General features: G+C 36.7%; 68 protein-coding genes, 1 riboswitch and 1 other annotated feature (2 of these 70 cut by a window edge). Of the genes, 35 read left to right on the forward strand and 33 right to left on the reverse strand.

Annotated features, from left to right (window positions below):
• Positions 1-172: 172 nt before the first annotated feature.
• On the forward strand, positions 173-736 hold the full coding sequence (locus FOT98_RS20285) for a beta-class carbonic anhydrase (protein ID WP_061677533.1): 564 nt from the start codon (positions 173-175) through the stop codon (positions 734-736).
• Here FOT98_RS20285 and yidD read toward each other — a convergent pair.
• Entirely contained in the window at positions 733-969 is a 237-nt protein-coding gene (gene yidD, locus FOT98_RS20290) for a membrane protein insertion efficiency factor YidD (protein ID WP_000809334.1), read from the reverse strand. The genes FOT98_RS20285 and yidD overlap by 4 nt on opposite strands.
• Before the next feature lie 128 nt (positions 970-1,097).
• Here yidD and luxS point away from each other — a divergent pair, with 128 nt between their 5' ends.
• The 4 genes from luxS (at position 1,098) to FOT98_RS20310 (ending at position 3,470) form a co-directional block, all read left to right on the forward strand.
• The gene (gene luxS, locus FOT98_RS20295; protein ID WP_001141371.1) at positions 1,098-1,571 is read left to right on the forward strand and encodes an S-ribosylhomocysteine lyase LuxS; all 474 of its coding nucleotides are present in this window, start codon (positions 1,098-1,100) and stop codon (positions 1,569-1,571) included.
• Between the two features lie 126 nt (positions 1,572-1,697).
• Positions 1,698-2,462 carry a MerR family transcriptional regulator gene (locus FOT98_RS20300; RefSeq protein ID WP_063262102.1) on the forward strand — a complete coding sequence of 255 codons (765 nt, stop codon included), beginning with the start codon at positions 1,698-1,700 and terminating at the stop codon, positions 2,460-2,462.
• Complete coding sequence (locus FOT98_RS33290; protein ID WP_080467720.1) at positions 2,459-3,154, forward strand: DMT family transporter; 696 nt, start codon at positions 2,459-2,461, stop codon at positions 3,152-3,154. Before FOT98_RS20300 ends, FOT98_RS33290 begins: the two co-directional genes overlap by 4 nt.
• Before the next feature lies 1 nt (position 3,155).
• On the forward strand, positions 3,156-3,470 hold the full coding sequence (locus FOT98_RS20310) for a DMT family transporter (RefSeq protein WP_061677528.1): 315 nt from the start codon (positions 3,156-3,158) through the stop codon (positions 3,468-3,470).
• A 25-nt stretch (positions 3,471-3,495) separates the two neighbouring features.
• Here the strand turns inward: FOT98_RS20310 and FOT98_RS20315 are convergent, their stop codons facing one another.
• From FOT98_RS20315 to ytzI, 4 genes are read right to left on the reverse strand one after another with little or no spacing between them, the layout of a single operon-like run.
• A complete protein-coding gene (locus FOT98_RS20315) occupies positions 3,496-3,726 on the reverse strand; it encodes a YczI family protein (RefSeq protein WP_063262101.1) in 231 nt (76 codons plus the stop codon).
• Positions 3,727-3,750: 24 nt separating this feature from the next.
• A complete protein-coding gene (locus tag FOT98_RS20320) occupies positions 3,751-3,981 on the reverse strand; it encodes a YczI family protein (RefSeq protein WP_063262100.1) in 231 nt (76 codons plus the stop codon).
• Positions 3,982-4,034: 53 nt separating this feature from the next.
• Positions 4,035-4,265, reverse strand: coding sequence for a DUF3953 domain-containing protein (locus tag FOT98_RS20325; protein ID WP_063262099.1), 231 nt, complete (start codon positions 4,263-4,265; stop codon positions 4,035-4,037).
• A 1-nt stretch (position 4,266) separates the two neighbouring features.
• Positions 4,267-4,416, reverse strand: coding sequence for a YtzI protein (gene ytzI, locus FOT98_RS20330; protein ID WP_063262098.1), 150 nt, complete (start codon positions 4,414-4,416; stop codon positions 4,267-4,269).
• An 83-nt stretch (positions 4,417-4,499) separates the two neighbouring features.
• Between ytzI and FOT98_RS20335 the strand changes: the two genes are divergently transcribed.
• The 3 genes from FOT98_RS20335 to FOT98_RS20345 all read left to right on the forward strand — a co-directional run bounded on the left by FOT98_RS20335 (position 4,500) and on the right by FOT98_RS20345 (position 6,033).
• Positions 4,500-4,817 (forward strand): hypothetical protein, encoded by a 318-nt coding sequence (locus tag FOT98_RS20335; RefSeq protein WP_000435821.1) that lies wholly within the window; start codon positions 4,500-4,502, stop codon positions 4,815-4,817.
• Positions 4,818-4,901: 84 nt separating this feature from the next.
• Positions 4,902-5,381 carry an antimutator 8-oxo-(dGTP/GTP)ase gene (mutTA, locus tag FOT98_RS20340; protein WP_000276386.1) on the forward strand — a complete coding sequence of 160 codons (480 nt, stop codon included), beginning with the start codon at positions 4,902-4,904 and terminating at the stop codon, positions 5,379-5,381.
• Between the two features lie 112 nt (positions 5,382-5,493).
• Complete coding sequence (locus FOT98_RS20345; RefSeq protein WP_063262097.1) at positions 5,494-6,033, forward strand: DUF3267 domain-containing protein; 540 nt, start codon at positions 5,494-5,496, stop codon at positions 6,031-6,033.
• Between the two features lie 38 nt (positions 6,034-6,071).
• Here the strand turns inward: FOT98_RS20345 and FOT98_RS20350 are convergent, their stop codons facing one another.
• The gene (locus FOT98_RS20350; protein WP_063262096.1) at positions 6,072-6,746 is read right to left on the reverse strand and encodes an HAD family hydrolase; all 675 of its coding nucleotides are present in this window, start codon (positions 6,744-6,746) and stop codon (positions 6,072-6,074) included.
• Between the two features lie 93 nt (positions 6,747-6,839).
• On the opposite strand from FOT98_RS20350, the gene FOT98_RS20355 reads away from it, so the two are divergent.
• Positions 6,840-7,952 (forward strand): hypothetical protein, encoded by a 1,113-nt coding sequence (locus tag FOT98_RS20355; protein WP_063262095.1) that lies wholly within the window; start codon positions 6,840-6,842, stop codon positions 7,950-7,952.
• Between the two features lie 212 nt (positions 7,953-8,164).
• The gene (locus tag FOT98_RS20360; RefSeq protein ID WP_061680464.1) at positions 8,165-8,392 is read left to right on the forward strand and encodes a hypothetical protein; all 228 of its coding nucleotides are present in this window, start codon (positions 8,165-8,167) and stop codon (positions 8,390-8,392) included.
• A gap of 33 nt (positions 8,393-8,425) precedes the next feature.
• On the opposite strand, the gene FOT98_RS20365 is transcribed toward FOT98_RS20360, so the two are convergent.
• From FOT98_RS20365 to FOT98_RS20375, 3 genes are read right to left on the reverse strand one after another with little or no spacing between them, the layout of a single operon-like run.
• Positions 8,426-9,232, reverse strand: a complete 807-nt coding sequence (locus FOT98_RS20365) for an ABC transporter permease (RefSeq protein WP_063262094.1) — start codon at positions 9,230-9,232, stop codon at positions 8,426-8,428.
• Positions 9,225-9,989: an ABC transporter ATP-binding protein gene (locus tag FOT98_RS20370; RefSeq protein WP_063262093.1), complete on the reverse strand. Its 765-nt coding sequence runs from the start codon at positions 9,987-9,989 to the stop codon at positions 9,225-9,227. Before FOT98_RS20370 ends, FOT98_RS20365 begins: the two co-directional genes overlap by 8 nt.
• Positions 9,990-10,000: 11 nt before the next feature.
• A complete protein-coding gene (locus FOT98_RS20375; RefSeq protein WP_063262092.1) occupies positions 10,001-11,008 on the reverse strand; it encodes an ABC transporter substrate-binding protein in 1,008 nt (335 codons plus the stop codon).
• Positions 11,009-11,128: 120 nt separating this feature from the next.
• Here FOT98_RS20375 and FOT98_RS20380 point away from each other — a divergent pair, with 120 nt between their 5' ends.
• The 3 genes from FOT98_RS20380 to FOT98_RS20390 all read left to right on the forward strand — a co-directional run bounded on the left by FOT98_RS20380 (position 11,129) and on the right by FOT98_RS20390 (position 14,237).
• On the forward strand, positions 11,129-11,425 hold the full coding sequence (locus FOT98_RS20380) for a DUF3986 family protein (protein WP_000455571.1): 297 nt from the start codon (positions 11,129-11,131) through the stop codon (positions 11,423-11,425).
• 11 nt (positions 11,426-11,436) lie between these two features.
• Complete coding sequence (locus FOT98_RS20385) at positions 11,437-11,667, forward strand: hypothetical protein (RefSeq protein ID WP_063262091.1); 231 nt, start codon at positions 11,437-11,439, stop codon at positions 11,665-11,667.
• A 425-nt stretch (positions 11,668-12,092) separates the two neighbouring features.
• Complete coding sequence (locus tag FOT98_RS20390) at positions 12,093-14,237, forward strand: LTA synthase family protein (protein WP_063262090.1); 2,145 nt, start codon at positions 12,093-12,095, stop codon at positions 14,235-14,237.
• A gap of 209 nt (positions 14,238-14,446) precedes the next feature.
• Here the strand turns inward: FOT98_RS20390 and FOT98_RS20395 are convergent, their stop codons facing one another.
• Positions 14,447-15,256, reverse strand: a complete 810-nt coding sequence (locus FOT98_RS20395) for an alpha/beta fold hydrolase (RefSeq protein ID WP_063262089.1) — start codon at positions 15,254-15,256, stop codon at positions 14,447-14,449.
• Between the two features lie 16 nt (positions 15,257-15,272).
• On the reverse strand, positions 15,273-17,303 hold the full coding sequence (locus tag FOT98_RS20400) for a catalase (RefSeq protein ID WP_063262088.1): 2,031 nt from the start codon (positions 17,301-17,303) through the stop codon (positions 15,273-15,275).
• A 186-nt stretch (positions 17,304-17,489) separates the two neighbouring features.
• Between FOT98_RS20400 and FOT98_RS20405 the strand changes: the two genes are divergently transcribed.
• Together FOT98_RS20405 and FOT98_RS20410 are read left to right on the forward strand one after the other, a co-directional pair.
• A complete protein-coding gene (locus FOT98_RS20405) occupies positions 17,490-18,746 on the forward strand; it encodes an ATP-binding protein (RefSeq protein ID WP_063262087.1) in 1,257 nt (418 codons plus the stop codon).
• Complete coding sequence (locus FOT98_RS20410) at positions 18,743-19,963, forward strand: ATP-binding protein (RefSeq protein WP_063262086.1); 1,221 nt, start codon at positions 18,743-18,745, stop codon at positions 19,961-19,963. Before FOT98_RS20405 ends, FOT98_RS20410 begins: the two co-directional genes overlap by 4 nt.
• A 77-nt stretch (positions 19,964-20,040) precedes the next feature.
• Here FOT98_RS20410 and FOT98_RS20415 read toward each other — a convergent pair whose 3' ends face one another.
• Together FOT98_RS20415 and FOT98_RS32475 are read right to left on the reverse strand one after the other, a co-directional pair.
• Positions 20,041-21,228, reverse strand: coding sequence for a collagen-like domain-containing protein (locus FOT98_RS20415; RefSeq protein WP_144291127.1), 1,188 nt, complete (start codon positions 21,226-21,228; stop codon positions 20,041-20,043).
• Between the two features lie 181 nt (positions 21,229-21,409).
• Positions 21,410-21,583, reverse strand: coding sequence for a hypothetical protein (locus FOT98_RS32475; protein WP_080467724.1), 174 nt, complete (start codon positions 21,581-21,583; stop codon positions 21,410-21,412).
• Positions 21,584-21,703: 120 nt separating this feature from the next.
• Between FOT98_RS32475 and FOT98_RS20420 the strand changes: the two genes are divergently transcribed.
• Together FOT98_RS20420 and FOT98_RS20425 are read left to right on the forward strand one after the other, a co-directional pair.
• Complete coding sequence (locus tag FOT98_RS20420) at positions 21,704-22,027, forward strand: iron-sulfur cluster biosynthesis family protein (protein WP_063262156.1); 324 nt, start codon at positions 21,704-21,706, stop codon at positions 22,025-22,027.
• A gap of 226 nt (positions 22,028-22,253) precedes the next feature.
• Complete coding sequence (locus FOT98_RS20425) at positions 22,254-23,177, forward strand: DMT family transporter (protein ID WP_063262155.1); 924 nt, start codon at positions 22,254-22,256, stop codon at positions 23,175-23,177.
• Positions 23,178-23,186: 9 nt separating this feature from the next.
• Here FOT98_RS20425 and FOT98_RS20430 read toward each other — a convergent pair whose 3' ends face one another.
• The gene (locus FOT98_RS20430; protein WP_000639043.1) at positions 23,187-23,408 is read right to left on the reverse strand and encodes a hypothetical protein; all 222 of its coding nucleotides are present in this window, start codon (positions 23,406-23,408) and stop codon (positions 23,187-23,189) included.
• Between the two features lie 292 nt (positions 23,409-23,700).
• Between FOT98_RS20430 and FOT98_RS20435 the strand changes: the two genes are divergently transcribed.
• A complete protein-coding gene (locus FOT98_RS20435) occupies positions 23,701-24,084 on the forward strand; it encodes an ATP synthase subunit I (protein ID WP_063262154.1) in 384 nt (127 codons plus the stop codon).
• Positions 24,085-24,346: 262 nt separating this feature from the next.
• On the opposite strand, the gene FOT98_RS20440 is transcribed toward FOT98_RS20435, so the two are convergent.
• Entirely contained in the window at positions 24,347-24,541 is a 195-nt protein-coding gene (locus tag FOT98_RS20440) for a hypothetical protein (RefSeq protein ID WP_063262153.1), read from the reverse strand.
• 273 nt (positions 24,542-24,814) lie between these two features.
• Positions 24,815-26,401: a phosphoenolpyruvate carboxykinase (ATP) gene (gene pckA / locus FOT98_RS20445; RefSeq protein ID WP_000108821.1), complete on the reverse strand. Its 1,587-nt coding sequence runs from the start codon at positions 26,399-26,401 to the stop codon at positions 24,815-24,817.
• Positions 26,402-26,629: 228 nt separating this feature from the next.
• Positions 26,630-26,751, forward strand: a riboswitch (SAM riboswitch).
• A gap of 167 nt (positions 26,752-26,918) precedes the next feature.
• Between pckA and metK the strand changes: the two genes are divergently transcribed.
• Positions 26,919-28,118 (forward strand): methionine adenosyltransferase, encoded by a 1,200-nt coding sequence (metK, locus tag FOT98_RS20450; protein ID WP_000163118.1) that lies wholly within the window; start codon positions 26,919-26,921, stop codon positions 28,116-28,118.
• Between the two features lie 41 nt (positions 28,119-28,159).
• Here the strand turns inward: metK and FOT98_RS20455 are convergent, their stop codons facing one another.
• The 3 genes from FOT98_RS20455 to FOT98_RS20465 are packed head-to-tail and all read right to left on the reverse strand — an operon-like array spanning position 28,160 to position 28,756.
• Positions 28,160-28,339 carry a hypothetical protein gene (locus FOT98_RS20455; protein ID WP_063262152.1) on the reverse strand — a complete coding sequence of 60 codons (180 nt, stop codon included), beginning with the start codon at positions 28,337-28,339 and terminating at the stop codon, positions 28,160-28,162.
• Positions 28,340-28,345: 6 nt separating this feature from the next.
• Positions 28,346-28,525, reverse strand: a complete 180-nt coding sequence (locus FOT98_RS20460) for a hypothetical protein (RefSeq protein ID WP_000424805.1) — start codon at positions 28,523-28,525, stop codon at positions 28,346-28,348.
• A gap of 15 nt (positions 28,526-28,540) precedes the next feature.
• Entirely contained in the window at positions 28,541-28,756 is a 216-nt protein-coding gene (locus FOT98_RS20465; protein WP_080467723.1) for a hypothetical protein, read from the reverse strand.
• A 101-nt stretch (positions 28,757-28,857) separates the two neighbouring features.
• Between FOT98_RS20465 and FOT98_RS20470 the strand changes: the two genes are divergently transcribed.
• The gene (locus FOT98_RS20470) at positions 28,858-29,367 is read left to right on the forward strand and encodes a MogA/MoaB family molybdenum cofactor biosynthesis protein (RefSeq protein ID WP_063262151.1); all 510 of its coding nucleotides are present in this window, start codon (positions 28,858-28,860) and stop codon (positions 29,365-29,367) included.
• Positions 29,364-29,966: a molybdenum cofactor guanylyltransferase gene (locus FOT98_RS20475; protein ID WP_063262150.1), complete on the forward strand. Its 603-nt coding sequence runs from the start codon at positions 29,364-29,366 to the stop codon at positions 29,964-29,966. The genes FOT98_RS20470 and FOT98_RS20475 overlap by 4 nt, the downstream gene beginning before the upstream one ends.
• Before the next feature lie 282 nt (positions 29,967-30,248).
• Here FOT98_RS20475 and FOT98_RS20480 read toward each other — a convergent pair whose 3' ends face one another.
• The 3 genes from FOT98_RS20480 to FOT98_RS20490 form a co-directional block, all read right to left on the reverse strand.
• Entirely contained in the window at positions 30,249-31,391 is a 1,143-nt protein-coding gene (locus tag FOT98_RS20480) for a glycosyltransferase family 4 protein (RefSeq protein WP_063262149.1), read from the reverse strand.
• 12 nt (positions 31,392-31,403) lie between these two features.
• Entirely contained in the window at positions 31,404-31,937 is a 534-nt protein-coding gene (locus FOT98_RS20485; RefSeq protein WP_063262148.1) for a phosphatase PAP2 family protein, read from the reverse strand.
• A gap of 143 nt (positions 31,938-32,080) precedes the next feature.
• The gene (locus tag FOT98_RS20490) at positions 32,081-32,593 is read right to left on the reverse strand and encodes a gamma carbonic anhydrase (RefSeq protein WP_063262147.1); all 513 of its coding nucleotides are present in this window, start codon (positions 32,591-32,593) and stop codon (positions 32,081-32,083) included.
• Positions 32,594-32,667: 74 nt separating this feature from the next.
• Here FOT98_RS20490 and FOT98_RS20495 point away from each other — a divergent pair, with 74 nt between their 5' ends.
• From FOT98_RS20495 to FOT98_RS20505, 3 genes are all read left to right on the forward strand, one after another.
• Positions 32,668-33,471: an alpha/beta hydrolase gene (locus FOT98_RS20495; protein ID WP_063262146.1), complete on the forward strand. Its 804-nt coding sequence runs from the start codon at positions 32,668-32,670 to the stop codon at positions 33,469-33,471.
• Positions 33,472-33,508: 37 nt separating this feature from the next.
• Complete coding sequence (locus FOT98_RS20500; protein ID WP_061676775.1) at positions 33,509-34,573, forward strand: tetraprenyl-beta-curcumene synthase family protein; 1,065 nt, start codon at positions 33,509-33,511, stop codon at positions 34,571-34,573.
• Between the two features lie 61 nt (positions 34,574-34,634).
• Positions 34,635-34,850, forward strand: coding sequence for a hypothetical protein (locus FOT98_RS20505; protein WP_063262145.1), 216 nt, complete (start codon positions 34,635-34,637; stop codon positions 34,848-34,850).
• Positions 34,851-34,885: 35 nt separating this feature from the next.
• Here the strand turns inward: FOT98_RS20505 and FOT98_RS20510 are convergent, their stop codons facing one another.
• The 7 genes from FOT98_RS20510 to mnmL all read right to left on the reverse strand — a co-directional run bounded on the left by FOT98_RS20510 (position 34,886) and on the right by mnmL (position 40,780).
• Complete coding sequence (locus FOT98_RS20510; RefSeq protein ID WP_063262144.1) at positions 34,886-36,187, reverse strand: PepSY-associated TM helix domain-containing protein; 1,302 nt, start codon at positions 36,185-36,187, stop codon at positions 34,886-34,888.
• A 114-nt stretch (positions 36,188-36,301) separates the two neighbouring features.
• Positions 36,302-36,826 (reverse strand): hypothetical protein, encoded by a 525-nt coding sequence (locus FOT98_RS20515; protein WP_063262143.1) that lies wholly within the window; start codon positions 36,824-36,826, stop codon positions 36,302-36,304.
• Entirely contained in the window at positions 36,823-37,497 is a 675-nt protein-coding gene (locus tag FOT98_RS20520; RefSeq protein ID WP_063262142.1) for an aspartate/glutamate racemase family protein, read from the reverse strand. The genes FOT98_RS20515 and FOT98_RS20520 overlap by 4 nt, the downstream gene beginning before the upstream one ends.
• 24 nt (positions 37,498-37,521) lie before the next feature.
• Positions 37,522-38,202, reverse strand: coding sequence for a hypothetical protein (locus FOT98_RS20525; RefSeq protein WP_063262141.1), 681 nt, complete (start codon positions 38,200-38,202; stop codon positions 37,522-37,524).
• Positions 38,203-38,220: 18 nt separating this feature from the next.
• Entirely contained in the window at positions 38,221-39,054 is an 834-nt protein-coding gene (locus tag FOT98_RS20530; protein WP_063262140.1) for an ABC transporter ATP-binding protein, read from the reverse strand.
• A 197-nt stretch (positions 39,055-39,251) separates the two neighbouring features.
• Entirely contained in the window at positions 39,252-39,824 is a 573-nt protein-coding gene (gene mnmM, locus FOT98_RS20540) for a tRNA 5-(aminomethyl)-2-thiouridylate-methyltransferase MnmM (RefSeq protein ID WP_063262139.1), read from the reverse strand.
• Positions 39,821-40,780: a tRNA modification radical SAM protein MnmL/YtqA gene (gene mnmL / locus FOT98_RS20545; RefSeq protein ID WP_063262138.1), complete on the reverse strand. Its 960-nt coding sequence runs from the start codon at positions 40,778-40,780 to the stop codon at positions 39,821-39,823. Before mnmL ends, mnmM begins: the two co-directional genes overlap by 4 nt.
• A gap of 111 nt (positions 40,781-40,891) precedes the next feature.
• Between mnmL and FOT98_RS20550 the strand changes: the two genes are divergently transcribed.
• The 11 genes from FOT98_RS20550 to FOT98_RS20605 all read left to right on the forward strand — a co-directional run bounded on the left by FOT98_RS20550 (position 40,892) and on the right by FOT98_RS20605 (position 53,628).
• Positions 40,892-41,155, forward strand: a complete 264-nt coding sequence (locus FOT98_RS20550) for a YtzC family protein (protein WP_061676783.1) — start codon at positions 40,892-40,894, stop codon at positions 41,153-41,155.
• A 15-nt stretch (positions 41,156-41,170) separates the two neighbouring features.
• Entirely contained in the window at positions 41,171-41,320 is a 150-nt protein-coding gene (locus FOT98_RS20555; RefSeq protein WP_001129344.1) for a hypothetical protein, read from the forward strand.
• Between the two features lie 168 nt (positions 41,321-41,488).
• Positions 41,489-42,511 (forward strand): DUF418 domain-containing protein, encoded by a 1,023-nt coding sequence (locus tag FOT98_RS20560; RefSeq protein ID WP_063262137.1) that lies wholly within the window; start codon positions 41,489-41,491, stop codon positions 42,509-42,511.
• Positions 42,512-42,847: 336 nt separating this feature from the next.
• Entirely contained in the window at positions 42,848-43,609 is a 762-nt protein-coding gene (locus FOT98_RS20565; RefSeq protein ID WP_063262136.1) for an ABC transporter ATP-binding protein, read from the forward strand.
• Positions 43,610-43,625: 16 nt separating this feature from the next.
• Entirely contained in the window at positions 43,626-45,485 is a 1,860-nt protein-coding gene (locus FOT98_RS20570; RefSeq protein WP_063262135.1) for an FtsX-like permease family protein, read from the forward strand.
• A 347-nt stretch (positions 45,486-45,832) separates the two neighbouring features.
• The gene (locus tag FOT98_RS20580; RefSeq protein WP_063262134.1) at positions 45,833-46,399 is read left to right on the forward strand and encodes a tyrosine-type recombinase/integrase; all 567 of its coding nucleotides are present in this window, start codon (positions 45,833-45,835) and stop codon (positions 46,397-46,399) included.
• A gap of 34 nt (positions 46,400-46,433) precedes the next feature.
• Positions 46,434-46,931: a cation:proton antiporter regulatory subunit gene (locus tag FOT98_RS20585; RefSeq protein WP_063262133.1), complete on the forward strand. Its 498-nt coding sequence runs from the start codon at positions 46,434-46,436 to the stop codon at positions 46,929-46,931.
• Positions 46,932-46,934: 3 nt separating this feature from the next.
• Entirely contained in the window at positions 46,935-48,158 is a 1,224-nt protein-coding gene (locus tag FOT98_RS20590) for a cation:proton antiporter (protein WP_063262132.1), read from the forward strand.
• Positions 48,159-48,393: 235 nt separating this feature from the next.
• On the forward strand, positions 48,394-49,587 hold the full coding sequence (locus FOT98_RS20595) for an MDR family MFS transporter (RefSeq protein ID WP_063262131.1): 1,194 nt from the start codon (positions 48,394-48,396) through the stop codon (positions 49,585-49,587).
• Between the two features lie 188 nt (positions 49,588-49,775).
• Positions 49,776-49,995, forward strand: a binding site (T-box leader).
• A 65-nt stretch (positions 49,996-50,060) separates the two neighbouring features.
• Positions 50,061-52,469, forward strand: a complete 2,409-nt coding sequence (gene leuS, locus FOT98_RS20600; protein ID WP_063262130.1) for a leucine--tRNA ligase — start codon at positions 50,061-50,063, stop codon at positions 52,467-52,469.
• A 202-nt stretch (positions 52,470-52,671) separates the two neighbouring features.
• Positions 52,672-53,628 (forward strand): hypothetical protein, encoded by a 957-nt coding sequence (locus FOT98_RS20605; RefSeq protein ID WP_063262129.1) that lies wholly within the window; start codon positions 52,672-52,674, stop codon positions 53,626-53,628.
• A gap of 44 nt (positions 53,629-53,672) precedes the next feature.
• Here the strand turns inward: FOT98_RS20605 and FOT98_RS20610 are convergent, their stop codons facing one another.
• Positions 53,673-54,095, reverse strand: a complete 423-nt coding sequence (locus FOT98_RS20610; RefSeq protein ID WP_144291128.1) for a pyrophosphohydrolase domain-containing protein — start codon at positions 54,093-54,095, stop codon at positions 53,673-53,675.
• A gap of 189 nt (positions 54,096-54,284) precedes the next feature.
• A complete protein-coding gene (locus FOT98_RS20615) occupies positions 54,285-54,470 on the reverse strand; it encodes a hypothetical protein (RefSeq protein WP_000038782.1) in 186 nt (61 codons plus the stop codon).
• A 90-nt stretch (positions 54,471-54,560) separates the two neighbouring features.
• Positions 54,561-55,635: the 3' portion of a spore germination protein GerHC gene (gene gerHC, locus FOT98_RS20620; RefSeq protein ID WP_063262127.1), read on the reverse strand. Its footprint extends 5 nt past the window's final position; only the last 1,075 of its 1,080 coding nucleotides appear in the window; its start codon lies beyond the right edge, outside the window; it ends in the stop codon at positions 54,561-54,563.
• Positions 55,616-55,635, reverse strand: the final stretch of a protein-coding gene (locus FOT98_RS20625) for a spore germination protein (protein WP_063262126.1). 1,075 nt of this gene lie beyond the right edge of the window; the window shows 20 of its 1,095 coding nt (coding positions 1,076-1,095); the start codon falls outside the window, past its right edge; the stop codon is at positions 55,616-55,618. Before FOT98_RS20625 ends, gerHC begins: the two co-directional genes overlap by 25 nt.

The following is a 55,635-nucleotide window of genomic DNA, read 5'->3' on the forward strand; positions in this document are numbered from 1 at the left end:
TATCAAGATGGGTAAAATAAATGCTTGATAATAGGAGGTAACGATACTGCCTCGTGTGGAGTGTTATACCCCTCGTCCCTTCGGGGTTGCGAGAACACTTTGAAGCACTAACTTGTGTAAATTTGATTGAATTGTATAGATTTAGTTAAGTTTATCGTATCGGTTCCTTACTATGAAGTCATTAGAAGAGATTATGCAGTACAATGAAAAATTCGTTGAAGAGAAAAAATATGAAGAGTTTGTAGCAGGGAAATTTCCAAACAAAAAGATGGTAATTATCTCTTGTATGGATACACGTCTTGTTGAACTATTACCGAAAGCAATGAATATGCGTAACGGTGATGTGAAAATTATTAAAGTAGCAGGCGCTGTTATTTCGCATCCTTTCGGAAGTATTATGCGTAGTATTTTAGTTGCTGTATATGAACTTGGTGCTGATGAAGTATGTGTAGTTGGTCACCACGATTGCGGTATGGCTAAAATTCAAGCGAGCAGCACAATTGAGAAGATGAAAGAACGCGGTGTAACAGAAGAAAAATTAGATACACTTCGTTATTCTGGAATCGATTTAGAACAATTCTTACGCGGTTTCTCTAGTGTAGAGGAAAGTGTAGAACATAGCGTATCAGTACTTCGTAACCATCCGTTACTTCCTGAAGAAGTACCTGTTCATGGTCTTGTTATTCACCCTGACACAGGAAAATTAGATTTAGTTGTGAATGGCTACGACAATTAAGAATTTACTTTGTCATCCTTTTTATCTGGGACAGGATCAAATCCTCCCGGGTGGAAAGGGTGACATTTTAATATACGCTTACAAGTTAGCCAAAATCCTTTCAGGGCACCATGCTTTTGAAATGCTTCTAATCCATAGTGAGAGCAAGTTGGGTAAAAGCGGCACGTTGGTGGTGTCATTGGAGAAATGAATTTTTGATAAAATCGTATAATCCCAATAAAAATCTGTTTCATAATGGTCTCCTTTTCAGCATAGTCTTAAAGTATTATAGCACGACTGTACATAATACTTTACTAATGTTGATTTCCGTTATATCATATTGGATATAACGGAATTAAATTAAAAGCGGGAGAGATGTTGTATGCCATCAGTAGAAAGCTTTGAATTAGATCATACGATTGTAAAGGCGCCTTATGTAAGACATTGCGGAGTTCACAACGTAGGTAGTGACGGTATTGTAAATAAATTTGATATTCGTTTTTGCCAACCGAATAAACAAGCAATGAAACCAGATGTTATTCATACGTTAGAACATTTATTAGCATTTAATTTACGTAAATATATTGATCGTTATCCGCATTTTGATATTATCGATATTTCACCAATGGGCTGCCAAACAGGATATTATCTTGTAGTAAGCGGAACACCAACAGTTCGAGAAATCATTGATTTATTAGAACTAACATTAAAAGATGCGGTTCAAATTACAGAAATTCCAGCTGCAAATGAAACACAATGTGGCCAAGCGAAGCTTCACGACTTAGAAGGCGCACAACGCTTAATGAACTTCTGGTTAAGCCAAGATAAAGATGAACTTGAGAAAGTATTTGGATAAAGTGAAACTGCCTGTGAAAGGGCAGTTTTTTATTTGTAGAAATATATGTTATGAAGAGTATTGACTTTAACGTATACGTCAAAGTTTATAGTGAGGATAAATAAAGTAAGGTAAAGGGAGGAAATGATGGATAAGTATAGCATTGGCGAAATTTCAAAAGAAACGAATGTAACGACGAGAACACTTAGATATTATGAGGAAATTGGATTGTTAACACCCTCGTATGTTGCCGAATCAGGATATCGTTACTATTCAAAAGATGATGTAATTACATTGCAGCAAATCACAACTTTTAAAAAGCTCGGTTTTAAGCTTTCAGAAATAAAAGAAGTATTAAAAGAAGAAAAGGGGATTTCAGAAGAAGAAAGATGGAAAAATGCGATTCAAAATGAAATTCAAACGATACAAGGGGAAGTAAAAAGATTACAGGATTTAGAAAAACTACTATATACAACATTTCATTCCATTGAATTAACAGGGGAGCTTAGAACAGAAGATTTAATGTTATTTATAAAATCTGTACAGGGAATTGATCAGAGGGAGAAATTTTGGAAAAGGTATTTTAATGAGGAAGAGCAGCATATTATTCAGGGTTTACCAACATTTGAAGAAAACGATAAAAGAACGCAAGAGTGGTTGCAAGTATTAAGAGAAATTCGTGAGCGTATAAATGAACCAGTAGATTCACCAGAAGTTCAACAATTGGCGGAAAAAGTAGTGGGTTTTTCTATGCATGTATTTCAAGAAGATGAACAATTAATAAATAAGTATTGGGAATTAATTAGACCTGAAGAGGGAGAGAGTGCAAAAGTATATGGACTTGATTCGGAAACAATGAAGTATATAGATGAAATGGTAGAGTGTTATTTGAAAAAGGAGGAAGATAAATGACAGCTATGCAAAAAGAGAAGCTATATGGAAAGGAGCACGCGAGATTAGAGCGGCAATACTTTTATAAACATGTGGGTATTTTCATTCTTGCACAGCTACTATTTATTTTTGTAATAGGACTTGTACCAGCTCAAGAGCTACCAAGTGGATCTTATATTCTTCATATGAAAGAATGGATTTTGAATAAACGAATCGGCTTTTATCAAAATGAAACTATTAATACCATTGTCAGTGTTTGGACATCGGTACTTATGATTCATTTTATATGGGCGATGTCTTACATTCTTTTTCCGAAAAAGAAACGTAGCTCTTCAAAACAAGAAATACGACAAGAAGTAAAAGAAGAAGTGAAAAAGAAAAAGGAGATTAGTACAAATCGGGCTTGGCTGTATTTAGTATTTGGCGGCTTAATCGAAATATATTGGGCAACTGGATTAAAAACAAATTCGATGAGTATTTTGACACTTATTGCAATTTTAGTTAGCTTTCATCTATTAATTGAAGCGACGAAAAGAATCCCAATTGGAACCGCATATGCAGTATTTACTGGAATTGGGACAGTTGGAACGATAGTAGTAGATATTGTGTATTTTAAAGAGCCATTTTCGTTTATTAAAATCTTCCTTGTGTGTTTATTGGCACTATTTATTATCGGATTGAAATTTAGTGGTGGCAAGGAAGAGGTGAAATAAAATGGCGTGGATGTATTTAATTATAGCCGGGCTCCTTGAAATTGTCGGTGTAATTGGGATAAAGAAAGTAGCGAAAGATAATAATTGGACGAATAATATTATTTTAATAGGTGGCTTTATTATTAGCTTTCAATTTTTAACGATGGCGCTTCAAGAAATTCAGTTATCAATTGCATATGCAGTTTGGACTGGAATTGGGACGCTTGGTGCAGCAGTTGTCGGTATTTTATTCTTTCAAGAGCCGAAAAATGCATTTCGGATTATTTGCATCGTTGGAATTATGGGGACGATTATTGGATTGAAAATGGTGAGTTAAAGAGGAGCTGAAATGCTCTTCTTTTTTACGAAAATATACTAGATACCCCAACATATAAAATAAAGGCAGAACCGAGAAAATACACAAATGCTTTAGCTTTTTGCCGCTCTTTTATTTCATCGATTCCAAAAAGGATAAACATAATACTCAAAAGGATAAAAACGTATGGTAACAGCATAGAGAGGTTTGCGAAGAAGCTAAATAGGGCGAGAATAAGTGCGATAGTGGCGATTATAATTCGAATGTTTTTTAACATATAATCCCCCTTTAAATAAACTACTTACCGAAATAGTTCTGAGAAGCTAAGAAATAAAGCACCAGCACCAGTCATGAAAGCAAGTAAACCGCTAGATTTTCTGTCTTGTTTTATTTCTCCTAGCGCTATAGTGAAAGCCATTAATCCTAAGAAAAAGAACATATAAGGCATTATTTCTCTATTGCCAGTAAAAAATCCATAGATTGCTATACATAAAGCGACAAATGCAAAAGCAATTCGAACGCCATTTAACATAAAAACCCTCCTTCTATTTTATCCCGCCCGTGAAACCCCCACCGATTAAAGTTTCACTTTATGTAGGTAATGATAAGAACAATCCAAGAGAAAGCTCCAGCAGCAATACAAATAAAGCCTGTTCCTGAATCCTTTTTCTTTATTTGTTCAATTGCGATGAGAAACAGTAAAGCTCCTAATAGAAATTGTGAAAGTGGTAGAAAGTTATTTTGACCTGTATAGAGCCCAATTGCTGACATAATTATCACAGCGAGTGCGATTACAATGCGAAGTATACGAAGCATATTATGAACCCTCCTTGTTATTTTTTGCGTAAGGATTATCTTCTGGTTTATTAACGGAATGTTTATATGCGTAGCCTTTATTAATCGTCATGACGGAGAGTACTAGTATGACTAGGACGATTATAATACCGATAATTAATATTTTGAGCATAAAATCCCTCCTTTTCTTTATTTTACATAATTTTGTAATTGATGAAAACAATAGAAATTAAAAGGATGAAAGAAGGGTGTTACATGGAGCAGAAAAAAACATATTATATATCAATAGGAAACGGTCAAATTTCACAAGTGAAGACGGCGGATACGTATAATTTTGAAATTTCCGCAAGTGATGAGGAAATTACGGAGTTAAGAGAGTACTTCGATCAAGCATATGTAGAGGATTTAGGTTCGTTTGTACGTTCTCACGTTCCATTTGTTGAGTATCATCACGATTCAAATAATGACCGATATGATGAACAACTACAAAAAGCATATAAAATGATTTATGATTTAGGAAATCATGAGACGAAAGAATTAGTCGCGCAAATGGGAATAATCAATGGATTGTAATTGGATAATATTATGCAGAAAAGCGAGAATATGCTACAATTTGTGGTAGGAAAAACTTGTAACCATCAATAGGGGAGTAATGGCATGTACAAATTTAAAGATTATTACCACAACACTGTACAATTATCGTTTGAACGTTATCCATTTTCTCCTGAGCCAAAGCATGTTTGGGTTGTATGCCGGTACGGGGATCAATGGTTATTAACGCATCATTTACGTCGCGGTCTTGAATTTCCAGGTGGTAAAGTAGAACTAGGGGAAACACCGGAAGAGGCGGCAGTTCGAGAGGTTCATGAAGAAACCGGCGGCATCGTTTCGGATTTAACTTACTTAGGACAATATAAAGTATCTGGAAAAGACAAAATAATCATTAAAAACATTTATTTTGCAACAATTAGTGCGGTAGAAGAACATACGCATTACGAAGAAACGAAAGGGTCTGTTTTATTAACAGACATTCCTGACAACATTAAAACGGATAGAAAATTTAGCTTTATAATGCGCGACGATGTATTGGCGCGTACGATGAAACATATAGAAGAAATCGGCTGTTTTACGAAGTAAAGTGGCTGGTTTCTTTTTTTGTGCGTAAGAATAAATGTAAATATATCTTTACATTATTTTGGGTATATTATACAATTTTGTAAAGATATATTTACATTTTAGGAGGGGGAAGATGGATAAAAGAAAAGAAACGACTGTTACTGTTTCGATGGTTAAGTTAAATATCTATTCATTACTTATAATCTTTGCGTTGGCGTTTGGAATTGGTTATTTGCATATATTTCTTTCAGGCGGGGTTCAATTTGACTTTACATTGCCCGTTATGTTTCTTTTGATTATTGGAATGATTGTTCTCATATGTATTCATGAAGCGATACATTTAATAGGATTTCGTTACATCGGAGGCGTGCCGTGGAGTGAGCTGAAATGGGGCGTTAATTGGAAATTAGGTGTTGCATATGCGCATTCTAAACAGGCGATTACAGTAAAGCAAATGAAGAAAGTGTTAATGCTGCCGTTTTTACCAACTGGTATTTTGCCAATTGTATTAGGATTAGCTATGAATCTGGAGCCACTCTCATTTTTAGGAATTCTACTAACAGCAGGTTGCATTGGTGACATTGCCTTATATCGAAAAGTTTCAAGGTTTCCAGACGATGCGATAGTGAAAGATCATCCGAGTAAACCGCAGTTTACAGTATATGAATTATAAGGGAAGAGGAGGCGTTCGGGAAATGAAGCCTCCTTTTACTATTGTCTTGTTTTTGTCTCCACCTCTAAAAACGAAAGCACCTCCAATAAATCATCTACCACACGCGAATGCTCAAAGTCACCCCAAAATGAATCTCTCTTCCACACACCAAGAATCCCTATTCGTTCAGAACCAAGCACATCGTTTTCTGGATGATCTCCAACGTAAAGACATTCTGAGGCCTTAACGTCTAGCTTTTGTAAGGCTCGTTCGAAAATTTCAGGATGTGGTTTTTTAATTCCTTCTGCTTCTGAAACGAGAATTGTGTTTGTATACGTATGTATGTTTAGTGCGCGAAGATTGTTTATTTGAAACTCAGTAAAGCCATTTGTAATAATGCCGATTTTAATATTTTGTTGTGTTAAACGATGGAGTAATTCATGCATGTTTTGGAAAGGAATACAATGGTGTTGAAAGTTTGTAATATAGTCGTGCAGCAGTTGCTCTGGTGTTAAAGTGGTAATGTTGTATTCGCAAAGGAGAGTAGCATATACTTTATCTTTCCACGTATAGCCATTATTATCGAGCTCAAGAAATCGAGAACAATACTCTAATTGTTCTATGTTCATTAAGTGAGAGGCAAAGCGATTATATTGATTATGAATAAATTGTTCTAGAGATTGGCGCCGATCTAATAGTGTTCCATCTAAGTCGAATAGGACTGCTCGAATCATAGGAAACCCCCTTACAGTTTATTTAATTAATTATCGCATATTCTTTAAAAATTGATTATGATATTTTTGTAGAATGGAACGACGGAGGTTTATATGAAGAGACTGTATGGCAAGTTAGTAGGGTTTATCGCCGTAATTGGTTTAATAACAGGATGCGATAGTTCTATGAAGAGTGTGAAGGAAAAAGAAATTTGTAAGATAGAAGAAGAATGCGTGGAAATAGGAGATAATAAACTTCAAAAAGTATATGAAAAAATAGATAGATTATCTGAGCTTGAAGCAGTAGAAGATTATGATATAGAAGAGCATGAAAGTGTGGATATGAAAGGAGCAGATAAGAAAAAAGAAGAAGATGAAAATTACTTCTTTTTAGCTTCTTATTATATTGATGGTGATGAAATTGTAGATCCTTATTTTGAAAAAATAGAACGGAAACGTTTAAATAAAGTATTCGCTGAAGATAAAGAAGCGAAAGAAGAAGTGCTACAACAACGTCAAGATAGGGGCTATCATGAAGACTTATGGGATATGTACCGCACTCTGATCCCAGCTAAATATCGCGGGAATATAACAGAATTCGACTTAATAACGGATGGTTATGACGGTGTTGTTGCCCATGTTATGCCTAGTATGGAGAATCCGAAAGATTGGACGCTAAGCTTAGATACACTTGATTCTGCGGTAAATATCGATGAAGTGATGAAAACATTAATTCATGAGACGGCTCATGTGTTGACACTCGGACATAAGCAAATACCAGTAGATGAAAAGTATTTGAAGGATTTTGAAGAAGATAAAGATATTTCAACGTACAGAAGTAACTGTGAAACGCTTTTCTTACAAGAGGGGTGTGCGAGGGAGAAATCTTATATTAATCAATTTTATAACTCTTTCTGGAAGCCAATTGAGCAGGAGTGGACAGAAAAGAAAGTGGAAGAAAGTGAAGAAACTCAAATTGAATTTTTTAAAGAAAAGCATGAGGAGTTTGTATCACAGTATGGAACGACCAATGTAGCGGAAGATATTGCAGATACGTTTACAGCTTTTATTTTGCAAGATTCCAAAAAGGTGAAAGAAGGATCGGAGTTAAAGTATAAAAAAATTGCGTTCTTCTATCAGTTCCCTGAACTTGTGAAAATGAGAGCGGAAGTGTTGACGGGATTATATGATGTTTCGAAAACGATAGAACAACAAAGTGGACACTAATACGAGTTATATATTTTAGCCAAGAAAACGTAAAGAATTTTAGTTCTTTGCGTTTTTTTGTTGATAAAATTGAAAATTCTGTCTTTTTATAAAAAGAAGAAGGAACTGAAGCTTTAAAAGAGAATTAGTATAAAAATGTCACAAATTAGACACAATTATAATGCGCATATTATAGGGACTAAAAGTTTACTCTCAAGGAGGTAATGAAACGTATGAAAACGATTCTTGCGGTTGCTGGTCTCATTTGGGTAATGTCTCACGGTTTTCCGATTTTTGAAGGAGAGCAAATTCGTAGTGCATTAAATAAAAAGTATGATGATTATCATGTAATAGATCGAAAAGAAAATGTCGTTACAGTACGTGTGAAAGATTGTTTCCATACAGTTACGGTTGCGAATGGCAACGTGACAAATGAAACAAAGATGTGTGATAAAAAGTAAAGAAAGAAGCTGACTATAGTTTATCGCTCTAAGTCAGCTTCTTTTTCGTTTTCCAATTAGAAGTTTTTCAAATGCCTCAACAAACACATACATAAGTGTTGCGAGGACACAGGTGAGTAGTACGCTCAGTAAGACGAGCGTGAAATTAAATACTTGGAACCCGTAACTAATTAAGTAGCCAAGACCTTGTTTAGAGACGAGAAGTTCGCCGAATATAACACCGACCCATGATAAACCAACGTTCACTTTTAACGTTGAAATAATTGCTGGGAAGGATGCAGGGAGAACGACTTGCTTATAACATTGCCACTTATTTGCACCAAATGTGTCCATCACTTTTATATAGTTAGAATCGACTTCTTGAAATGCACTGTAAATAACGAGAATGGTAATGATGATGGAAATGATTACTCCCATTGCAATCGACGAAGAAATATTTGGGCCGAAGATTACAATGATAATAGGTCCAAGTGCCACTTTTGGCATGGCGTTTAAGACGACGAGATAGGGATCGAGTACGCGGGCGAGAAGCGGCATCCACCAAAGAAAAGTAGCGATAATAGCGCCGAGCACTGTTCCAAGAATGAAGCCTACTCCCGTTTCAAGTAATGTCGTCCATATGTGGACCCAAAGCGAACCGTCAATCCATTTACTAAGGAAGAGATCCCAAATGCTTGAAGGGGAGCTAAAGAGTAAAGGATCAATCCACTCTTTTTTGCTAGCTATTTCCCATAGTGCAAAGAAAAGAATGAGCAGTAAAAGCTGCAGTGAGCGTGCTAACCATGCGCGCTTGCGTTCTTTCTTCCGAAACTGTTCATGTAGTTGCTTTATATTATCCAAGTCGCTCCAGCTCCTTCCATATATCTTGGAAGAGGGATGGGAAGTCATGGTGGTGGCGTGATTCTAACGGTGATAAGGAACGGATGCTTTCTGGGACGATAAATATTTTTGCAATTTTCCCGGGATTCGCTTGTAGTAAATAAATACGATCACTCATCGCGATGGCTTCTTCAATATCGTGTGTTACGAGTAGTGATGTTTTTTTATAGTTACGTAATAATGTGAAGACGAGATCTTCTAGTTTCAACTTCGTTTGATAATCGAGAGCCGAAAAAGGTTCATCTAGCAATAAAATTTTCGGATCGGTTGCTAACGTTCGAACGAGAGCGGCACGTTGACGCATACCACCGGACAGTTCACGAGGGTATTGCTCTTCTACATCATGTAGACCGACTTGTTTTAAAAGTTGTAAAGTATGTTCCTTCGTCTGTTCATTGTAGATTTTTCGGGTGTGAAGTCCAAGCATAATGTTCTCTTCAATTGTTTTCCAAGGGAACAAGTAATCTTGCTGCAACATATACCCCATAGATGAGGTTTTCGTTGTAATGGGCTCACCATCTAAAAAGACGATACCTTCAATTGGATCAAGCAGTCCGGCAATAATGGAGAGGAGTGTTGTTTTGCCGCAACCACTTGGACCGAGTATAGAAATAAATTCGCCTTCTTCCACTTGTAAACTCATATCTTCGAGAATCAATTTGGCATTTTCTTTTGCGAAAAAGCAGTGAGAAACGTTACGTATTTGTAAAAAACTCATACACTTCGCCTCTATTTCTTAATAACGCTTTCGGCAATTTTTGTATTGACGAGCGCTTCATGTGGAACTTCTTTTTGTAATTCGCCAGCTTCTTTCATAATCGTTTGGAGCTGTTTCCATTCTTCAGCATCTAATAGCGGATTTGTCGCATAAGAATGTTGTTTTTTATACCGTTCAATTACTTTTACTGTAATGTCTTTTGAAGTGTCTTTAAATAACGGAGACACGGCATCAGCAATCTCTTCTGGACTATGTGTATCAACCCATTGTTGTGCTTTATAGAGCGCACGTGTGAACTTTTCAGCAGCATCTTTATCTTTCTTTAAGAAGCTTTCTTTTGCCATGAACGATGTATACGGAACAGTTCCAGATTCATTTCCGAACGAAGCGACGATATATCCTTTACCTTCTTTTTCGAATATACTTGCAGTCGGTTCAAAGAGCTGTACAAATTCCCCAGTACCAGATGCAAAGGCACTTGCAATGTTAGCAAATTCGATGTTTTGAATTAAGTTTGTATCTTTGTGAGGATCAATGCCATTTTTCTTTAAAACGTATTCTCCAACCATTTGCGGCATGCCGCCTTTACGCTGTCCTAAAAACGTAACACCTCTTACGTCATTCCAATTAAAAGAGTCTAACTTTTTACGCGAAACTAAAAATGTTCCGTCTGTTTGTGTAAGTTGTGCGAAGTTAATGACAGGGTCTTTTGCACCTTGTTGATGAATATAAATAGATGTTTCAGAACCGACGAGAGCAATATCAATTCCGCCAGATAATAAGGCGGTCATCGTTTTATCTCCGCCAGCTGTTGTTTGGAGGTCAATATTTAACCCTTCATCTTTAAAAAATCCTTTTTCAATCCCAACATATAACGGGGCGTAGAAGAGAGAGTGGGTAACTTCGCCGATGCGAATGTTTTGCGTTTGTTCTTTTGTACTTTCTTTTTTACTACTGCAAGCAGCAAATGTGAAAACAGCTAGTAACATGATGCAAAAAACAGCTATAAATTTTTTCACTATATGACACCTCCTAGAAGTCACTCTACAAGCATGATATGTAGGTAAGTGCCCATATGTGAGTGTAGATAGCAGGAATTTTTTGGGTGATAAAGAAGTACAAATATAAGGGGTGATAAAATGGAGTACGAATATGATGATAGCGTACATTTACATCTTGATTATTTCGGAACAGAATGTGATATGGAATCGATTGCTTATAAGCGGAAGAATGAAGACGTGTGGGATGTGTATTTTAATTTTGGAGCATATGGTCTTCAGAAAGATGAAATCGAGACAGGTAGATTTATGGACGAATATGCTGGTCATTACGTTTTTTCTGTACATGCTCGTGATCTTAGTTGGGAATTTGGAAGTGCTCAATTTGAAGAATGGGTTTTGAGAAATCAAATAGTAGAAAAATCGCTGCAAAAATAGGGAGGAATTTTGTGGTCGATTTTCTCATTTTCTTGTTCATTTTCGTAGTCGGCTTTTTTATTATGCAAGTACTCATTTACCGATTTGCAAAGAAAAACATTCAAAAATATACAAAAATGAAATGGGTTCATATGTGGCTCGAGATGAATATGAAAAAGGGCCCGAGATTAGATCTTTTTGATTTTGTAGTTATCGTACTTGTATGTATTATATGGAAGGTATGGATGTATTCTCTTCTATAATACATATGCTCATGTCTGTTAAAATGAAGGAGAACCTGTCAGTGTTGATAGGTTCTTTTCTTATGGTAATAATTTTGTGAAGCATAGTTCATTTATCCCGCTTTAATGGGCAGTAAGACCCCCACCTCAAAATTCAGCGAAAGCAAAGAAGTTAGGTGGGGGATTAACTGCCCATAAAAGTCCGATTGGTGAGGGCTGATAATCAGTGGGGGATGAAGAAAACCCCCACTGATTAAAGTTTCACTTTATGCTGCTAGAATATAGAGCGAAGAAGGTTTATCCCGTTCAATCTTGAATGGAGCGGACTCATGAAAGTTTCATTGTATTTTTAAGGGGAAATTAAGGATACATGTGTATATTACAAGCACATAGGGAGACTAGCTGTATACAAATATGGTATTTTGTATAGGACAATATGTTTGTTGATGCGAGACGAAGGGGTAAAGGAAAGAGGGAATCAATTGCGTTTTAATGTTTTTACACAGCGACGAAGAAGAGATGAATTTCATTTTAGTTTTTCGGCTCAGCAACCGAGAAAGAATCTATTAATTTCTATCATTCTTAGTGGAATGTGGGCGATCTGTTTAGAAACGCTATTCTTTGTTATGTTAAGGTTTTTCGAATTTGAGAAAACTAAAGAATTTTTCAATGGAACAATACAGCTAAGTATACTCATTATTATTTTGTGGGGTGCACTACTAAACACGATTCATTTAAATAAAGGTATTGGTCACAAGCTTAGGCCAGCTATTCGAGTTCACATCGTATTATTTTTAATTGCTCATACAATGAGTTGGATGTATATCTTAGTGCAGGAGGATATGAGCCTTCTATTAGTAAATACATGGGTATATTTACAATATGGACAGTATATATTAAGCCTGTTATTTATTTATATGGTATACGTTTTTGCATATAATTTGCTTGGAAGAGTTTTCTTAAGTACAACGATAACTAGCTTAGTTTTATTTATTTTTGTAATGGTGAACCATTTTAAGCTCATCTTTAGAGGTGAGCCATTCTATCCGTCTGATTTCACACAGATTGGTCATATGGATACGGTTATACCGATGGTCATGGATTATTTCAGTTTTTGGAATGTGTTCCTGATGGTAGTTAGTATTGTTTTACTTATCTTTGTAGTTATGTATATAAGAAAGTACATTCCAGTTATAAAATCGCATATTATTATGAGAATTATTTTAGTATGTGGATCTGCGTTTATGTTGTATGCATATAGTAACGCCCCTAATACCTTTATGAATAATATCTTTACAAAAGCTGGGGTAGACATCCGCGCGTGGAATCAAGTTATAAATTATAAGGGGAATGGTTTTGTTATAGGTTTTTTAAGTAACTTAGATACGACAGTTATCCAAGAGCCAGAAAAATACTCAAAAGAAAATATGCAGCAAATTGCAAAGGATATAGAGAAGCAATATGGCGGTAAAGTAAAAGGGCAAAAAACGGCAGAGAAGCCGAATATTATATTTATTATGAGTGAAGCATTCTGGGACCCGACAAAATTAGCGAATCTTTCATTTAGCGAAGATCCAGTGCCGAATTTACATCATTATACAGAGAATTTCCCAGGGGGACAAACGATAGCTCCTACATTTGGAGGAAATACAGCAAATACAGAATTTGAAGCATTAACGAGTTACTCGATGAGTCTTTTAATGCCTGGTTCTATACCATATCAACAAGCTATCCCAAGTCAGAAAGAAGTTCCATCCATTGCCAGTGAATTGAAAAAGCAAGGATATTATGCAAGTGCAATTCATGCTTTTAATCGATCGTTTTATAAAAGAGATGATGTATATAAAACATTGGGATTCGATAATTTTAATGCAGAAGACACGATGAAAAATACAGAAGTAGTTGGAGATAATGTTAGTGATTTATCTATGAGTAAAGAAATTATAGATGAATTAAAGAAGAGAAAACAACCTACGTTTATTCATGCAGTGACGATGCAAAATCATTTTCCATATACGCCAAATATGTTTGGAGAAAATAAAGTAGAAATTAGTGGATTAACAGAAGAGGAATCGAAGGCAGAGTTAGAAGCATATACAGAAGGGGTAAGATTGTCTGATGAAGCGTTGCAATATTTAATTGAGCAGCTTGATGATTTAGACAGGCCTACTTTATTAGTCTTCTTTGGAGACCATTTGCCTATGTTAGGAACTAATAAATCTATTTATAAAGAAGCAGGATATATAGAGAATGAAGAGACAGTAAGAGAAAGATTACTTATGTCAGAAACACCATTGTTAATGTACGCAAATTTCGATTTGCCAAATGACAATTTAGGTTTAGTAAGTCCGATTTATTTTTCTAGTCTTGTTTTTGATTATGCAGGATTAAATCAATCACCATTTTATCAATTTTTATCGGAAATGCATAAAGAAATACCAGTTCTTAGAGATGAGTTAAAGGTTAATAAAGATGGAGAAGAGATAACAGATTTAACAAAGGAACAAAAAGAAATGTTAGAGCACTATAAAATGATTCAATATGATTTACTTGCTGGAAAGCAGTATAGTAAAGATATACTTTTTAAATAGAAAAACAAAAAGAACTTGTATAACGATACAAGTTCTTTTTTTTATAGTATTTAACGGGGTAACCAGACAAGCTGGGTTTAGGGAGTATTACCTGTACATTTAGTATAAATGAAAATGTGATCGTTTTATTTATAGATTTGTGAGAAATATGTGAATTTTAGTTCTTATCAAAACTCCATGATTTTTAATTTTTTTACATATGGATACATTTATGAATGCAAAAACTTTATGAGTTCTTCGTTTAATTCATCCGCTTGATCGATTGGAGAGCCGTGACCGCTATTTGTAAGAGGATGTAACTGAGAATTTTTAATCCGCTTTTGTGTGAGTTCAGCGCTTTTGTAAGGGATTAATTGATCGTGAACACCGTGGAATATTTTTGTTGGGACGTTAATTTTATTTAGATCTTTCGTTACATCTTCATTTGCGGCTGCTTGCAATATTTTGATGAGAGCGTAGGAAGCAGACTGCATACCGAGATAAGAAAACCATTCTAACGTAGCAGATCCTAAGTTTCTATTAAAAAATGATAAAGATACATCATTTAAAAATTTAGGCATATTGGCATACATTTGATTAATGAGGGTATCTGCTTGTTCTTTTGGGACACCGTAGGGAGATTCTTGATTTTTAACGAAAGAGGGGGAAACAGCATCGACTAATACAAGTTTAGAAATGCGATGACCATTATAGCGGGACATGTACCGAATAGAAAGGGCGCCACCTACGGAAAAACCGACTAATGTAGCATTTTCTACTTGAAGTGCTTCTAGAACAATGGCGATATCGTCTGCTAAACGATCGTATGTGTAACCGGTCCATGGTTTATCAGATTGCCCGTTTCCGCGTATATCCATAGCAATGCAGCGGAAACCGTGCTGTGGTAACACATTGAGTTGATATTGGTACATTTGATGATTTAAAGGCCAGCCATGGACGAAGAACACAGTTTTACTACCGGGTCCGGGATTTACGTCTTGCACAAAAATATGCACATCTTTCTCGACGGTAACAAACATAAATTATCCTCCTAACCTATTCATATGCTCTATCCCAAAAGCGTTGTTTTGTCATAGCTTTAATAAATTCATTCGCCAGGAGCGTAGGGTTCTGTTCTACTAAGACACCAGGCTTTCCATTAATATTTAAAGATTGAATAACAGTAGATCCATTTTGGAAGGCACCAATTGGCTTAAAGTGATTATAGGATTCTACGACAAATGAAGTCGCTTTATTAAGACACTTTTCATCAAGGTTTCCTCCAATAAGAAGTAGCCCGTCATAAAGAAGTGAAGATCCTGTTAAAAAAGTATCATTCACGTCCCAACGTACATTTTGCGTTCCTTGCACAATACCTAACCGCTCGGAAACAATCACTGGCTGCAACCCAACTTGTTTGAATTGATTTAGTATATATTGCGCGTTTTGTCCGTCATATCCATCTGCAACAATGACACCTACTCGTAATGTATTAGGACTAAATGTCGTATTTGCCATACTGAGTGCTGGCGATGATTTCGTAACGCTCGATTCTTGAATATTTGGGACTTTTGCTCCAACCGCTTCAGCGACTAACGTAGCTAATTCAGTACTAATATGTCCAATCATATTTACGACTTGTTGACGGACAGATTTGCTTTTTACTTTTCCTAATTCAAAGGAGAAGGCTTGCATAATATGAACCTTTTCGACGTTACTCATACTATTCCAAAATAAACGTGCTTGAGAGAAATGATCTTTGAAACTGGCGGCTGTTTCTCTCGTTTTATGTCCTGATACAGTGGAAGGATATGTAACGAACCCACCCTTTGTACCGGGGACTGTGTAAGGAGTGTTATTTGCTAAGGAATTATTATGGTAAGCGACTTTTCCTTTATCAATTATATATTTAGAGGCACCATCTCTTTGGTTGTTATGAAATGGGCATACTGGACGGTTAATCGGTAATTCTTGATAATTGGTACCGACGCGTGCCAATTGAGTGTCTGTATAAGAAAAGAGCCTACCTTGTAAGAGTGGATCATTGGTGAAATCAATACCACGGACGATACTTCCAGGATGAAGTGCGACTTGTTCCGTTTCAGTGAATACATTCTCGACGTTGCGATTTAATGTCATTTTTCCAATGATTTTAACGGGGAAATCTTCTTCAGGCCAAATTTTCGTCGCATCTAATATATCGAAATCGTATTTAAATTCATCCTCTTCTTCTAAAATTTGAATGCCAAGTTCGTACTCAGGATAGTTTCTGGCATTAATATTTTCCCATAAGTCACGACGGTGGTAATCTGGATCAGCGCCGCCTAATTTTTGAGCTTCATCCCAAATTAATGAGTGAATACCAAGTTTCGGCTTCCAGTGAAATTTTACGAATCGCGACTTTCCATTTTTATTCACTAAGCGGAATGTATGAACACCAAACCCTTGCATCATTCGAAAGCTTCTTGGAATGGCACGATCAGACATAATCCACATCATCATCGCAGCAGATTCTTGGTTATTGGCGATGAAGTCCCAAAATGTATCATGTGCTGTTTGTCCCTGTGGAATTTCATTATGCGGCTCAGGTTTAAGGGCGTGAATAAGATCAGGGAATTTAATGCCATCTTGAATGAAGAAAATGGGAATATTGTTTCCGACTAAATCAAAATTTCCTTCTTCTGTATAAAATTTAACGGCGAACCCTCGTACATCTCGATTTGTTTCATTCGCACCTTTTGATCCAGCCACTTCAGAGAAGCGAACAAAAAGGGGTGTTTTTTTTGAAGGGTCTTGTAAAAAGTGGGTCATTGTTAGCTCTTCTAAAGATTCATATAGCTCGAATATACCATGTGCGCCGTATCCACGTGCGTGAACGACTCTTTCAGGAATTCGTTCACGGTCAAAATGAGCAAGCTTTTCTCGCATCAGGAAATCTTCTAGAAGGGTAGGGCCACGATCGCCAGCGGTTAAAGAGTTTTCATCATTTGAAATTGTAACACCTGTATTTGTCGTCATTTTCTTTCCTTCATTTTCACGGGTGAAGGCTTCCAGTTGTTCTGTTTTTTTATTTTTTTTGCCGTCCATATAAAACACCTCCCATAATATACGTATTATTGTTTATAGCTTTTATGCTTATATATATAGTCTGAAGATGCTTTGCTTTATTGGGATGATTTTCCTCAAATGTTCGATTTATCTTTGTTTGTCTATGAAAATCATTTATTATAATAAATGGTATTCTTCGAGATATTGTTTTGAAGGGGTGTTGAAGTGAAAGGAAGTTTTCTATCATATAAAGAAGAAGAAAGGAATGCAAAAATTTTTTTATGGGTGTTGTATGTCACGGTTGGTGTATACCAAGGTTCTTATGCCATCGTACTAGAAAATAAAGCATTAATAGAAAACTGGCATAGAGGAATGTGGCAAGTTTTATGTGGAGTAGCAATACTATGCGTGAATATATACTTAGTGAAAAGAGAAAAAGCAAATCTTGTGAAATATACATATATATTCGTATACATAGGGATAGAAATCGTTAATATACTTTCGTATATTCTTTATAATAAGGTGGTATTTGAGGCAACGAATATAATAGAAATTATACTTATTTTCTTTGTGCCTATATTTATAAATAAAAGATTTTTTGTGTGCGTACTTGTCACCATTATAGGGAAATATTTAATTTATTTATTTGTATTAGAGGAAGTAAAAGCGTTTATGTTCCTCATTATGTATACACTCGTATTAATAGCGGCATACATCATTTTAAATCGATTTATACAATACCTTTCAGCGGTAAAGAAAAGTATTAAGATTGCTAGTGAATCACAAAAGTTAGCAGTAATCGGAAAAATGGCAGCGACTGTAGGACATGAAATTAAAAATCCACTTGCTTCATTAAAAGGGTTTACGCAATTACAACGAGAGAAGCATGGAGAGGACCCTATTTACAAACAGATGATTTTTGAAATAGAAAATATGAATAATATGATAAGTGAGTTAATGGAAGTTGCTACATGTAAACCTTCTGTTTATAAGAAACATAATATAGGTGAAATTGCATTACAAGCAGTAACAATTGTTCGTGAAAAAATGAATGAATCTAGCGTTCAGTTTATTTCTAATGTGGAAGAAAAGACGATAGAAGTTGAATGTGATGAGCGGAAAATAAGAGGAGTCTTTCTATATGTCATAAAAAATGCTCTGGAGGCGATGGAGCAAGGTGGCACATTAGAGTTACGGTTAGAAAATAAAGGACGAGATTATGTAATGCTAAGTGTAATTGATAATGGTTACGGTATTAAGAAAGAAAATTTAGCTCGTGTGAAAGAGCCCTTTTATACAACGAAACAAGATAAAATTGGTCTAGGCCTTACGGTGGCGAATCGGCTTGTTACTGAGCAGCATCTAGGTGAATTACATATTTCAAGTGAAAGAGATATTGGAACTAGAATAGATATCATGCTCCCGAAGCAATGTGGAAATAATGAAATCCAAGAGGGAGAAAAGCTAGGAGTTACCATATGAATAAAGACGATATATTTAAAAATGAAGAAATGAAGGCACTGAAAATATTTTTAAGTTTATTTTTCATTATATTTTTTGTATACGATCTTGCCTATGAATTTATTGTACCTTTAATAGGAGGAGAGCAAGAAGGAGTAGGACAATTTGAAGATGGTTTAGGGTTATGGCTCTATTTTTTGATGGTGATTTTATTTTGCACTGGAATATACTTTATGAAATGGAGAAATCCATTTGCAGTAAAATATATTATTCTAATTGGATATAATCTATTAGATTTTATCCATAATTTTATGATTTATTACGGTAGTGACGCTGAGTTTGATGGTGGAAATATAGTAGAAGGATTTTTTATTTTATTTGCACCAATTTTTGTGAACAAAAGGTATTTTTGGTTAGTTACGGGGATACTTGTTGGGAAATATGCTCTTATAGGAATCATCATTCAATCGTCACTCGTTTTAATCCCGATGGCATTATATAGCGTATTTACTATCATATGTTGGATCATGTTTTTAAGGTTTCAATCTTACGTTCGCACGCTTGAGATGATGGATAAAGAAATAGAACAAACAGAAAAACTAGCAACTGTTGGGAAAATGGCAACAGTTATTGGCTACAAAATTAGAGGACCTCTAGCGAATTTAGATAAATTTGTGAATAAGCAAGCGAATAAATATCCTGAGGATAAAATATATAGTGATATTATGAAACAAGAAGTAGAACGAATTCATACAATCGCTACAGAACTTAGTGGATTTGAGAAATCTAAATCACCAGAAGCAGAAATTCATAATATAGAAGAAATTATCGCTTATGTTATTCGAGTTATGGGGAAGCCTGCTTTAAAGCAAGGAGTGCACATACAAGGTATTTATAGTAAAGACATACCATCGATTACATGCGATGAAAAACGATTAAAGCAAGTATTTTTTAACTTAATTAAAAATGCGATTGAAGCAATGTCAGTTGGTGGAACGATTACGATTAAGGTGACTGTAGAAGATGCAATCATTGTCCAAGTTAAGGATGAGGGTTGCGGCATTCCAAAAGACAAAATTCCGAAGCTAAATGAAGCTTTTTACACAACGAAAGAAACAGGAACAGGTTTAGGTTTAGTAGTTACAGAAAAAATTATTAAAGACCACAACGGTAAAGTGAGTTTTGAAAGTGAAGTTGGGGTTGGAACGACAGTGAAGGTTATGTTGCCGATATCATGAAAAACTATTTTAAAAAGGGAGATCACTTATTTGAGAGTGATCTCCCTTTTGTTAAATAAAGTACTGTTAAGAAGGAACTAAATATTAGTGATTAGAAAAATTGAATATACAGCACTTGCAGTAATGCCAGGGGTAATATAAAGGGATATAGCATCTCCTCTCGAAATGGGGTTTCCAGTCGTAACGCTCGTCCAAGTTACAGTAGCGGGACCCACCGCTGGAGTCGGATTAAACACTTGAATTTGTCCTGATCCAGTATCCGTCGGTTTAATTGAAAATACAATAGTTCCGGTAACTTTGTCAGTAGTAGTTAAAGTAATAGTAGACAGGATGTAGCTAGAGGTAGGAACTGAGAGGTTTGTAGGGACATTCCTGCAAATATCAATCGTATAAACAGCAGCAGGTAAGTTATTTATATTTATAGACGCAGCAAATCCAACTATACTACCGGCTCCAGCAGTGACATACGGAATAACATTGGAGTCAATTCCAGGAGAACCCGCTATACGTTGAAAGCCAGCATTTGTTCCTTGAAAAACAATACTTTTTGCTGATGCACTACCCGCGGTGCCAGTCGGTCCGGTGCTCCCAGTCGACCCGGTGCTCCCAGTCGGCCCGGTGCTCCCAGTCGGTCCGGTGCTCCCAGAAGGTCCGGTGCTCCCAGAAGGCCCGGTGTTGCCAGTAGATCCAGTATTCCCGGTCGGTCCGGTAATGCCAGTCGGTCCGGTAATGCCAGTCGGTCCGGTGTTGCCAGTAGATCCAGTATTCCCGGTCGGTCCGGTAATGCCAGTCGGTCCGGTGCTCCCGGTCGGTCCGGTAATGCCAGAAGGTCCGGTGTTGCCAGTAGATCCAGTATTCCCGGTCGGTCCAGTAATGCCAGAAGGTCCGGTGTTGCCAGTAGATCCAGTATTCCCGGTCGGTCCGGTAATGCCGGAAGGTCCAGTGTTCCCGGTAGGCCCACTTTCTACTAATACGATATAATCTGGAGATACATTTGGAAATCCTTGAGGTGCATCCTTTTTTACAACATAGCCGCTGCTCGTATAAGTGACAACTTGTCCTTTTTTATAGGTGGGAGCGGCTGCTAGACTAAAGGCGGTAGTACTTTGAAAACCAGCTCCGGAAGGCCCGACAGAGCCAGAAGGTCCAGTACTGCCAGTGGGTCCAGTGATGCCAGTAGGTCCCGTGCTACCAGTAGGCCCAGTGTTTCCGTTAGAACCACTGTTACGTCTGCCGTCGCAACTAAAACAATTACGTGGGTACATGTACGCTCTCCTTTCTATATTTTGAAAATCTATTTTTAAAAATAGAACTACTATATATATATTATGAATTCTATATTTTTGTGTGGTCGATCGTATTGTATGTCTAGATTTCAAAAATGGGGGAGAATTCTAGCGATGAGTGACATGTTTGTGTCTCCTGCTTAAAAGAATTCCAGCCTTGTTAATTTTTCTTATTTTTCATCGCAAAATAGGAAGCGGATAGGAAACAAATAAAACCTGAAATCCAGCCAATAGAAGGAGAATAGGGAAGTATATGTTGTAATACCATTCCGCTAGAAGTAAAAAAGCTACCGAGTAGACCTAAGAAGATGGGGTATCGCAGTAATTTGAACATAAGTGATACAACCTCCTTTATGACATATATTGTATATTAGTCTTAATTTTCTGTATACGATGTTTTAGAAAAATAGTGGTACAATATATGAATGATACGAGAGAGGATGAGCATTAACATATGTACGTTACTGTAACAGAAGCAGCATATAAAAAGATTATGGATACGATTCCAAATGAAGCGAAATATATAAAGTTATTTTACGATAATGAAGGTTGCGGTTGTGTCATGAGCGGAATTATCGATTTAGTAGCTGTAGCAGAAAAAGATGAGCGCGATGTGGATATCGAATCTAGCACAATGAATTTTATTGCAGATCGCACAAAGCTTGTATTTATGGATGATAAATTAACAGTTGATTGGCATGAAGGTGGAGGAACTTTTCAGCTGAAGAGTCCGAGTCAATTTTATAATCCAAGTATGAAGTTACACGTTCGAGTGTAATAGAGGAAAGGTGGTTCCAAAATGTGTTTTGGAACCACCTTTTTTATTGTAGGAGTCGCTATTATTGTCGTTTTTTGTTGATAAGTTGATATATTTAAAAAATCGCCGATATAATTTCATGTACCACTATTCGGGTTCACTCCAGACAATAAGAAGATTTTTTCACATAATGAAATGTACATATGATTGAATTTTCTGTATAATCTTATTTGCGGAGGGGATACGCATGAGAAGATGGGGGATTGAGTTTTTAATTTTAACAGTCGTTATTATTTGGGGGATCAATTTTACGATTGCAAAATATGGACTTTTAGAATTTACAGCAATTGAGTTTACTGCACTTCGGATGATATCGGCGGCACCGCTTATGTTACTCCTTACATTTTTTATTGAAAAGTCGGTTTATATGGAGCGAAAGGATATACCTAGGTTAATCATCGTTAGCGTTGTAGGTATTATACTGTATCAAACATTGTTTATGGAAACTGTCAAATATACGTCCGCTACAAATGCCTCATTACTCATTTCTATTTCACCTATTTTTACAACTGTATTTGCTATTTTTTTGAAACAAGAAAAGTTTTCTTCTCGAAAGCTCATCGGTTCTATTATTGCCTTTGGTGGTGCCGCATTAGTTTTAGTAGCAGGGCATTCACTTACTAGTTCTTTTTACGGGAATGGAATTGGACTTATTACATCAATATGCTGGGGACTTTATCCTGTTTTAGCGGGTCCATTAATTAAAAAATATTCAGCACTACGTGTTACCGCATGGTCAGCATTAGTTGGCGCGATTCCACTTTTATTGTTAAGTGGACCACATGTATTTATAATGCCATTTCACATTACACACGGAATGACACTATTCGCTTTACTATATTCCATTTTCTTTGTAACAGTATTTGGTTTAGTAATGTGGTATGTTGGCATTCAAAAAATTGGCGCGTCACATACGATGGTATATATGTATATAACACCGCTTGTAGCTGTTTTATTTGCAGCTGTATGGGCAAATGAATATGTATCGTTTCAACAAATAATCGGTGGCATTATTATTTTCTTCGGTCTATGGTTTGTGAAATTGGAGAAAGTAAAAGCTCATTCTATTGGGGGGAACCTATATCAAAATAGGAAAACAGATCACCTATGATCTGCTTTCCTATTTTTTTATTTTTGGTAAGAAGACGAGAAATAAGATAGCAGTAATAAGAGGAATTAAGTTTAAAAATGGAATACGGAAGAGTGTGATAAGAATAATACCTGGAAGAAGAACACCGAGGACAGCGTAAAAAATACTGTGATTTTTCGTGTACCAATACAATGAAAGTCCAATAAGTGCAGGGATAATGAGGTGAATGAGAGCCATTAAAAAATAAATCATTAGACGCCCCCTTTATTTGTGTGCTTATTACATCATATCCGTATGTTCATAGATTGATATCATTTTTTTCATAAATGGACGAAAAATGTTTGGAAAAACGTCACAAATTATGAGAATATGATGTTTGAAATCTTGTATAATATTATTTCCTGAAAACATTAAAAACAACATAAACAAACTGTTTATGTTGTTTTTAATTTGAGTGAAATGAATTTTAAGTAGTATGAACTCGAAAGAACTGAGTTATACAGCTTTTGTTGGATAGATAAAAATTACTGAAGAGGAGAACAGCATGATTAGTATGTCATTAAGATCGTTTAAAATTCAATCGTATTATTTACTAGGTTTTCTTTTACTAGGCTGGATGTTAACACCGTTTTCAGCACACTTTTTAGGTGCTGGAATTGGACTTATCGTAAGTATGTATTGTGTTTGGCTTTTAGGGAGACGAATTGAGAAGCTTGGAGATAGTATCGTAAAGAAAACGAAAGCACCGACGCTCGGTATGTTTAATCGTTTTGCAGCTGCTATTTTGGGTGCTGTTATTATGTACGAAATTGAGCACCACATGGTTATGTGGGCATTTGCAGTAGGGATTCTGGGTGGCTATTTCTTAATCGTTGTGAATTTAGGCTACTATAGTATGAAAGACGAGGAAGAATTAACGAAGAGATAAAAAGATAAAAAGATAAAAGCCTCTTTTAGATGGAATAGAGGATCCGGCGAAGGATAGAAGCGGTCAGGGACTTTTTTAGGCCCATACGATGTGAAACCAGATAGATGTAGTGAGTAGGGATATAATTTATATGTTTGAACCATGATTTGTCTCTGTGGAAATGGGTTTATTCTGGGATAAGTGATTCAGTGATGGATAGTACGGTAGGAAGCAAAACTTTGCACAAAATACAGGTTTCTGCTTCCAATAAGTTAACATGAAATCACTTATTAGTATGATTCTTAGGTTCTTTAAAAAAGCTGGATATAATACAACAAATTATACCGGTAAATAGAATAATGTATTTTATCGTTTCACTTTGCTGAAATAAATTAACGTTAAGCATCACAAGTCCCCAAAACATTTGGATTGCTCCGTAACTGAATAAAATTTTTCCTGTACGAGAAAAATTTTTCATAGGCCTCCTCCTTTCCTGTATATGTAAATTTGATCATAAAAAACGAAAAGTGAATGATTATAAAACGAATTTTCTGTATTTTTTCCGAACTACATCATGGATGAAGAGAGAAGATATAGAAAGAAGCTTACGTAAAAACGTAAGCTTCTTTTTTATGTAAGTGTGTGTAACCGTTAAGCCGCATTGGGTTTTGTCGGTGAGTACGCGAAACTTTACGGTTACACGACACTTATTCATATGAGTAAAAGGGTTATTCCAACAGAAAGTTTGTACTTAAGCGATTGGACCGCCTAAGTTAATAATATTTTCAGAAACGCTGTCGAACTTTTTGAAGTTCTCTTTGAATTCGCTCGCAAGCTCGATTGCTTTTGCTTTATAAGCAGCTTTATCAGCCCAAGTTTGTTCAGGCATTAACACTTCGTCAGGTACACCTGGTACGTGAAGTGGAACTTCAAGACCGAAGATGTCATGTTTAGCTGTTTCTGTTTTCGCAAGTTCGCCGCTTAATGCTGCTTGAATCATTGCACGAGTGTAACCTAAGTTCATACGTTTACCAACGCCGTATTCGCCACCAGTCCAGCCAGTGTTTACTAAGAATACTTTCGCATCGTGTTTCTCGATTTTTTCACCAAGCATTTCAGCATAGCGAGATGCATCAAGTGGTAAGAATGGTGAACCGAAGCAAGTTGAGAATGTTGCTTGCGGTGATGTAACGCCGCGCTCTGTTCCTGCTAGTTTACTAGTATAACCACTTAAGAAATGATACATAGCTTGTTCTTTTGATAACTTGCTGATTGGAGGCAATACGCCAGATGCATCAGCAGTTAAGAAAATGATTGTATTTGGGTGTCCAGCAACACTTGGCAGTACGATATTGTCGATCGCATGCATAGGGTATGCAGCACGAGTATTTTCTGTTAAAGTAGTATCGTTGTAGTCTGCGATACGCGTTTGGTCATTAATGATAACGTTTTCTAAAACAGATCCAAATTTGATTGCATCGAAAATTTGTGGTTCTTTCTCGTGAGAAAGGTTTACACATTTTGCGTAGCAACCGCCTTCAATATTGAATACACCGTTATCAGACCAGCCATGCTCATCATCACCGATTAATTTACGGTTTGGATCAGCAGATAATGTTGTTTTACCTGTTCCAGATAAACCGAAGAATAGTGCTACGTCGCCTTCTTCACCTACGTTTGCAGAGCAATGCATAGAAAGAATATCTTGTTCAGGTAATAAGAAGTTCATAATAGAGAAGATTGATTTTTTCATTTCTCCAGCGTATTCTGTACCACCAATTAGTACGATACGTTTTTCGAATGAAACCATAATGAATGCTTCAGAGTTTGTACCGTCAACAGCTGGATCAGCTTTGAAATTCGGTGCAGAAACAATTGTGAACTCTGATTCATGAGTTGTTAATTCTTCTTCAGTTGGACGAATGAATAATTGATGTACAAATAAATTGTGCCATGCATATTCGTTAATAACTTGAATTGGTAGGCGGTAATTGCGGTCAGCGCCTGCAAATCCATTGAAGACGAATAACTCTTCTTTTTCTTTTAAGTATTCTAAAACTTTAGTATATAATTTATTAAAATGTTCTTCAGAAATCGGTTGATTCACTGCTCCCCAAGCAATTTTGTCAGCAACCGATGCTTCTTTCACAATAAATTTATCTTTAGGAGAACGTCCTGTATATTTTCCTGTTGAAGCAGAAACGGCACCAGTAGAAGTTAATTTCCCTTCATTTCGCATTAATACTTTTTCCACTAATTGCGGAACACTTAGTTGAATCTGTGCATTGCTTCCGTTCAATAATTCGTGTAAACCAATTTGGACATTCACAGTACTCATATTTATATACCATCCTTTTCATTTAATGAAATATTTCTCGTAATCCCCAACAAGAGTATAACACAATTATATAAATAATGTATACTATTTATTTCTTTTTGTTTGTGTGAATGCATTATTTCCTTATTAATATTTCATTCCAGGCGTATTGAGAAAAACTTTCAGGAAAATGTGAATATTAATTGACAAATGAATATCATTTCTTTAGTATAGGTTGGGACGGATACTCTCTTATCCCGAGCTGGCGGAGGGACAGGCCCGATGAAGCCCAGCAACCTCATTTGTAGTGGTAAATACAGGTGAATAGGTGCTAAAACCTGTGCGAGGCTACAGGTCTCGAACGATAAGAGCGAAGGGCAAAAAGCAGTATGCAAGTAGCAAATTAAACCTTTCCTCTATGTAAAGTAGGAAAGGTTTTTCTGTATGCTTGTGGGAGAATAAATGTATGTCGCAGTTTGTGGCAAATTAAGGATGAGTTCCGTACAATATATACAATTACTGTAGGGAGGTTTACCACATGACAAAAAAACGTCATCTGTTCACATCTGAGTCTGTAACTGAAGGACACCCAGATAAAATTTGTGACCAAATTTCTGATTCAATTTTAGATGCGATCTTATCAAAAGACGCAAATGCACGTGTAGCTTGTGAAACAACTGTAACAACTGGTTTAGTATTGGTAGCGGGGGAAATTACGACTTCTACTTACGTAGATATTCCAAAAATCGTTCGTGAAACAATTCAAGGCATTGGTTACACACGCGCAAAATACGGATTCGATGCAGAAACTTGTGCAGTTTTAACATCTATCGATGAGCAATCTGCTGACATCGCTATGGGTGTTGACCAAGCGCTAGAAGCACGCGAAGGTCAAATGACTGACGCTGAGATTGAGGCAATTGGTGCAGGAGACCAAGGTTTAATGTTTGGTTTCGCATGTAATGAGACACAAGAGTTAATGCCACTTCCAATCTCGCTTGCTCACAAATTAGCTCGCCGTTTAACTGAAGTACGTAAAGATGATACATTATCATACTTACGCCCGGATGGAAAAACGCAAGTTACAGTTGAGTATGATGAAAATGGTAAACCTGTACGTGTAGATACAATCGTAATTTCTACACAGCATCATCCAGATGTTACATGGGAAGAAATCGATCGCGATTTAAAAGAGCATGTAATTAAAGCTGTAGTTCCAGCAGAATTAATGGATGGAGAAACGAAATTCTTCATTAACCCAACTGGTCGCTTCGTAATTGGTGGACCACAAGGTGATGCTGGTTTAACAGGACGTAAAATCATCGTTGATACTTACGGTGGATACGCTCGCCACGGTGGCGGTGCATTCTCTGGTAAAGATGCAACGAAAGTTGACCGTTCAGCAGCATATGCAGCTCGTTATGTTGCGAAAAATATCGTAGCAGCTGGTCTTGCTGATAAAGCAGAAGTACAACTTGCATACGCAATCGGTGTAGCACAACCAGTATCAATTTCAGTTGATACATTCGGCACTGGTAAAGTATCTGAAGACGTACTAGTAGAACTAGTTCGTAACAACTTCGATCTTCGCCCAGCTGGTATTATTAAAATGCTAGACTTACGTCGCCCAATTTACAAACAAACAGCAGCTTATGGCCACTTCGGACGTACTGATGTAGATCTAACATGGGAACGTACAGACAAAGCTGCAGCTTTAAAAGAGCAAGCTGGTCTATAATATATGAAAAAAAGCTTTGCGCGGTGAGCGCAAAGCTTTTTTTATTTTGTTTTACTTACAATTTGAATGCATGAGCTACAATACACTTCGCCGTCTAGCTCAATATACTTTTTCATATTCGTCATGCCACTTGTCGGAAAGGGCATATGAATCCATGCTTTTTCATACGTTTGGATTTCTTTTTTACATGATTTGCAAAGGATTGGTTTCTTTTGGAACATATGTAATCAACCTTTCATTTGACGTGCTTTACCCGCGCAAAAGGCACTGCTTAGTAAAAATAGTGTTGCGAATATAATGCTTACTAATGTAGCGTATGGAATTGCGCCTTTTAGAGAAAAGCCAACAGTAATGGAAGCGACGAATAAGAGGATGAATGTTGTTGTTAGTTTTTTGTAAAGTTCCATAATATGTAGACCTCCTTATTTAGAGATAGAACGTTTAAATATAAAATCTACTATGTAGGCAAGTACGAGAGGAATTAATATGCTAGTCAAATAGTAACGAATACCACCATCAGGCATAAGCACATACAATTTTAAAAAGTTAATATCAAACCCGTAAGCGATACATTGAAAAAGGGATAATATAATTAGGAATGGTATAATGGGTACGTATCGTTTCATATTTTGAATCATATAAAGCTCCTTTATATGGATAAATATACTTATATTGTATCATATTGAATTCTTTGATTTATACATAATTTTACAAAGTTAAATGAAAGGAAAGATGAAAAATGAGTGTTAATGAACATAAAAAACAAGCGCCAAAAGAAGTGCGCTGCAAGATCGTGACGATTTCTGATACACGTACAGAAGAGACGGACAAGAGCGGACAACTATTACATGAATTATTAAAAGAAGCAGGGCATACAGTAACCTCTTATGAAATTGTAAAAGATGATAAAGAAAGTATTCAGCAAGCGGTGCTAGCTGGTTATCATAAGGAAGATGTTGATGTCGTGTTAACAAATGGCGGTACGGGCATTACGAAACGTGATGTGACGATTGAAGCAGTATCAGCGTTATTAGATAAAGAAATTGTTGGATTCGGTGAGTTGTTCCGCATGATTAGTTATTTAGAAGATATCGGAAGCAGCGCAATGTTAAGTAGAGCGATTGGCGGTACAATTGGGCGCAAAGTTGTCTTTTCCATGCCAGGGTCTAGCGGAGCAGTTCGCCTTGCGATGAATAAATTAATTTTACCGGAATTAGGTCATATTACATTTGAGCTGCATCGCCAATGAGTAAGTATGCTGGAATTGTATTGGCAGGAGGTATGTCGAGTAGATTCGGTGAGCCGAAAGCATTAGCGAGCTGGCAAGGTAGTACTTTTATAGAGCATATTGTGAAAGTGATGACGACTGCGTTGCAAGAAGTTGTAGTCATTAGTCACTCCGATATAAAAGAACGAGTAGAGGAACTTGTACAAGTTCCAGTTATAGAAGATATTCCGCATTATAAAGGAAATGGACCACTTGCTGGCATTGTATCAGGAATGGAATATATAGAAGCAGATTGGTATGCTATTATGCCTTGCGATGCGCCAAATGTTTCACAAGAATGGTTTACCATTTTACTAGAGCAAACGAGTAATGAATATGATGCAGTTGTCCCTATTATTAATGGAAGGAAACAACCGTTACTTGCAGCGTATCATAACCGTGTGAAAGAAAAGATTTATGCTTTGCTTCAGGAAGAAAAAAGAAGTATGGGTCAGCTTTTATTACAATGTAATGTGAAATATATTGCTGGTGAAGATGTACAAGCGAATGCAGATTGGTTTATAAATGTGAATACGAAAGAAGAGTATGTGCAGGCTCAAAAAGACCTTTCAAATGAATGAAAGGTTTTTTTGATATACAGAAATTGGGGAACAATTACTGTATAAAGGTATGTGAGTAAGTTGATTTTAAGGGGAATCTCTTAAAATCATCATACAGTAAAAATACTGTATAACCATATATTAATTTTTATGGGTTTTTATTACAAGTCTGTTTATTTATGTGTCTTTTTGTTATAATGAATATGAAAATAAATAGATATTTCACCTTGTGTATCATTTAGTAAACTAAAATTTATAACTGTGTAATAAACTCCCTTCGTTTTTTGAAGGGAGTTTTTCTGTTTAGGCGAGTAATTCTGATGCGGTGTGCTGAAGGACTGTTTCATATTGGTCAAGTAAGCCACGAAAGATCTCATCCCAGCTTTTTGATTGGGCATAAGACGAAGCCGCTATGCCCATTTGCATAAGTTGCGTTTCATTTTGCAATAAAGAGTAAATGGATGATAGAAATGCGTCCTCATTTTTGGGCGGACAAAGAACTCCCGTTTTTCCATCCGTAATAATATTTTTTACTCCGCCACTATTTGCACCAATGACAGGTGTACCACATGCAAGTGATTCTAGAACGACATTTCCGAACGTTTCAGTAGCGGATGGAAATACCATGATGTTAGAACAAGCATATGCTTCAGCTAAATCCTTCCCTTGTAAATATCCAGTAAAAGTGATATTTGCACTCGGAACAGCTTCACGCAAATTTGTTGCTAGCGGACCGTCTCCTGCGATGAGCCAATGAATGTCGTTTCGAGTATGCGCTGTTTTCACGATAAGATGTTGCAACGTATCAATATCTTTTTCAGGAGCAATCCGTCCAACATAGGAAAGGACATACTTCGCTGTAATATTATATTTTTTTCGGAATAGGTCTGTATTGTAAGATGGATGAAAGAGTGTGCAATCTACACCACGTCCCCATATGGAGAGGGCCTGAAAACCTTTGTTTTTTAGTTGGTGTAACGTTTCAAAGGAAGGAACGAAATTTTTTTGCATATGACTATGAAACCATTTTAAATAGTTCCAAAGCATATTAGAGAGAAATTCGATTTTGTAATAGCGTAAATAAGCATCGAAATCAGTATGATAAGAACCGACAACTGGGATGTTTAATTTTTTTGCATAATACAATCCACAAAGTCCCATGTTGAAAGGTGTAGCAATGTGAAAAATGTCAGGTTTAAAGGAAAGAAGTTCCCGTTTAATACGCGGAGTAGGAAAAGAAAAGCGGCATTCTGGATATAATATTGTTAACGGGATACTTCTCATCTTGTTCACATTAGCTACGAAATCATCTTCAGCTGTATGCTGAGGGGCGAAAACAGAATAGGCGATCTTTTCTTTCTGAAAATAACGTGTTAATCGTTCTAATGTTTTCGCAACCCCGTTGACTTGTGGTGTAAAAGTATCGGTAAAAATGGCGACTCTCATCATATCACTCCTTTATGTGAAAAGTGGGATGAATTGATAAAAAGAGATGATGCCAGAGCAAGTGCCGAGGCACATACCGACAAATACATCAGACGGATAGTGAAGCCCTAAATAAATACGAGAAATACCGATGCATAATGCTAAAGGTAATAGAAAAACAAGTAAGTTTGGATTATAGCAAATAAATGGAATGAAGACAGAGAAAACGGCTGTTGTATGACCAGACGGGAAAGAGTGGTCTTTTAATGGATGGACTGGATATTTCGCATCCTGAATTGTTAAATAAGGGCGTTTTCGTGGATACCATCTTTTTAATATTTGTACAGGAATATGGCTAATTGCTAAAGAAATAGCAGTTGCGATTGCAGCTTGATGCAAAGTCCCTTTTGCAAAAATTAAAAAGAAAAGTGTGAGTGCGATTGAGAAAGTAGCACCACCGATATGAGTAATATTGCTGAAAAAAATATTTAATGTTTTTTGATCAAAGTATCGGTTAATTCCTTTGAAAATGTAACATTCTATTTTATACAGTCCACTGACCTTCATGAAAATTCTCCTCCCTCGTTTACATATATATGGAGATATTAGCTTTTATTTTAATAAGATTTTATTGAGGGAGTAATAATGTTTTGTAAAGAAAAAGTTAGTTTTTATATAAAAAGCTGCCACTTTAATGGCAGCTGGAAAAGTTACTTCTGTAATGATTTATAATACTGGCCTTTTTCAACATATTGTGTGCGAATGCGCTCCATGTCTTTACGGTCTTCCTCTGTTAACTCACGAACGACTTTAGCTGGGCGACCGAAAGCTAACGTGTTTGGTGGAATTTTCTTTCCTTGTGAAACGAGGCTTCCAGCGCCGATAAAGGCTCCTTCGCCAATTTCAGCACCATCTAATATAATAGATCCCATTCCAATTAAAGCATCTTTTTTAATATGACAGCTATGTAAAATAACTTGATGCCCAACTGTAACGTCATCTTCTAAAATAAGAGGATACTGTGGGCTTTGGTGAAGTGTACATTGGTCTTGTACATTTACTCGGTCTCCAATGATTGTTGGTGAAACATCACCACGTATGACGGTATTAAACCAAATACTTGATTCTTTGCCAATGGAAACGTCGCCTGTAATGGTAACATAATCAGCGATAAAAGCACTACTCGCAATTTTCGGATTTTTTTCTTTATAAGGGTATATCATGTAAAGCCTTCCTTTCCTAGAGACTAGTTTCAGTGTATCAAATTATAAGAAAGAGTGAAATGGAGGAGAGCCGTATGTGGAATTATGAAGCAGAGGAAGCGAAAGCTGTCGTTGTTATCGTGCACGGCGCAATGGAATATCACGGACGTTACGAAGCAGTTGCGGAAATGTGGAATCATAGCGGCTACCACGTCGTGATGGGGGACCTTCCGTCACATGGAACGACTTCAAGAAATAGAGGACATATTGATTCGTTTGATGAATACATAGAGGAAGTTAAATTATGGGTGAAAGAGGCAAGAAAGTATCGGTTACCTATTTTTATATTCGGTCATAGTATGGGCGGTCTTATTGTTATTCGTATGATGCAAGAAACGAAGAGAGAAGATGTAGAAGGCATTATTTTAAGTTCGCCATGTTTAGGCGTAGTAGCTGGACCTTCTGCACCGCTTCAAGTTGCTTCAAAAATATTAAATATTATCGCTCCAAAACTGCAATTTGCAACGAATCTTACAGTGGAAATGTCTACTCGTAATCATGAAGTTCGAGACGCGATGGAGAATGATTCATTGTTCTTGCGCAAAGTATCAGTACGTTGGTATAGTGAATTGATTAAGTCTATCGAAATTGCTCATAAGAAAATAGATGATTTTCCAGATGTTCCGCTCTTGCTAATGCAAGCTTGTGAGGATAAACTTGTAGATAAAATACGTGTCCGCACTTGGTTTGATAATGTTAAAATAAGTGATAAGGCTTTTAAAGAATGGCCGAATTGTTATCACGAGTTATTAAACGAGTATGAGCGTGATGAAATTTTGAATTATATTCAGTCATTTACTGAAATACGCATCAATAACATAATAGAAACAAATAAGTAAATTATTTGTACATTGAATAGAGGAGATGAAGGAAGAAGTGAACGTACCGAGTAATCCCATAACGCTCATGGCGAAAGTATACCGTGATGTGTTTCCGGTTGTACACCATGAGCTAGCGATGTGGAAAGAGCGTGCCTACCATATTCCGAATGATGAGCTTCATAGTCAGGCAATCGCAAGTATTGAGCATAAAACGTTTCATTGCGAAGGCGGAGGCATTTTAGCGCTATTAGCAGATGAACACCGAGAGGAATGTATTCGTTTTATCGTAGCGTATCAAACGATCAGCGACTATTTAGATAATTTATGTGATCGCAGTACATCACTTGATCCAAATGATTTTGCCGCACTGCATGAATCGATGTTAATGGCATTATCACCTGAAGTAGAAGGTGGCGGTAATTATTATCGTTATCGTGATGATCAAGATGATGGTGGTTATTTAGATGAACTTGTTGAAACATGCCAAGACGTTTTAAAGAAAACGAAGCACTATGACAAAATTGCTCCTGTTCTTCATGAACTGGCTTGTTATTATTGTGATTTGCAAATTCATAAACACGTGAAGTTAGAAGAAAGAGAACCACGCTTACAAAAATGGTTTGAAGCACATAAAGAAAACTTACCAGAGATGAGTTGGTTTGAATTTTCAGCATGTGCCGGTTCTACGCTTGGAATCTTTTGTCTTGTCGCATATGCATTTCATGATGAGTTACATGATGAAGATATTGCGAAAATTAGACAAGGGTATTTCCCTTACGTACAAGGACTTCACATTTTACTTGATTATTTCATCGATCAAGAAGAAGACCGTATGGGCGGGGATTTGAATTTCTGTAGTTATTATGAAAACGAGCAAGCTATATTAGATCGTATGAAACACTTTGTAGAAGAAGCAGAGAAGAGCATTGGTGATTTGCCTCATGCGAAATTTCATCGTCTCATAAGCCGAGGGTTACTTGGTATTTATTTATCAGATCAAAAAGTATCAGCACAAAAGAATATGCACAAAATGGCAAGGCGCATTGTAAAGTACGGAGGCCTCACTTCACGATTCTTCTATTGGAACGGGAAGATGTACCGAAAGAAAATGGCGCAGTGATGAAGAAAACCACTCTTGTAGAGTGGTTTTCTTGTTATAATATGGTAAAGGGGTGGTGGGAATGAAGCGTGTTTTTCGAAATCTATATGATCACATTGAAATTACACTTTTAATTTTATTATCAATTTCATTTGTGATGGGAATGTATATGATGTTAAATAGGCCAAGTGGTCCTACTATGATGGATTATGTGCCACAAGTGTTAATTGGTGCAATTATTATTATAGATATTGTTTTCTTAATGAGTAATAGAAAGAAACAAACGAATAGTAAATAAAAAGCATTTGTACACGAGAGTACAAATGCTTTTTATTATGATCGTATTTTTGAAAATACATATATAAGAAGTTCAATCGCGAAAATAACTAAAAAAGATAGTCCGAATAAAGGCATGACAGCGCCTAGTATAACCATCATGATAAAGAAAACGATTATGCTTTTCTTATCTCTTTGCTTTGGTGGTGCTGCTAATTTTCCTTTCGGCTTTCTTGCGAACCACATTTTTATTCCGTAATAAATGAGAAGTAATAAAGATAATGTCGTTAGTAAGCATAATATTTTATTTGGCCATCCGAATAAATGACCTTCGTGAAGCGGGATACCGTAAGTGAACCATTGTGCAAATAAGCCATAATCACGATAGTCTGTTTTGGAAATAAGTTCTCCGCTATATTGATCAAAATAAGCTGTTATTTCTTCATTTGGTGCCACATCCATACCTGTAATACCAGAACCGCTCGATTTCGAAATAGTGAATACACCTTTCGGATCAGCTGGTAGTGAGATAACATATGGCTTCTTTATTTCAATTCCTTTTTGTAATTCATCGACAGAAATTGCTTTCGGTTCATTTGAATTCGATTCAGGAGGAGCTTCTTTTCTTGTTGCCCATGGCAATTCTTTTACCTTTGATTCAGGCGGTGCCATATATAATTTCGGGTACCCAATTGATTCATTCGACGATGCGATTTTATAAATTTGGTTCCCCATAAATCCTGACCATGGCAATCCAGATGCGACTAGCAGAAAGAGAGGAATTGTAAATATAATACCGATAATAGAATGACGTCTTTTTGCTTTTTCTCGCTTATTGGATGATGGTGTGTTTTTGAATTGGCGTATACTCATGTACAATCCGGTTACGATTAAAAAGATTGTCCAGCATGCCGCAAGTTCTACAGTATAGTTGACGACAGTGCCACCAACTAAAAGAGAACTATGTAATTCCCTCAATATATTGGCAAACGTTTCACTTGCATTTTGATCTCCAACAATTTGATTATTGCTATCTAAATACACAAATTTTTGTTGCCCCGTATATTCATTTGCAATCGTAAGTCTCGTATTATAATCCCCATTAAACTCACTAATTTTCGCCACACTATAATGTGGATATTTTTTCTCTGTTAAGGAAATAGAATCAGACATTGAAATAGATTCTGCTTGGGCGCTCTTTCCAAAATATAAATCTTTATAGATGAAATCTTCAACCTCTTCCCGAAATAAATACCCAATCCCGCTCAGTGACAACGTAATAAGAAGCGGCGTAATAAAAAGCCCAGCATAAAAATGCCAACGCCAAAAAATGTAATGAAGCGAACGATTTACTTTCATACTTTCAGTTCCCCTAACCTTCCCTATATGAATAGATTCCTCATTTTAATATAGCGAGATTAAGTGTGGATATTTTGAAGGAATTGTGAAAAATGTTAAAAGTTTTAGGAGTTTTCATCGGTGAGACATACAATATGTAATACAAAGCTTAGTTGAGTGAATCAACTCTTCATTTCCTTTTTGTAGTCTGATTTGAAGTGCCTTTTGAAAATAAGATAAGGCAGTATGGAAGTGACCTTCATCTAATTTACTTTTTCCGTAATGTTGGTAGAAGAAGTCTTCATAGGCGGGTAAGTCTGGTAGTGTTTGTAGAAGTTCCGTAAAGAGTGCATTTGCAGCAGGAAATTTTCTTTCCCAATGATATGTATGTGCAAGACGAAGTTTGTTAATAAAAATCCCTTTAATGTTGTCCGTTTGTGTGTAATATTCAATTGCCGCCTGTAAGTAATATTTACTTTCAGGAAGATTGCCAGCGATTCGTTCATAAACGCCAATTAATCCGCAGCTCTTTCCATATAATGAACCTTCATGTAAATGTTCTTTCAAAAATGCAATCCCTTGTTTCATTTCAGCAAGGGATATAGGTTTTTCTCTAAGGGTTTCGTCAAATGTGTAGCCCATTTCAAAAGGTATGTTCATTTGGACCTCCTTATATTTTCTACATACATCCTAACAACCGCCTCAGCAAGACATTGAGCAGAATCAACAAAATCCTCATTCGCCACAGCATTCAAATCAGTACATGCGATAATAGCGGTATCTACTTCATCTTTTAACTGTGAAACGAGCGCATTCCATAATTCTCGAGCTGCTTCAACTTCTCCAGATTTAATATAGGTAATAATTTGATTAATTGTTGTCTGCCATTTTTCATAATGAATGTACTTTATATTACGTTTTGCAATCCCGTCTTGATAAATACCAGCTTGAATTGTCGCTTCTGTTGCGAGAAGAGCGATTCTTTTTGTATTTTTAGGAATTGCTTGTAACGTCTCATCGACGATATTTAAAATCGGAATGGACAGAGAATGCTGTAATTCCTCAAAATAAAGATGCGCCGTATTGCACGGCATAGCGATAAATTCTACACCAGTACTTTCAAGTTTTTGTGCCCCTTCAATAATTGCTTTTTTCATCGCCTCGTGATCAATAGGCCGATCCATATAAAACGGTGTTGGGCACGAATAAATCATCATATGAGGAAAGTCCATATCATGCTTTGCTCCGTATATTGTTTGACACTGTGCTACAACTGTATCGACGAATGGTCCAGTTGATTTTGGCCCCATTCCTGCTAGTATTCCAATCATTGTTTCGTCTCCTTTAATATGTAATTAAAAACGTTTTTTGCGAACGATAAAAAGAAATAAAGTAAGTAATAAAAATGAATATACGATAGCCCAAGCTGTGAGCCATAGCGTGTGAGTCAGTATATTATATTTGTATTGACCAAGCATTAGAAAGCTTTCGACAGGTGGTAAAAACCATAGTAACTCCTTTTTAAACCGGATTGAGGCGATCGTTATAAGTAATATGAATGTAAGGCTAAGCCAAGCGGTGCTTGCTTTTGGAATCATATTTCTAGTAAATAAAGTTGCGATTGAAATTCCAAGTATAGAGAAAGACATATGAGCGAGAAATCCGACTAAAAATAAAGAAACTGTCATTTCTTCATTAAACATTTGCAAAATAATTGGATAGATTACAGATATAAAAGATAACACAGTACAAATGAGAAGAGCCGTAATATATTTACCAACATATAGTGCGGAAATATTATTTGTATGTGAAATGGTGATTTGTTCTTGTACAGGATCTTCCGTATGGAAAATCGTAACCGTAATCCAGGCGGATACTAAGTAAAGTGCGAGTGCTGTTTCTAAGTATGTCGGTACAATAGGAGTCGGTTTATATGTATATACAAAAAGTAAGCTCACAAAGTACATCGCAATAGGAGGTACGTACTTATATGATTTTGTATAGTCGAGAAAATGGTAACGAATAAGAGCAAACATAAGAAACCTTCTTTCGATTTAAAAGTTAGGTTGTAGCAGTGTGATAGATGCCTTTTTATGTAATAAAAACTGAAGCATTTCGTTTGTATATTCTTTTTTTATTTGTAATTGAATAAGGTTTTGATTTGAATTGTGTGTAACGTGTATAAATCCTAATTGTTTCCGTAGTTCTATCGCTGAAAATGTTTCATGAACGATTGCTTCAATATAGACTTGTTCTGCTGATTTTTGCACAGAGATATCTTCCGTGATTGTATGATTTGCTAACGTCACAATTCTATCGGCGAAGTTTTCTAGTAGTTGCTTTTCGTGACATGTGAAGAGTATAGATATTCCTTGTTGTTTTAATGAGAGTAAAATATGTTCTAGTTCTTGCTGAGAGTTAGGATCGAGCCCAGAAAGCGGTTCATCTAAAATTAATAAATGGACGTCCGTAAGCAATGCTTGCATAATGCCTGTTTTTTGTTTCATACCTTTTGAAAAGTTTCGTACAACGGAATGCCTTGCATGATGTAAATGAAAAGATTCAAGAAGCATCGGAATTTTATCTTTTAAATATTTTGTTGATAAACCGTGAATGTGGCCGAGATGATATAGATAAGCCTCTAATGTAAAACGAATCCCTTCAGGAAAATGTTCAGGTACATAACCGATTTGTATATGTTCTTTTCTTTGAAGTGTCCCTGTTGTAGGTGAAATAAATCCTGCAATTATTTTGAGTAGAGTACTTTTTCCAGTGCCGTTCCCGCCAATAATAGCGAGTGCCTCTCCTTCTGGAATGGATAAATCAATGTTGTCTAGTATAAGTGATTTGCCATACTTCTTTTGAATTCCCCTTAGTTCTACTAGCAAAGTTCTATCCTTCTTTCTTCAAATATTGTATACATCCATTATATAGGAGAATAAGAAAAAGACGTGCAATGAGTGCACGTCTTTTTTTGTTATGATTTGTCGATAAGTCGATATAGTGTGTCGAATCGTCGATATATCGAAAAAATCGTTGATATATCCGAAGTTACGATAGATATAATTGAAAAATCGTCGATATATTATCGTTTCTCAATCGCCACAATAAATGGCGGGTTATTTTGTTGGTTAATGAAGCCGTACCTTAGTACGTGAGCTTGTTTTTGATCGAGTTCTTCTGCAAATTTGAGAACAGCGTCGCGTTCTACTTGTCCTTCTGGGTGTCCGTGATAAATAACAAGGACGATGATACCTTCAGGTGCCATTACTTCTAGTAATTGTTCAATTGCCGAAATTGTTGAGTTCGGTTTTGTGACGATATGTTTGTCACCGCCAGGTAGGTAACCTAAGTTGAAGATAGCGCCTGTTACTTTTCCTTTTGCGTCTTCTGGTAGTACGGATAGAAGCATATCGTGACTGTCATGAACTAAAACAGTACGTTCAAAAAGCTCTTTTTCTTTTAAACGGATAGTTGAGCTTTCAATTGCGTCTTTTTGAATATCAAATCCAAATACTTTTCCGTTATCTCCAACGATTTCAGCTAGGAAGCAAGTGTCATGTCCATTTCCCAGTGTTGCATCTACAGCGTAATCGCCTTCTTTTACTGCCGTTTGCAGCAGTGTGCGAGCAAACGGTAATACACGTTCTAATTTCATTGTTGTTTCTCCTCATTTGCATATTTTCCTTGCCAGCTTCCGCGGCGTACAAATTCTGCATCGATGGAATTTAATACTTCCCATTTATTTAAGCTCCACATTGGACCAATCATTAAATCAGGTGGACCGTCACCTGTGATGCGGTGCACAATTACGTCTTCTGGAATGATTTCAAGTTGGTCAACAACGAGACTTACGTAATCTTCAAGAGATAGGAATTCTAATTGTCCTTTTTCATATTGCTTCACCATTGGCGTTCCTTTTAATAAATGAAGTAAATGAATTTTAATTCCTTGTACGTCAAGCTTCGCTACTTCACGAGCTGTTTCCATCATCATGTTGTAATCTTCAAGTGGAAGACCGTTAATAATATGAGAGCAAACTCTAATGCCGTGCTTGCGTAATTTATTCACGCCTTCCACATAAGACGGATAATCATGCGCACGATTAATAAGATTTGCAGTGCGCTCATGAACAGTTTGTAGTCCAAGTTCAACCCAAAGATATGTGCGTTTATTTAAGTCCGCTAAATATTCAACGACATCATCTGGCAAACAATCTGGACGAGTTGCGATAGAAAGACCGACAACGTCTTTTTCTGCTAGAAGCGGTTCGAATTTTTCTTTTAACACTTCAAGTGGTGCATGTGTATTTGTGTACGCTTGGAAATAAGCGATACATTTGCCATCTTTCCACTTCGAGCGCATTTTTTCTTTCATTTCATGATATTGCGTTATAACATCATCGCGGCGATCGCCAGCGAAGTCACCAGATCCGGCAGCACTGCAAAATGTACAACCGCCATAAGCAACTGTACCGTCACGGTTCGGGCAATCGAAGCCAGCATCTAATGAAACTTTAAAGATTTTTTCACCAAATTCATTTCGTAAATGGTAATTCCATGTATGATAACGTTTATTGTCGTTTGTATATGGAAAAGGGTTTTGAACCTTCATTACTTTCCCTCCTAAGCCGAGTCAAAATGAAACAAAATCCATTATAACATACTCATAAGGTAGAGATGGAAGGGACACACTAAAGGGGAATTGAAGCAAGGAGGGACAATTATGGCAGAGCGTCAATCACTTGAATCGTATATTACACAAGCGGAGCAAGCTGTGGAATATGCGAAAGAACAATTAGATCTTGGTATGAGACAAGAGCATTACAATACGTTGGAGTATGGAGATGCGCAGTTACAATTAGAACAAGCATATAACGATTTACAAACGATGCAACAACATGCGAATGATGAGCAACGTGAGCAATTAAATAGAGCACGCATGGCAATTCGCCAACTGCAACATCAAATGATTATTACACCGCACTAATAAGGAGTGAATGTAATGGCGAAACGTTCAGATCAAAATAATCCAGAGCAAAAAACGCAAAATGGACATAACGCTGAGTTTTCAAATGAGCTTGATCCGGTTGTGCAAGTGAAACAGCGTAATAGTAAAAAAGGACAACCGCAAAAATCAAAGCAATCAGAGTAAACCAGGTCGCAATATGACCTGGTTTTATTTTGTATCGCAAAAGTTCGATTAAAGCTTTATTTTACTATATGACAATAATGTAAGATTTCTGTAAGGTTTGCCGATAGTTGCAAGCTCATATTTCCAGTAGAGTAAGGGAGGATTAAATTTTGGACAAGGAGTTGCTTTATGGGGAACAATATAACAAACAAACGAATTGATGAGTTAGATTACATTCGTGGCTTCGCATTACTGGGGATTATTTTAGTAAATATTCTTGCACTACTGAATATTAAAGTGCCAGATCCTAATACAGTAGATGCTAGCTATCAAAGGTTTCTATACTTATTTGTAGAAGGTCGTTTCTTCTCGATTTTCTCATTCTTATTTGGAGTAGGATTCTATATCTTTATTACAAGAGCAATTGCAAAAGGGAAGAATGGATACGTTCTATTTCTACGCCGCGTAGTTGCACTATTTATTTTTGGTTTAATTCATCAAATGTTTCAGCCTGGGGAAGCATTAGCGTTATACGCAATTTGTGGATTAGTCGTTTTACCGTTTTATAAAGCGAAAAAAGAAGTGAATTTAGTAATTGGTCTTATCCTTACAATAGCTTTTAGTATTATGGCTTTTAAGGAACTATTACCATTAGGATTAATTTTATTAGGCCTTGCTGCAGGACAGTATAAACTATTTGAAAACCTTTCAGCGAAAATTAAACAAGTCGCTATTTTTACAGGCATTATGTTTGTTTTAAGTGTTGCAGCGTTATGGTATCAATATGGACACGTTCCTGCTGATCCATTTATAAATATGATAATCATGAATGAAGATGGAACGATAGATGCTGCAGGTCAATTTTTAAAGATTGGTGTTACAGTTGGACCAATTATTTCAGCATTTTATGTCGGAGCATTAATTTTATTACTTCAGCTAAAACTAGTTCAAACATTGTTAGCACCACTGAAATACTACGGGCGTATGGCTTTAACAAATTATATTGGACAAACTGCAATGATCTTAATTGCAGGTAGTGTATTTAACTTTGCAGGAAACTTAACATACATGCAGACGTTATATGTTTGTATCGTAATTTATGCAATTCAAATTGTTTTTAGTGTAATTTGGATGAAAATCTTTAAAATGGGTCCGCTAGAATGGATTTGGCGTGTTATTACGTATTGGACGGTAACACCTTTAAAGAAATAAAGAGAGAAGTGGGCTGTTCCTTTTGTGGAACAGTCTATTTTTATTGTCATCTTTTGTCGATAAGTCGATATATTTTGAAAATCGCTGATAAAAGTGGAAGAATCGCCGATATATTTTGGGAATCGCTGATAAAAGTGGAAGAATCGCCGATATATTTGAAAAATCGCTGATAAAATTTCATTTACCGATGAAGTTGATCAAAAAGAAAAAACGAACCTTACACGCCCACCTTTTTTATATTACAAAAGTGTAAGGTAAATGTAATGTTAACAAATAGCAGTTCACCCCCAAAAAGCGCAAAATAGGTAATGGAAAAACAAGCGTAGGAGGATATATATGACGAAACCAGTTGTAGACGTGAAAAACGTTCAAAAAGTGTATGGTAAAAAAGGTGAAAACCAATCACATGCGTTAAAAGGTGTTTCATTTTCAATTCAAGAGGGTGAGTTTGTTGGAATTATGGGACCATCTGGTTCTGGTAAAACGACATTATTAAATGTAATTTCAACGCTTGATAAAGCAACGGGCGGCGTTGTTGAAATTGCGGGTACGGATATTACGAAAATGAAACAAGGTGAGCTTTCTGATTTCCGTTCACAAAAATTAGGATTCATCTTCCAAGACTTTAACTTATTAGAGAACTTATCTATTTATGAGAACATTGCACTTCCACTTTCTCTTCAAGGTGTTCCATCACGAAATATTGGACCGAAAGTAGAAAAAGTAGCGGATATGTTAGGGATTACAGAAATTCTTCAAAAATATCCATCTGAAGTATCTGGTGGACAGAAGCAACGTTCAGCAGCAGCGCGCGCACTTGTGCATGAGCCAGCAATTATTTTAGGGGACGAGCCAACAGGAGCTCTTGATTCTAAAAATGCAACGAGTTTACTTAATGCGATGACAAACTTAAATAAAGATCAAGGCGTATCGATTATGATGGTTACGCATGATCCGTACAGTGCAAGTTACTGTCAACGTATTTTATTCATTCAAGATGGTGAGTTATATAAAGAAATTCATCGCGGTGGTACGCGTGAAGAGTTCTACAAAGAAATTTTAGATGTACTTGCAGATTTAGGTACACAAAAAGCGTAAGAAAGGAGGTTTTAGTATGTTATTTAAACTTTCCATGTCGGGGCTGAAAAGTAAGTTAAAAGATTATATCGTCTTACTGGTTGGTCTTGTCATGTCTATCTCAATTTTTTATATGTTCCAAACGTTAGCGCTGAATAAAGCGTTTATCGAATCTAATTCAGTTATTCAATCAATTGGATTCGTATTCCAAGCAGGTTCATTTTTACTAGCCATTATAACGTTCTTCTATATTTTATATGCGAACTCTTTCTTATTATCTCTTCGTCAAAAAGAGTTTGGCATGTATATGATGTTAGGAGCAAAAAAACATAAAGTTACATTGCTTATGTTTATTGAAACGATTGTATTAGGTGCTGCGTCTCTTGCGATTGGTATTACAGTTGGTGTAGGGCTTGCAGAAGGTATCGGACAGTTATTAATGAAACAGCTTGAATTTGCTGGTGAAGGGTATAAAGCATTTTATCTACCATCTATGACTGTTACTTGCATCTTCTTCTTTGCACTATTTGTATTATCAGCAATTATGAACAGTATTAAGTTATCACGTATTTCTGTATTGCAACTCGTACATGCAGATGCACAAACAGAGCGTGTTGCAGTAAAAGGAAAAATGACAGGTGTCGTTGCAATCCTTGCTGTTATTTTATTAGGAATTGGCTATGCATCGATGATTTACATGGAAAAACTAAGAGAAATAGGAATCCTTATTGCATTAGTTACAACAACAGCTGGTACTTACATGCTATTTGGTTCACTTCTCCCGGTTATTATTAAAAAGTTAAAGAGTAATAAAAAACGTAGTGAAAAAGGACTTAATGCTTTTACATTTGCACAATTAAACTTCCGTATTAATAGCTTAACGAAAGTACTTGCAACAGTGGCAATGTTAGTTGCGCTTGGAGCTGGCGCAATTTCAGGTGGTATGGCGTTTAAAAATAACGTTATAAAAATGGTTGATGGTTTAGTAATATATGATTCAGTTGTTCACAATCCAACAGCTGAGGAAAAGAAAATTTTAGATGGTATTACATTTAAAGAGAAAAATGAATATCGTTACAAAGTTGATAATAAATACGTTTATTATGTAAAAGAAGATTTAGAGAAAAATCCTCCTTTCATACAAGATACAAAACAGATGGAAAGTATGAAGGATTTAGGAAAAACAAAGAAAGTTTCAGAGGAACTACCGGTAGGTGCGGTTTCTAGAGAAATGAATGAAAAAGATGCGAACGCTAAAGAACTTCCAGAAGAATGGGACGAAGCTTTCAGAACAATTCAGCCATTTTATCTATATCAAGATCAGGCAATTAAAATTGTAGATCAGAAAATGTACGATACTGTAAATGGTAAAGAAGGAATCGTAGTTACTGGAAAAACAGATGATTTTGTAGCATACACAAAAGAATGGAAAAAACTTGACGAGTTGCAGCTAGTTAAATATAAAAATGTAAAAGCTGAACAGATGAATAGTAAATATCAATCTTACGATATGTTTTATGGGGTTGCGAGTGGAACAGTATTTATGGGATTCTTCCTTGGAATTGCGTTCTTAGCAATGATGGCAAGCTGTTTAATGTTTAAAATTCTTTCTGGTGCATCAAAAGATATTACGCGTTATCAAATGCTTCGTAAAATCGGTGTGCGCCGTGAGTTATTAACGAAATCAATTTATAAAGAGTTATTCTTAGTATTCTTATTCCCAGCAATTGTGGGTATCGCTCACGTATTAGTTGGTATGAATATTTTCGGATTTATTTTAATAGATCCTTACTTCCGTATTTGGTTACCAATCGTAATTTTCGTAGTTATTTATGCGATTTATTACTTCATTACAGTTCAATTGTATAAAGGAATTGTTCTTCCGAAAGAAGATTAATAGGTAAAAGGCCGAGTGAAAGTACTCGGCTTTTTGTATTTTCAGAAAAAACACTTTAATGTTACTGAAATATATAATATAATGTAGATAAGTAACATAATATGTGAGTATCAGCAACCGAAAAACGAAAGGAGGAATCCGATCTGTAGAAAGAAGCTGAACTTGTATCCCCTATTTTTCTACCCACACCGTATTTGTACAATCACAAATTTCCAAATGAAAAATTGTCAGACCTAAGTCGTATATTGTGAAAATAATGGATAATACATGGAAATCTCATAGCGTGATAAGGTAAAATGAACAGGATAATGAGAAAATTACCGTTCATAAGATGAGGAGATACATGTATGGAAGTTGTAGAGGCATTAAAAGATATAAGCCAAATTGAGGCTATGAAAAAGTATTTAAAAGAGCACTCGCAGCGAGATTATCTTTTATTTGTTATTGGAATTAACACGGGATTAAAGATTACTGAACTACTTAGCATGAAATTTGAAGAGGTATTAAATGAAGATAGAACTGTTAAAGAGTTCTACTCTCTTCCTGTGAAAGATGAAAAATTCAAACAAGATATTTATTTAAATACAAAAGTAAAAGAAGCACTTTTAGAGTATGTACAATCTATTGATGCTCAAAGAGAAAACTACGTATTTCAATCTAATAAAACGACCAATTCAATCTCACGCCAACAAGCGTATCGCGTTATTCATAGCGCAGCTGAAGCGGTTGGAATTGTTGGGAAGATTGGAACGAATTCAATGCGAAAAACATTTGGATATCACGCGTACAAAAGAGGAATAGCGATTGCGCTATTGCAAAAGCATTTTCATCACGCAACTCCATCAGAAACACTCAAGTACTTAGGAATCTCAAAAGATGAAAAGTTTAAGACAGAGATTGATGTAGATTTGTAAAAGCCGTAACTAAAAAATTTAGGAGGCGGAAAATATGAATATTAGAGAAAGTGAACTTCCGGGTATTGGTTGTAAGTTTGAAGTAATTACAAAAGGTAATGAAAAAATGGTTATCGTGATTCATGATGATGGCCGGAGAGAAATGTATCATTTTGATGCGGATCATGATGAGAGTATTTCAAGCATTTCTCTTCGTGATTCTGAAGCGAGACAAATTGCAGCTATATTAGGCGGAATGGTATATAGACCGCAAGCGTTAGACACAATTGAGATGGCTTTTGAAGGATTATCAATTGAATGGTTTAAGGTGGAGAATAAGGCACCGGTAGTACAGCAAACAATTGGTAGCTTACATGTCAGAAAAACATATAACGTAACGATTATTGCTATTTTGAAAAAGAATATGAAGAAATTCTTTAATCCAGGTCCAGACTCTATTATTGAAGCTGGCGATATGCTCGTGTTGTCGGGCGCGAGACATGAAGTGAAAAGAATTATTAATGAATTGCTTTCAGCAGGAGGTGATTCTTAATCGATGGATACTTTAATCTTTGAAGTTGGAACTGCGTTAGTATTAGTAGCTTTTGCAGCTATCCTCGCTGCGAAGTTAAAGTTCTCGATTATTCCGTTTCTCATTATACTCGGTATGTTAGTGGGGCCTCATGCCCCAGATTTAGGACTTATCGATTTAAGGTTTATTGAAAGCGGAGAAGTTATTTCCTTCCTCGGCCGTGTTGGCGTCATATTCCTCCTATTCTATTTAGGCTTAGAATTCTCAATAAAAAAATTAATTAAATCAGGAAAGTCGATTGCTTTCGGGGGGACTGTCCACATATCGCTTAATTTCATATTAGGCTTGCTTTATGGATATGTGATGGGCTTCCCCTTATTAGAAACATTAATTATTGCTGGAATCATTACAATTTCATCGAGTGCAATTGTTGCAAAAGTAATTGTTGATTTAAGAAGATCTGGTAATAAAGAGACTGAATTAATATTAGGGATCATTATGTTTGATGATATTTTTTTAGCTGTATATTTATCAGTCGTTTCAGGGTTAGTACTTGGGGGCGCAACATCATTTGTAGGTGCTCTTACATCGGTATTAATCGCAGTAGGATATATGCTACTATTCTTTGTAGTCGCTAGAAAAGCTACGCCGTTTCTAAATAAAATATTAGATATTTCGTCAAATGAAATTTTTATTATCGTAATATTCGCTATTTTATTCTTTGTAGCAGGATTTTCAGAAACGATTCATGTTGCTGAGGCGATTGGAGCATTATTGTTAGGACTCGTCTTTTCTGAAACAGAGCATAGCGATCGGATTGAGCATCTCGTCGTCCCGTTTCGTGATTTCTTTGGAGCTATATTCTTTTTCAGCTTCGGTTTAAGTATAGATCCGTTTTCACTTGGAGGAGCAGTGTGGTTGGCGTTAGGAGCAGTTTTTATTACACTTATCGGGAATTTTACAGCTGGAATGATTGCGGGACGTAAAGCCGGGTTATCGCATAAGGCTTCTACGAATATCGGTTTAACACTCGTATCACGCGGAGAGTTCTCCATTATTGTAGCCAATATCGGCATTGCGGGTGGCTTAATGGCAGCGATTAAACCGTTCTCTGCACTGTACGTTTTAATATTAGCATCGTTAGGTCCGTTATTAACGAAAGAGTCTGGGAGAATATACTCTCTATTAGATAAGATATTTAAATGGAGTGCGAAAGAACGTGCGAAACGAGAAAAAGAAGTTGGATAGTTATAAAAAGGGGAGACTGTATGAACTTCATGCAGTCTCCCCTTTTTATATATTGTTACTGCTGTCGTTTTTTTCGGTAAGTCGATATATTTTTAAGTGGTAATTAATATAATTTCATTTACCGATGTGCTGTTATCTGAATTTCATCAACTATTAATCAGTTGCCTTCCTATTTAAAAACGACTACAATTTTACTGTTATAGATGAACGAAAAAATAGAATAGGAGGGGAGACTATGCCAAGGAAAGTATGGCTATTAGTAGCTGGGATGATTATTAATGTCACGGGTGCTTCTTTTTTATGGCCTTTTAATACAATTTATTTGCATGATCACCTAGGGAAATCTTTATCTGTGGCCGGAATGGTATTAATGATCAACTCGCTTACTGGTGTAATCGGAAACTTGCTCGGCGGTGTTTTATTTGATAAATGGGGCGGTTATAAATCAACTTTAGTAGGGATTGTTATTACACTCGTATCGATTTTAGGTCTTGTGTTCTTCCACGGTTGGCCGTTATATGTTGTGTGGCTAGCCTTAATCGGTTTTGGTTCTGGAATGGTCTTCCCATCGATGTATGCGATGGTTGGTACGGTTTGGCCAGAGGGCGGAAGACGAGCATTTAATGCGATGTATGTTGGACAAAACGTTGGTATTGCGATCGGAACAGCATGTGGTGGATTAGTTGCATCGTATCGTTTTGATTATATTTTCTTAGCGAACTTTATTTTATACTTTGTTTTCTTCTTAATTGCTTTTATCGGATTCCGTGGTATGGAAGACAAAAAAGAGCCGGGCGTACAAAAAGAAGTCGAAACGAAAAAAGGCTGGTCGCTTACACCTGGATTCAAAGCACTTCTTATCGTATGTGTAGCATATGCTTTATGCTGGGTTACATATGTACAGTGGCAAGGAGCGATTGCGACTCATATGCGGGAATTAAATATTAGCCTTCGTCATTATAGTTTATTATGGACGATAAACGGAGCGATGATCGTTTGTGCGCAGCCACTTGTTAGTATGTTAATTCGCTGGATGAAGCGTTCTTTAAAACAACAAATTATGATTGGGATCGTCATTTTTGCGGCGTCATTCATTGTGTTAAGTCAGGCGCAGCAATTTACGATGTTCCTCGTTGCGATGGTAACATTAACGATTGGTGAGTTATTTGTATGGCCAGCAGTTCCGACCATTGCAAATATACTTGCACCAAAAGATAAACTTGGGTTTTATCAGGGCGTTGTAAATAGCGCGGCGACTGTAGGGAAAATGTTCGGACCAGTCGTTGGCGGAGCGATTGTTGATTTATACAATATGGAAGTATTGTTTATAGCAATCATGGTAATGCTTGTAGTAGCGCTTATAGCAACGAGCATGTATGATAAACGAGTAAAAGTAGAAGAAACAGTTGAAGAAAAAATTGCAGTTTAGTTTGACGGAACATGTAACATGTTTTAGAATATATTTAAATAAAACAACCTTTAGAACAAGGGAGATAGCTCGGCTGTCCTAAGACGAATTCGTTAGTGATTAACAGTAACGATTAACCGAGAAGCCTTCGCTTTAAGTAAGCTCTTTAGAGATACGAAGTGGTGGGTAGTTCACATTAACTCATATTTGTAATAACAGTGAGAAGGAGTAGTAGTAATAGAAGCTGGTTTAGAGAGTTGACGGTCGGTGCAAGTCAATCCACGTTTCGTTATGAACTCGCCTTTGAGTTGCAGTTGTGAAACTATTAGTAGCAATTGCCGTTAATCCACGTTACGGATCTAAGCGAATGTATATTTGTACATTAATTTAGGGTGGTACCGCGGGAATCTATAACCTCTCGTCCCTTTCTAGGGATGAGAGGTTTTTTGTATTTTGGGCGGTGAAAATAAATAGAATTTCAAGGAGGGTATCTCATGAGCTTTAATCATCAAGATATTGAGAAGAAGTGGCAAGGGTACTGGGAAGAGAATAAAACATTCCGTACGCCAGATGAGACAGAAAAACCAAAATTTTATGCACTAGATATGTTCCCATATCCATCAGGTGCAGGCCTACACGTAGGACATCCAGAAGGTTATACAGCGACAGATATTTTATCTCGTATGAAGCGTATGCAAGGATATAACGTTCTTCATCCAATGGGATGGGATGCATTCGGTCTTCCAGCAGAGCAATATGCACTTGATACTGGAAACAGCCCGGCAGAATTTACAGAGATTAATATTAATACGTTCCGTAATCAAATTAAAGCATTAGGCTTCTCTTATGATTGGGATCGTGAAGTAAATACAACAGATCCAAACTACTATAAGTGGACACAATGGATCTTCCTAAAACTATTTGAAAAAGGCTTAGCTTACGTTGATGAAGTACCTGTAAACTGGTGCCCAGCACTTGGTACAGTACTTGCAAACGAAGAAATCATTGACGGTAAGAGTGAGCGCGGCGGACATCCAGTTGAGCGTCGTCCGATGAGACAGTGGATGTTAAAAATTACAGCTTACGGAGATCGTCTATTAGAAGATCTAGATGAGCTTGATTGGCCAGAAAGCTTAAAAGATATGCAACGTAACTGGATCGGTCGTTCTGAAGGTGCAGAAGTACATTTCAACATCGATGGTACAGATGAGAAGTTCACAGTTTTCACAACGCGTCCTGATACATTATTCGGTGCAACATACTGTGTACTTGCTCCGGAACATGCACTTGTTGCTGAAATTACAACGGCGGAACAAAAAGAAGCAGTAGAAGCTTACATTAACGCTGTAAAAATGAAGAGTGACCTAGAGCGTACAGAGCTTGCGAAAGAAAAAACTGGTGTATTCACTGGTGCTTACGCAGTTAATCCAGTAAACGGTGAGAAATTACCAATCTGGATCGCTGATTACGTTCTTGCAACTTACGGAACAGGTGCTGTAATGGCAGTTCCAGCTCACGATGAGCGTGACTATGAATTCGCATCAGTATTCAATCTTCCAATGAAGGAAGTTGTAAAAGGTGGAGACATTACGAAAGAAGTGTACACAGGTGATGGTGCACACGTAAACTCAGCATTCCTTGATGGTTTAAATAAAGAAGAAGCAATCGCAAAAATGATTGAATGGCTTGAAGTAACGAGCGCAGGAAATCAAAAAGTAACATACCGTCTACGTGACTGGTTATTCAGCCGTCAACGTTACTGGGGTGAGCCAATTCCAGTAATCCACTGGGAAGATGGCACAATGACAGCTGTGAAAGAAGAAGAATTACCATTAGTTCTTCCGAAAACAGAAAACATCCGTCCTTCAGGTACAGGTGAATCACCACTTGCGAACATTGAAGAGTGGGTAAATGTTGTTGATCCTGAAACTGGTAAAAAAGGTCGTCGTGAAACGAACACAATGCCACAATGGGCTGGTAGCTGCTGGTATTACCTACGTTACATCGATCCAAACAACAGCGAAGCACTTGTAGATCCTGAGAAAGTAAAACAATGGCTTCCAGTTGATATTTATATCGGCGGAGCGGAGCACGCTGTACTTCACTTACTATATGCTCGTTTCTGGCATAAAGTATTATACGATATCGGTGTAGTTCCAACGAAAGAGCCGTTCCAACAGTTATTCAACCAAGGTATGATTCTAGGTGAAAACAACGAGAAAATGAGTAAATCAAAAGGTAACGTTGTAAACCCTGATGATATCGTAGCAAGCCACGGTGCAGATACACTTCGTCTATACGAAATGTTCATGGGACCATTAGATGCTTCAATCGCTTGGTCTGAAAATGGTCTTGACGGAGCGCGTCGTTTCCTAGACCGCGTATGGCGTCTATTCATTCAAGATAACGGTGAATTAAGTGAGAAAATTACGGATGCACCAAATAAAGAGCTTGAAAAGGCTTACCACCAAACAGTGAAGAAAGTAACAGAAGACTATGCAGAGCTTCGCTTCAACACAGCGATTTCTCAAATGATGGTATTCATCAATGATGCATACAAAGCTGAAACACTTCCAAAAGAATATGTAGAAGGTTTCGTAAAAATGATTGCACCAGTTGCACCTCACATCGGAGAAGAACTATGGAGCAAACTTGGATACAATGAAACAATCACATATGCAAGCTGGCCAACATTTGATGAGTCTAAACTTGTAGAAGATGAAGTTGAAATCGTTGTTCAAGTTATGGGCAAAGTTCGCGCAAAACTAACAATGAGTAAAGACGCATCAAAAGAAGAAATGGAACAACTTGCACTTGAAGCAATTCAAGACCAAATCGAAGGAAAAACAGTTCGTAAAGTAATTGTAGTTCCTGGCAAACTTGTTAACATTGTTGCAAACTAATTTATTCTATAAAAAGCTCAGAGTATTTATACTCTGAGCTTTTTTGTGTAGAAAATAATTTCTGGATCACCTTAGTCTACGTTTTCAATTATTCTATTACGTACAAATAAAAGAGCGGAATTCCAATACAGACAAACACCTATTTTTCTATAGGAAATATGATAAAAAAGGTAGGCTAAAATGAGTAGAAGAGGTGAAAGGAATGAAAGGGATGGATAATAATGCACCACATGGCTTCTTCGGAGGTGGGTCGGGTAGTTATGAACAAATGATGTTAATGGGAGGAGCTGGCCAACAAGGATACGGTGGAATTCCGAGCTGGATGGATGGAGCAGGAGGCTTTCCAACATCGGTAGCTGGTATGCAAACTGGAATGCCGACATCAATGGGAGGATTTTCGACAGCAGGGGCTGGAATGCCTACAGTAACAGGAAGCTTTCCAACATCAGTAGCTGGCGTACAGACAGGATTTCCAGTAGGAGCACCAACTACATTTCCTTCTTTCGTTGGAGGAGTGCAGACAGGATTTCCGGTACCAGGAATAGGTGTTGTAGCTGGAGGAATAGGCGGGTATCCGCAAGTTGTTCACGGTCATCATGGACATCACCACCATCAAGGTCAACATGGCCATCATGGACACCATCATCACCAAGGTCAGCACGGCCATCATGGACACCATCATCATCAAGGTCAACATGGCCATCATGGACACCATCATCATCAAGGTCAACATGGTCATCATGGACACCATCATCACCATGGCCACCATGGTCATCAACAACAAGTACATCACCACGGTCAACACCACATTCATCCACAAGCTGTTCTTTACCAAACGCATCAAGGCCAGCATGGTCATCATCACCACCAAGGCCAACAAGGTCACCATGGTCATCATCACCATCAAGGCCAACAAGGTCACCATGGTCATCATCACCACCAAGGCCAACAAGGTCACCATGGCCATCACCACCAAGGCGGCCAACAAGGTCAGCACGGTCACCAACAACACCAACAACACCAACAATATCAGCAATATCAACAACAGCAACAATCTTCTCCTTGGACAGGTGGAATTGGAGCAGGAGGAGCAGGGGCAGCAGCAGGAGCGGCTAGTATTGGTGGAGCAGCAGGACACGCGGGACACGTGGGTCATTAATGACTTGCAGAAAAAAAGACATAATAAAAAACTGCTAGGAAATCCTAGCAGTTTTTTTCAGCTTCTTGTCGTTGGCGTTCGATTTCAGCACGAAGTTGTGGCTCGGGTGCTTGCCAGCCTTCTGGTTTTAGAATTTTGCCATCGCCTTCGCGGAATCGAGGCTTCCCATCAGGGAATAATTTTGCCATGTTTGCATTATTTACAATTTCGAATCCTTTATCTGGACGTACGCCCATTTCAGCAAACGTTCCGAATGCAAAGTAAATAAGGTCAATCAGTGCATCATATTGATCTTCAACAGTCGTTGCTTCTAGAAATTCTTCTAACTCTTCTTGCATAAAACTTGCGCGGATTTTTGCACGTTCTTCTGTTAATTTTGTTGGAGTATTTGTCACAGGATGTCCGAACTCTTCATGCATTTTCGCAACAAGTTCGAATCCTTTATCTAAACCTTTTTCGTTCTTCATGTTGTTTCATCCTTTCTCGCTTTGTGCCGAATCTCATTGTAACATAAGGTGATTATGAAATGAAAAGGGGCTGTCCAAAAGTTTCATCTTTTAGTTTAGATAGGGAAATATTGTATCGACTAAACGACAAAACATAATCCATTAATAAAAGAAAGCCATCCCAGAATACTTTTGGGACGGCCCTGCTCGTTATTTTTCTTCTTTTATTAAAATGGATAAAATAAGATCAATGCCAAACATACCAACGAGCAACATCGGTATAACGACAAGTAAATAACGTGTGAAGGAAACATTTTTTAAGTATGTATGAGCAAATAAAAAGACGCCGAGAAATAAAATACCATTTAAAATAGGCTTTACTAATTTTTTAGACATAAGCTCCCCCATAAATATCTTCTCTCTCTATCTAAAATAAAAACTCCTCTTTCCGTTGTATCATGCTGGAGAGAGGAGTTCAATCATTTCTCATTCAATTACACCAGAATTTGTAATATTTACGGTGTATTTTATAGTAACAGGGACATCTTTGTACATTTGTTTCCACTCTTCTAACTTGAATGGACGATAATGTTGTTTATATTTTGCTCCTAGTCCGAGGGGATCAACGTCTAAAGATTTAAACTGCTTAATTAATTTAGCAGCTTGTGTATTTAATTGTTTTTGGACGTTTTTTTCAATTTTTTTTGAGTTCTTGTTATTTTCTAAGTTAATTTGTTTCGATAGTTCTTGAATGCGCGCCTCAAGATGAACGTGAATGAAGAAAGAAGGCTTTCCGTTTTTAATCTTAATATCGTAAGTTGGAACAGAACGAATATTATTAATCATTACGTACGCAGAATCGGTTTTAAATTCATGTGAATCTAATTTATGTTTTTCTAATAATCCTTTAAATATGAACATATCTTTTTCCGCAATTTTACCGATATATTTATCCTTTTTAAAAAGACCAATTCCATTGATTTTTATTTTATCACCATGTTTTTTTAAAATTGGAATATAGTAGTCTTGCCCTTCTTGATAATAACGGAATGCTCCTACATGCAGATTATCCTTTGGTAAAGGACCAGTTTCCATGTTATGCTCTAACAATTTTTTCATATAAATTGCAACGTTGTATGAAGTCGAATATTTCCCTTTCAAAAGTTCAGTACCATTACCTTCAAGTAAAGCAACATATAAAGCGTTCCCTATATTCACATCTCGAAGTAATGTATCGAATGAAGTAGACATGCCTTTTTTGGCAAGTTTTATAGTATATAGAGCGACACGCATTTGTCCGCTAGCAAATGGTTGAGAAGACTCTAAAGATGTGTCTGCTTTTACTTGTTTTACGGCATTTGCGGTGCCTTCAAAAACTTGAACTTTATTTCCTTTTTTTTGAATGGGACAAACGAATGTCACTTTTACTTTACGATCCTTTGCTGTATCAAAAACGGTTCCTTGAATAAGTTGTACATCATCGATAATATTTTTTTGTAAACATCCAGTTAAACTAAAAAGTGCTATACAAAAAATAAGTATTAATTTGCTTTTGATTTTT

The sequence above is a fragment of the Bacillus sp. HY001 genome, assembly GCF_007558965.1.
GTDB classification, from domain to species: Bacteria; Bacillota; Bacilli; order Bacillales; family Bacillaceae_G; genus Bacillus_A; species Bacillus_A mobilis.

Excerpts from the sequence above, each read along its gene's own strand:
- FOT98_RS20615 (WP_000038782.1), bottom strand. The coding sequence starts at position 54,470 with ATGTCTAAAAAATTAGTAAAGCCTATTTTAAATGGTATTTTATTTCTC.
- FOT98_RS20480 (WP_063262149.1), bottom strand. The coding sequence starts at position 31,391 with ATGAGAGTCGCCATTTTTACCGATACTTTTACACCACAAGTCAACGGG.
- FOT98_RS20320 (WP_063262100.1), bottom strand. The coding sequence starts at position 3,981 with ATGTTAAATGGCGTTCGAATTGCTTTTGCATTTGTCGCTTTATGTATA.
- FOT98_RS20590 (WP_063262132.1), top strand. The coding sequence starts at position 46,935 with ATGGATACTTTAATCTTTGAAGTTGGAACTGCGTTAGTATTAGTAGCT.
- FOT98_RS20455 (WP_063262152.1), bottom strand. The coding sequence starts at position 28,339 with ATGTTCCAAAAGAAACCAATCCTTTGCAAATCATGTAAAAAAGAAATC.
- FOT98_RS20585 (WP_063262133.1), top strand. The coding sequence starts at position 46,434 with ATGAATATTAGAGAAAGTGAACTTCCGGGTATTGGTTGTAAGTTTGAA.
- FOT98_RS33290 (WP_080467720.1), top strand. The coding sequence starts at position 2,459 with ATGACAGCTATGCAAAAAGAGAAGCTATATGGAAAGGAGCACGCGAGA.
- FOT98_RS20355 (WP_063262095.1), top strand. The coding sequence starts at position 6,840 with ATGAAGAGACTGTATGGCAAGTTAGTAGGGTTTATCGCCGTAATTGGT.
- FOT98_RS20470 (WP_063262151.1), top strand. The coding sequence starts at position 28,858 with ATGAGTGTTAATGAACATAAAAAACAAGCGCCAAAAGAAGTGCGCTGC.
- FOT98_RS20510 (WP_063262144.1), bottom strand. The coding sequence starts at position 36,187 with ATGAAAGTAAATCGTTCGCTTCATTACATTTTTTGGCGTTGGCATTTT.
- FOT98_RS20505 (WP_063262145.1), top strand. The coding sequence starts at position 34,635 with ATGAAGCGTGTTTTTCGAAATCTATATGATCACATTGAAATTACACTT.
- FOT98_RS20325 (WP_063262099.1), bottom strand. The coding sequence starts at position 4,265 with ATGCTTCGTATACTTCGCATTGTAATCGCACTCGCTGTGATAATTATG.
- FOT98_RS20520 (WP_063262142.1), bottom strand. The coding sequence starts at position 37,497 with ATGATTGGAATACTAGCAGGAATGGGGCCAAAATCAACTGGACCATTC.
- yidD (WP_000809334.1), bottom strand. The coding sequence starts at position 969 with ATGAAACAGATTTTTATTGGGATTATACGATTTTATCAAAAATTCATT.
- FOT98_RS20490 (WP_063262147.1), bottom strand. The coding sequence starts at position 32,593 with ATGATATACCCTTATAAAGAAAAAAATCCGAAAATTGCGAGTAGTGCT.
- FOT98_RS20610 (WP_144291128.1), bottom strand. The coding sequence starts at position 54,095 with ATGAAGAACGAAAAAGGTTTAGATAAAGGATTCGAACTTGTTGCGAAA.
- FOT98_RS20460 (WP_000424805.1), bottom strand. The coding sequence starts at position 28,525 with ATGGAACTTTACAAAAAACTAACAACAACATTCATCCTCTTATTCGTC.
- FOT98_RS20565 (WP_063262136.1), top strand. The coding sequence starts at position 42,848 with ATGACGAAACCAGTTGTAGACGTGAAAAACGTTCAAAAAGTGTATGGT.
- leuS (WP_063262130.1), top strand. The coding sequence starts at position 50,061 with ATGAGCTTTAATCATCAAGATATTGAGAAGAAGTGGCAAGGGTACTGG.
- FOT98_RS20300 (WP_063262102.1), top strand. The coding sequence starts at position 1,698 with ATGGATAAGTATAGCATTGGCGAAATTTCAAAAGAAACGAATGTAACG.
- FOT98_RS20380 (WP_000455571.1), top strand. The coding sequence starts at position 11,129 with ATGGAGTACGAATATGATGATAGCGTACATTTACATCTTGATTATTTC.
- FOT98_RS20310 (WP_061677528.1), top strand. The coding sequence starts at position 3,156 with ATGGCGTGGATGTATTTAATTATAGCCGGGCTCCTTGAAATTGTCGGT.
- FOT98_RS20435 (WP_063262154.1), top strand. The coding sequence starts at position 23,701 with ATGATTAGTATGTCATTAAGATCGTTTAAAATTCAATCGTATTATTTA.
- FOT98_RS20415 (WP_144291127.1), bottom strand. The coding sequence starts at position 21,228 with ATGTACCCACGTAATTGTTTTAGTTGCGACGGCAGACGTAACAGTGGT.
- FOT98_RS20560 (WP_063262137.1), top strand. The coding sequence starts at position 41,489 with ATGGGGAACAATATAACAAACAAACGAATTGATGAGTTAGATTACATT.
- FOT98_RS20345 (WP_063262097.1), top strand. The coding sequence starts at position 5,494 with ATGGATAAAAGAAAAGAAACGACTGTTACTGTTTCGATGGTTAAGTTA.
- mutTA (WP_000276386.1), top strand. The coding sequence starts at position 4,902 with ATGTACAAATTTAAAGATTATTACCACAACACTGTACAATTATCGTTT.
- FOT98_RS20605 (WP_063262129.1), top strand. The coding sequence starts at position 52,672 with ATGAAAGGGATGGATAATAATGCACCACATGGCTTCTTCGGAGGTGGG.
- FOT98_RS20550 (WP_061676783.1), top strand. The coding sequence starts at position 40,892 with ATGGCAGAGCGTCAATCACTTGAATCGTATATTACACAAGCGGAGCAA.
- FOT98_RS20315 (WP_063262101.1), bottom strand. The coding sequence starts at position 3,726 with ATGTTAAAAAACATTCGAATTATAATCGCCACTATCGCACTTATTCTC.
- mnmM (WP_063262139.1), bottom strand. The coding sequence starts at position 39,824 with ATGAAATTAGAACGTGTATTACCGTTTGCTCGCACACTGCTGCAAACG.
- pckA (WP_000108821.1), bottom strand. The coding sequence starts at position 26,401 with ATGAGTACTGTGAATGTCCAAATTGGTTTACACGAATTATTGAACGGA.
- FOT98_RS20360 (WP_061680464.1), top strand. The coding sequence starts at position 8,165 with ATGAAAACGATTCTTGCGGTTGCTGGTCTCATTTGGGTAATGTCTCAC.
- FOT98_RS20425 (WP_063262155.1), top strand. The coding sequence starts at position 22,254 with ATGAGAAGATGGGGGATTGAGTTTTTAATTTTAACAGTCGTTATTATT.
- FOT98_RS20465 (WP_080467723.1), bottom strand. The coding sequence starts at position 28,756 with ATGATTCAAAATATGAAACGATACGTACCCATTATACCATTCCTAATT.
- ytzI (WP_063262098.1), bottom strand. The coding sequence starts at position 4,416 with ATGCTCAAAATATTAATTATCGGTATTATAATCGTCCTAGTCATACTA.
- FOT98_RS32475 (WP_080467724.1), bottom strand. The coding sequence starts at position 21,583 with ATGTTCAAATTACTGCGATACCCCATCTTCTTAGGTCTACTCGGTAGC.
- FOT98_RS20485 (WP_063262148.1), bottom strand. The coding sequence starts at position 31,937 with ATGAAGGTCAGTGGACTGTATAAAATAGAATGTTACATTTTCAAAGGA.
- FOT98_RS20370 (WP_063262093.1), bottom strand. The coding sequence starts at position 9,989 with ATGAGTTTTTTACAAATACGTAACGTTTCTCACTGCTTTTTCGCAAAA.
- FOT98_RS20475 (WP_063262150.1), top strand. The coding sequence starts at position 29,364 with ATGAGTAAGTATGCTGGAATTGTATTGGCAGGAGGTATGTCGAGTAGA.
- FOT98_RS20515 (WP_063262143.1), bottom strand. The coding sequence starts at position 36,826 with ATGAACATACCTTTTGAAATGGGCTACACATTTGACGAAACCCTTAGA.
- FOT98_RS20420 (WP_063262156.1), top strand. The coding sequence starts at position 21,704 with ATGTACGTTACTGTAACAGAAGCAGCATATAAAAAGATTATGGATACG.
- FOT98_RS20335 (WP_000435821.1), top strand. The coding sequence starts at position 4,500 with ATGGAGCAGAAAAAAACATATTATATATCAATAGGAAACGGTCAAATT.
- FOT98_RS20440 (WP_063262153.1), bottom strand. The coding sequence starts at position 24,541 with ATGAAAAATTTTTCTCGTACAGGAAAAATTTTATTCAGTTACGGAGCA.
- FOT98_RS20285 (WP_061677533.1), top strand. The coding sequence starts at position 173 with ATGAAGTCATTAGAAGAGATTATGCAGTACAATGAAAAATTCGTTGAA.
- FOT98_RS20430 (WP_000639043.1), bottom strand. The coding sequence starts at position 23,408 with ATGATTTATTTTTTAATGGCTCTCATTCACCTCATTATCCCTGCACTT.
- FOT98_RS20555 (WP_001129344.1), top strand. The coding sequence starts at position 41,171 with ATGGCGAAACGTTCAGATCAAAATAATCCAGAGCAAAAAACGCAAAAT.
- FOT98_RS20570 (WP_063262135.1), top strand. The coding sequence starts at position 43,626 with ATGTTATTTAAACTTTCCATGTCGGGGCTGAAAAGTAAGTTAAAAGAT.
- FOT98_RS20525 (WP_063262141.1), bottom strand. The coding sequence starts at position 38,202 with ATGTTTGCTCTTATTCGTTACCATTTTCTCGACTATACAAAATCATAT.
- luxS (WP_001141371.1), top strand. The coding sequence starts at position 1,098 with ATGCCATCAGTAGAAAGCTTTGAATTAGATCATACGATTGTAAAGGCG.
- FOT98_RS20400 (WP_063262088.1), bottom strand. The coding sequence starts at position 17,303 with ATGGACGGCAAAAAAAATAAAAAAACAGAACAACTGGAAGCCTTCACC.
- mnmL (WP_063262138.1), bottom strand. The coding sequence starts at position 40,780 with ATGAAGGTTCAAAACCCTTTTCCATATACAAACGACAATAAACGTTAT.
- FOT98_RS20410 (WP_063262086.1), top strand. The coding sequence starts at position 18,743 with ATGAATAAAGACGATATATTTAAAAATGAAGAAATGAAGGCACTGAAA.
- FOT98_RS20580 (WP_063262134.1), top strand. The coding sequence starts at position 45,833 with ATGGAAGTTGTAGAGGCATTAAAAGATATAAGCCAAATTGAGGCTATG.
- FOT98_RS20395 (WP_063262089.1), bottom strand. The coding sequence starts at position 15,256 with ATGTTTGTTACCGTCGAGAAAGATGTGCATATTTTTGTGCAAGACGTA.
- FOT98_RS20390 (WP_063262090.1), top strand. The coding sequence starts at position 12,093 with ATGCGAGACGAAGGGGTAAAGGAAAGAGGGAATCAATTGCGTTTTAAT.
- FOT98_RS20350 (WP_063262096.1), bottom strand. The coding sequence starts at position 6,746 with ATGATTCGAGCAGTCCTATTCGACTTAGATGGAACACTATTAGATCGG.
- FOT98_RS20595 (WP_063262131.1), top strand. The coding sequence starts at position 48,394 with ATGCCAAGGAAAGTATGGCTATTAGTAGCTGGGATGATTATTAATGTC.
- metK (WP_000163118.1), top strand. The coding sequence starts at position 26,919 with ATGACAAAAAAACGTCATCTGTTCACATCTGAGTCTGTAACTGAAGGA.
- FOT98_RS20495 (WP_063262146.1), top strand. The coding sequence starts at position 32,668 with ATGTGGAATTATGAAGCAGAGGAAGCGAAAGCTGTCGTTGTTATCGTG.